We start from the raw sequence: 55,759 nt of genomic DNA, 5'->3' as shown, positions 1-55,759 counted from the left end.
CACGAGGTGGCCGGGCACCCGGGCCCGCAGGTAGGACAGCAGGTCGCCGGCCAGGTCCGGCGGGGAGGTGTGCCGCCGCGCCACGACGTACGCGAGCAGGGCGGTGCGGCCGGCCAGGGCGGCGCCGGTGACGGCGGCGGCGCTCACCTCGGGGTGGCCGGTGAGGTGCGCCTCGACCTCCGCCGGGTCCACCCGGACGCCGCGCACCTTCAATTCGCCGTCCAGGCGGCCCTGGTGGGTGAGCAGGCCGTCCGGGCCGCGGCTCACCCGGTCGCCGGTGCGGAAGTACCGCTCGCCGTCGACGGTGGTGAACCGGGCCGCCGTGGCCTCGGGCAGGCCGGGGTAGCCGAGTGCGAGGCCCGGCCCGCCGATCAGCAACTCGCCCTGTTCGCCGAGGCGTTCGATGACGTGCGGCAGGGCGTGGCCGATCGGTGCGCGGGCGGCCGGTGTGCGGTCGGCGCCGGGCCCGACCGGTTCGCGGGCGAGCGGTCCGGACAGGTCGACGGCGTGGGTGATCTGGGTGGTCTCGGTGCAGCCGTAGGTGTTCAACAGCCGGATCCGACCGGTGTCCAGCCGGGCCCAGTCGTCCAGCCGGGCCGGTTGGACGGCCTCCCCGCCGATCACCAGGAGCCTGACGCAGGGCGGCAGTTCGGCCCGGTCGTCGACCAGGTGGTGGACGAGTTCGTGCCAGAAGGCGGTCGGCAGGTCCAGAACGGTGATCCGCTCGCGCTCGACCATCCGCAGGAAGCGCGGGAACGACCCGCAGTGCGCGTCGGGGTCGAGGACGAGGGTGGCGCCCGCGGTGAGTGCCGGGAGGATCTCCTCGAAGCAGGTGTCCCAGTTGAGCGAGGCGAACTGGAGCACCCGGTCCTGGGGGGTGAGGTGGAAGAGGTCGCGCAGTGCGTGGGCCGTGGCCGCGACGGCCCGGCGGGGAGTGGCGACGGGTTTCGGCTGCCCGGTCGAACCCGACGTGAAGAGAATGTAGGCCGGATGTTCCGGGCCGCTTGCGGCACGGTCCGCCGGAAGGGTTCCGGGCGGTTCTCCGGGGAATTCCGAGAGGTCTGGTAACTCCACTAATCGAGCGCCGAGTTGGTGGTCCGCGACGGCTTCGCCGAGTATCGCCGTGCGGCAGTTCGCGGCCGTCGCCATGGCGTGTCGACGGGCCGCCGGGAATGCCGGATCGATCGGGCAGTACACGCCCCCGGCGGTCAGCACGCCGAGAAGTGCCACCACCGTTTCGGCCGTGTGGACGGCCGGGACGCAGACCGTGCCGGGGTCCGGTCCCAGGCGCCTGGCCAGGGTGTTCGCCAGCTCTGCGAGCCGGCCGTAGTCGAGGGTGCGCCCCCGCTGGACGATCGCGGGGTGCCGGGGATTGCGGCGTGCCATTTCCGTGAACGCGTGGATCAGGTCGGGAACGACCTGGAGGGTGTCCTGATTAATTGACATGGCCGCCCCAAATGATGCTGTCGAATGCTCATCCGTGCTCGGCGAACGGCGACTCTACCGTCGAACATGCGTGGCGACAATGGATGTTGAGAGCGTTCTTCGAGGGGGGCGTGCTCGACCTGTGAACCCGCCCGAGCGCGTTCGGTCGTTCGAGTAGGGACGGCGTGCGCGAGGGGGCGGAGCGGCGTGGGCGAAGGCCCGGTGACGGCACGTCAGGAGCTGAGCGGGGCCTCCCAGGAGAGCCGGGCGCCGCCGCCCTCGGCGGGCCCGACCGTGAAGGCGCCGCCCACCCGCTCGGCCCGCTCGGCGAGGTTGCGCAGCCCGCTGCGCCGGCCGCCCTCGGGCACGCCCACCCCGTCGTCGGCCACCACCAGGGCCACCCGCCCGGCGAGCGCCCGCAGCGTCACCTCCACCCGGCCCGCCCGCGCGTGCCGGGCGGCGTTGCTGAGCGCCTCGCCGAGGACGGCCACCACGTGGTCGGCCAGTTCCTGCGGCACGTCGGTGTCCAGCAGGCCCTCCATGCTCAGCCGGGGCGCGAAGCCGAGTGTCCCCTGCGCCTCGGCGACGACGCGGGTGGCGCGGGCGCGCAGGCCCCGGTCGGGCTCGCTGTGGGCGCGCAGCCCGAAGATCGTCGACCGGATGATCTTGATGGTCTCGTCCAGGTCCGCCACCGCGCGGGCGACCCGGTCGGCGGCGGCCGGGCTGTCGATCAGCCGGCCCGCGCTCTGCAACGTCATCCCGGTCGCGAACAGCCGCTGGATCGCCAGGTCGTGCAGGTCCCGGGCGATCCGGTCACGGTCCTCCAGCAGCGTCAGCTGCTCGGCGTCGCGCCGCCGCTCGGCCAGCTCCAGGGCCAGCGCCGCCTGGTCCGCGAAGCCCAGCAGCGGCCCGGTCTCGTCCGGCCCGAAGGCCGGCTGCCCGGCCGCGCGGGCCAGCAGCAGCACGCCCCGCCCGTACCCCGCCCCGGTGCCCAGCGGCACCGCGACCGCCGGGCCCAGCCCGTCGAAGCGCCCCGCCGGGCCCGCCGGATAGCGGGCGTCGCAGGCCAGGTCGTCGCTGGTCACCGGCGAACCGGAGGCGTACGCGGCGCCCGACAGCGTGCCGTCCACCGGCACCGTCACCCCCAGCCGCGCGGCCGGCGCGCCGCCCAGCGCGACCTCCACCGTCAGCTCCTCCGCCCGCTCCTGCGGACCGTCCAGCGCCACCGAGACGTCGGCCAGCTCCGCGCCGGCGATCTCCCCGGCCCGGCGGGCGATCAGCTCCACCACCTCCAGCCGGGGCGCGCCCGACAGCAGGCTGCGGCTGATCTCCGCGCTGGCCCGCAGCCAGCGCTGGCGCAGCTGCGCCTCCTCGTACAGCCGGGCGTTGTCGATCGCCACCCCGGCCGCGACCGCCAGGGTGGAGATCACCGCCTCGTCGTCGGTGTCGAAGTCCAGCCCGCCGCGCTTGTCGGTGAGGTACAGGTTCCCGAACACCTCGCCGTGCACCCGCACCGGCACCCCGAGGAAGGTGTGCATCGGCGGATGGTTCGGCGGGAAGCCCGCCGAGGCCGGGTGCTCGGACAGCACCGGGCAGCGCAGCGGCTGCGGGTCGCGGATCAACTCGCCGAGGATGCCCCGGCCGGACGGCGGCGGGCCGATCTCGGCGATCTCCTCCTCGGACAGGCCCACCGTCAGGAACTGCGACAGCGAGTGCCCGTCCGGGCCGATCACCCCGAGCGCGGCGTAGCGGGCGTCCACCAGGTCGGCGGCGGCCTCGACGATCCGGTGCAGCGCCTGGGCGAGGTCCAGCTCCCGGCCGACCGCGAGCACCGCCTCCAGCAGGTTGTGCACCCGGTTCTGGGTGCCGCGCGCCGCGTCGATCCGCCACTGGAGCTCCTCCAGCAGCTCGTCCAGGCGCAGCCGGGGCATCCGCGCGCCGCCGACCGCCGCGCTGCCGTCCGCTCCGCCCACCGCTGTCCTCCTCGTACTCGCCCTGGCCCGTCCTCCACCCGCCGCCGGAGGGCGTCAGGTGCCGCCCGATCAGGGCGATTGCCGGATTCACGGTAGTGCCCGGGTGTCGGCACCCCGCACGCCGGGGTGCGCCGTACGCTCCCACGGGCGGGCCTTTCGTCCCGTCGCCGAGGGGCCTGCGGCCTCTGTCGCGAGGCCCTGGCGGACCGCCAGGGTGGGGGGAGGAGCGGACGGGCCGTCAGTGCGCGCACCGTCCCCGCGCCGCCCCGCCAAGCGCCGACACAGTGGAGGAACCCTCATGACGCCATCCGTCCTGGCCGGGGTCGACGGCTCGCCGGAGAGCACCACCGCCGCCCTCTGGGCCGCCGACGAGGCGGTGCTCCGGGGCGCCCCGCTGCGCCTGGTGCACGCCTGGCCGTGGCTGACCGACGGCGTGGCCACCTTCGCCGAGCCCGACGACCTGCCGGCCGCCGCGCAGCGGGTGCTGGCCTCGGCCGCCGACGCGATCCGCGAGCGCCACCCCGACCTGGTGGTGCACACCGACGCCGTCCTGGACGCGCCGGTGGACGGCCTGGTCGCCGCGGCCGAGGACGCCGCCCTCCTGGTGCTCGGCTCGCGCGGCCTCGGCGGCTTCACCGGGCTGCTGCTCGGCTCGGTCGGCATGGCCGCGGCCGCCCGCAGCACGGTGCCGGTGGTCGTGGTGCGCGAGCCGGGCTCGCCCGACGGGGCCGGCGACGACGGGCCCGAGGTGCTGGTCGGCGTCGACGCGCACGCCCCGGAGGAGGAGGTGCTCGCCTTCGCCTTCCAGGAGGCCGCCCTGCGCGGCGCCCGGGTGCGGGCCGTGCACGGCTGGGACCTCCCGCCGGTCTTCGGCTACGCCGGCGGGGCCGTGCCGCCCACCGAGATCGCCCAACTGGAGGCGCTGGAGGCCAAGCTGCTCACCCTCGCCCTGGCCGGCCAGCGCGAGCGGCACCCGGACACCGTGGTGATCGAGGACGTCCGGCTCGGCGCCGCCCGCGGCCTGGTCGAGGCCTCCGCCGGCGCCGCCCTCCTGGTCGTCGGCCGCCGCCACCGCTCCCTCGACTTCGGCCCCCGCCTCGGCCGCGTCGCCCACGCCGCCCTGCACCACGCCCAGTCCCCGGTCGCCGTCATCCCCCACCCCTGACCAACGGAACGATCGCGAAGGCGCGTACACCGTCACCGTGACTGGTTCTCACACGCGCGCCGCCTCCCGGAGGGGGCGCGCGTGCGTCCAATCGTGGGGTAAAGCGCCAACGTGCCCCGACCCGTTCCTATCGGAGCACGTTGGCGCCTATGACGGCCCTGCCGCCCGCTGCACGCACCTGCTCTCGCTCAGGAGCGCGAGGGCAGGCACAAGCCAGGCCCTGGCGGGGACGTCACTGAGGTGTCGTGATGCCAGCTCCAACCACAGCCAGGACGACGACCGTGAGGTCTTCTTCGGGGATCAAGTCCGGTGGGGGATGATCGGTCGGGCGCGTTCGAGAAGATCGCGGACGTGGGGGTTGCGCCGGTGCGGTTGGGTTGCGGAGAGCATGGTGCGGATGCGGTCGTCGGCTCGGCCGGACTGGACGTGGGGGAAGTCGTCCAGGGCGAGGTTCCAGTTCTGGACGGCTTCCTCCAGTCGGCCGGCTTCGAGCTGCCATTCGGCGAGCATCGCGCGGTGGCGGACGCGGGCCCGGCGGTACACCGCGGGTCGGACCTTCTCGGAGTGCTGGAGTGCGCGGGTGGCGCCTTTGCGGTCACCGAGTTCGTAGTTGACCTGGGCGACGTGGTACGAGAGGGAAGCCGGGTCGTAGGAGCCGTGGGCTTTGGCCTTGGATTCGGCCTGTTCCATGGCGACTTCGGCCGAACGGAGCATGGCGACCGCACCAGCACGGTCACCGGTCTGGGCGAGGGCGTGGGCCTGCTGTCCGGCGAGGAAGGCGCGCATCCGTGGTCCGGCCTCGGGTGATGTGGCAGCGGCGGCGTTCGCGTACCGCAACGCGGTTGCTCCGTGGCCGAGTTCGACCGCTTGGACGCTCATTCCGCGCAGGGTGGTGCAGTAGGTGAGGTGGTCGCCGGCGGCGAGGGCGAGCTCCAGCGCTTTGGTGTAGTAGGCCTGGCCGAGCAGGTCGAGGCGTTCGTCCACGGCCATGTAGCCGGTCAGGTAGAGATGGTCGGCGGCGGCCGACAGCATCGCCTTGCGGACCTCGTCGTCGGCGGTGGCCTTGAGGTACGGGGCGATGTTGTTGACCATGAACGCGGCGGCCATCGGGCGGGCGGTCCGCCCGCCGAACTGGTCGTCCAACTCGCTGATGCGCTCGGTCATGGCGATCACGGCCTCGACCTCGCCCATGCCGATCCGGGTGTGCGGATCGGCCTTCAACCGCTCGAACCGCCCGACGTGGTCCGGCCAGCCTGGAATGGTGAGGGCGACCGAGTACAGGCCCGCCCCGAGTACGCCCCTGCGCGATGGGTCCATGTCCATGCTCCCGAGGTCGATCAGTCCCGCCACCGTATCCCCGGACTGGGCCTGAACGTCAGGTCGATCGGCGAAGCCCGCCTCGAACGCGGTGACCGGCCGCCCCAGCCGGCGGGCCAGGGCCTCCAGGACCACTTTCTGGTACTTGGCCATGGGACGGGTGCCCGAGAGCCAGTGCGAGACGGCCGACTCGTCGTACCTCAGCTTGTAACCGGCCTCGGTTCCGGCCCGGTTGACCGCTCGGGCGAACTCGCCGTTGCTCGCCCACCGGCATTCCTCTACCAGCGGGGCGAGCTTGCCGTTGGGTGTTCGTTCGCGTGCTGCCATCGCCGCCCCCGGGCCGGGTTTCAAGGGTTTCAAGCATCCGGGGTGTCTCTACCGTGTTCACGCCGAGCGCACACCTGTTGACTCATTGTCAGGCCGAGTGAGAGCCCCGTACGTCGGGGTCGCGTCGGCTCCACGATCGGCGGCACCGCCCACCTGCTCGTCCATTCCCCCAGGTGGCCGGTACCGCTCTCCAGGCCAGTGCCGAAGGGTGCCCCACCGTGGTCGTGCATTCCCATGTCTTCTTCCTGACCAGAGATCCGGTCTCCGTGCCCGTCGCCCGTCGCAAGGTGAGGAGCCGCGTCGCCAGCTGGGGCGTCCTGCTCGACGAGGACTCCCGGCTCGCGTTGAACACGGTCACTTCCGAGCTGGTGACCAACGCCGTCCGGCATTCCGACCGGCCGATGCTCACCGTCGCCGTCTACGTGAGCGTCCGGCTGCGGCGGGCCCTGGTCGAGGTCTACGACGGCTCGATCGCACTTCCCCGGCGACGCCAGGCCGGCACGGACGCGGAGAGCGGCCGGGGGCTGGAACTGGTCGAGTGCCTGGCCCTGGCGCACGGCGCGGAGCGGACCGAACAGGGCAAACGCGTCTGGGCGGAGTTGGCTCTGCCCGAACAGTCGGTGACCAGGCGCCAGATCATCGCCGGGCCGCGACGCGCAATCCGGGCCGTCCTTCGTGCGCTTCCGCGTCCCGGGCGGCCTCCGATACGTCCGCCGTTCGCGCCCGGCAGTACCCGCCCTCGCACCGCCGACTGAACCGGCCCCGTCCGCACTGCCCAGGGAAACCTGCTCCGAAGGGGTCAGATCTGATGACCAGTACAGGCGGGATCCTCGGCCGCCGGGGATTCCGCACCGGCATCGAGTGGTCCGCCCCCTCGGCCGCCCGCGCACGCGCCGCCCAACTCGTCGCCGAACACCGTGCCCGCCGCCAGGAGATCATCCGCAACCCCCATCTGGACACCGAGTGGGCCCGCGCGGCCGTCCGGGCCCCACAACTGCTGGCCGCCGTCCGGGAAACCATCGGCCCGGACGTCGCGGTCGAGAACACCTTCCTCGTGGTGAAGTGGCCCGGCTGCACCTTCGAAATTCCCTGGCACCAGGACGGCACCGACGCCCGGGTCGAACTCGACCCCGACCGGTCCGTCTCCGCCTGGCTGGCCATCAGCGACGCCACCGTGAGCAACGGCTGCCTGCACGCCGTGGTCGGCTCGCACCAGTTCGGCTACCTGCCGTTCTCCTCCGAAGCCGAGCACGGTGCCGAACGCGGCCGTGCCGACCAGGCGACCGGCTTCACCGCCGACGCCTCGACCGCACTGCCCCTGCCGGCCGGGTCCGCCCTGCTCATGGACAGCCGTCTGCTGCACCGCTCCGGCACCAACACCAGCAACGGCGCCCGCGTCGGCCTGAACGTCCGCTACGCCGCCCCCGGCGGCATCCGCCGCCGCGACCCCCAGAGCCCCAGCCCCGACCCGATCAGCGGGACGAGCTGGTAGCCACCACCCAAGGGAGCAACACCCCACCGAGAGGAGCACAACGCCGTGACCATCCTCGAAGAGATCGCCACCCGCGATGGCCTGGTGACCCGGGTCCGCGTCCTGACCGGGGAGGACGTCGACACGGCCCGCCGCGCCGACAAGACCCCGATCGCCAAGTCCGACTGCACCTACTACTGCCCCGACGCCGCCACCGCCGAGCGGTGCATCCAGTCCCTGCGCGAGTCCGACGAGCGCCTGCGCAACCGCCCCGAGGAGCTCATGCTCTGGGACTGGCAGTGCACCTACTGGGAGGCCGAACCGGGCAACCCCAACGGCGGCGGCACCGTCCTCCTCGGCGTCGCCTGGTACGACCGGGCGTTCTTCGACGACCGGCGCGACGCCTGGTTCGGCGCCATGCGCCAGCGGATCTACAAGGACCTCGGCATCCCGCTGGAGGACATCACCGTCACCCACTGGCAGCTGATCACCAGCTGACCCGAGCACCACCAGCACACCGGCCGGGCCCCGCACCGCAGGGCCCGGCCCACGCCTGGACTCAGTCGCGGGCCGCCAGCTCCGGCACCGGCTCGACCTCCGGCACCGGCCGACGCCCCCGTGCCAGGCCCAGCACCAGCACGGCACCCGCCACACCGACCACCACCACCGCCAGACCGCCCACCAGGAACGCGGCCCTCGGACCGCTGGCGGCAAGCCCGGGGACGAACAGCATCGAGACCGTCCCGCAGGTGCGGATCACGGTCAGGTCCACCGTCAGCAGCCGCCTGCGAGCGGCCGGAGGGAACAGCGCGAAGTGCGTCGACAACGCAATCTGCAAGAACGGCGACACCGCCCCGGAAAGCACGGACAGCGCCAGCAGCACCGGCAGCGACCCGGCCAGCCCGGTGGCCGCCAGCACCAGCCCCGACACCGCCCACACCCCGCAGTACACCGCCGTCAGCGGCGCCGGCAGCCGCACGTTCCCGGCCACCAGATTCCCGGCCAGAGCACCCGCGCCTGTGCAGGCCAGCACCGCCGCGTACGCGGAGGCCCCGGCGCCGAGGCGGATTGTCAGCAGCGCGGGCATCGCCAGCGCCACCGCCCCGGCGAAGACCCCGATCCCGTGCACCGCCAGCACCACCCCCGTGTCCGGATGGGTCCGCACCAGCGACCAGGCGCCCGGCCGCTGAAGTCCCGCCGTCTGGGGCCCAGCCTGCGGGATTGCAGCAGTCGGCCGGACGCGAGCGGCCAGCAGCACCAGGGCGAGTGCCGAGACGGCGAACGTCGCCGCGTCCACCCAGAACAGCCCGGCCAGCGGCATCACCGCCAGAAGCAGTCCAGCCGTCCCGGGCCCGGCGATCCGGGCGATCCGACCGGTCAGGTCCATCAGCCCGCTGACGGCCTGGACCTCGCCCAGCCTCACCAGGTCCGGCACCATCGCGCCGAGGTTCGGATCGAACAGGGCACCGCCGACGCCCAGCAGCGCGGCCGAGGCGATCAGTCCCACAGTGCCGAACTCGGACCACGCCCACGGCAGCGCGGCCACCAGGACCAGCCGCACCGCGTCCACCACCGCCAGCGCCCGCAACGACGCGAACCGGTCCATCGCCCGGCCCCCCACCGTCCCCAGCACGATGTAGGGCAGGGACTCGGCGACGGCCACCAGCCCCATCGCCCCGGCACCCGCGTGCTCCCGCGCCATCCACATCACGGCCATCGCGTACAGCCGGTCACCGAACACCGACGCCGTCTGCGCCCCCCACAGCAGAAGCACAGGCCCACGCCGCAGCAACCGCACGTACCGCATGATCCACTCCGCCCAAGAAGCGCGAAGTCCCGGCAGCGAACCGCCGCCGGGAACTCCCCACACCCTAGGGCAACTTGAGGTCCACCCGGAGCAGGCACCCCGAGCGCGGCACCCCGACACCGGCGGCCATATCCCTCGCTCGGCCCCGACTCCGGCAGGCTGTCCGGCGCACCGGCCCCGCTGATCGGGCTAGCCATGCCTAAAGAATATTTTTACCTGCCAGGGCCTCATTTAATTCACATCGAATCGAACATGTCAGCGACCCCCGCAGTTGATTTCGATATATTCTCTTGAAGTTTACCGCGCATGAATCCACTCTTGTTTGTCAATGATCCGTGCCCTATCCTTCAGTGGATCCAGTGAGGCAAGATAGGGGTCTATGGTGGCGAGTGTGGGCGCTCCCAGGGATGGGCAAGATTTGCTCGAATATCGGCCGAGTTTGACGCCAGAGCAGGAGTGTCGCGCTCAGGAGGACTACCGGAGGACGGTCAAGGAGTTCGACCAGCTAGAGGTCGATATTCGGGAGGCTCGCACCTTTCAGCGGATCTTCTGGCTGAGCATGCTCGGCGCGATGGCGTTGACCTTCCTGCTGGGCTACACCGTGATCATCGGCCTCTGGAATACGCAGCTACTGTTCGTTCGATATGTGGGACTGGCGATCGTAAGCGCCCTGTGGGTCGCTATGGGCCGGCTCCTGCGGACCAACCGTCAGAAGATCGCCACCAAGTCCGGCGATCTGCGCAATGCGCTGCAGGATCGCCAGACCGCCGCAGCCCAGCTTCCACTGGATTCCCCTTCTGGCCTGCGAATCTACCGCGAAGCGTCGCTGGAGATCATCGATCAGTATCGGAAGGGCGCTAACAAGAACCGCCGGGTCCACAACTTCTTCCAGGTGATCATCATCACCGGGTCAATCGTGACGTCATCCCTTGCTGCAATGAACGACGGAAGCAGTGTCACGTTGAGGTTTGGAACCGCCTTCCTCAGTGGATTCGTGGGAATTTCGGCAGGTGTGACCGGGTACTTCAAATTCCGGGAGCGCGGCTACAACCTGCAGTCGACTGCCGACGAGATCGAGAAACACTACAACGCATCACAGTTCATGCTCGATGAATATGCAGGAAGCGACCCGAGCAACCCTCTCCCCGAGGGTGATCGACTGCGAATGTTTGCTCGATTTGTCGAGCGCCTGAAAGAGGAGCAGCGGAAACGGGAGCTGCAGCTTGAGCAATCCAGCTCCGCGAGCGATGAGCACGCCAGCTGATGAGCTCAAGGCGCGCAGTGGGATGGCAGGAATTACGTCTCCTACTCTCGCCGATCCAACACTGGCGCACCCGCCGGTTAATGAGGGCCCATGGCTCAATTTCGTACACGACTGCCTGGTGCGTGGTGGAGCTGGCTCGATCCCCCTCTGAGCTTCCGTACGTCCACGATGTCGCCGCCCGGATGAAGGCACTGGGCATGCCGACGCCAGGAATCACTCTAGAACCTTGGGGCTGCTTAGACCCAGTCGAGCAGCGCCGCCGCCTCGCGTGGTTGGAGCGTCATGGGGCGACCCCACTTGCTGCTATGGGAGTGACGCGCGGGGCAGTGGAACAGGCAAAACTTCATGTTGTGGAATGGGGCCTGCCCGCCGGGCACGGAGCCACCGCGGTCACGGCCAGCCGGAGCGCAGAGCGTGGGGACGGCGAGCGGCCGCGGAAATAATGGAGGGACCGAGCAGTACTGCCGAAGCCGGTTCTGAGTGCGCACTTCTCCTGTCCCTCGCTGTCAAAATCGGTACCACCCTTGTCGGATCCTCCGTAGAAGTTGGAACATCAAGTGCCTGGACGTCAACCGAAGTCGAACAGTTTCGGCTCCGCCAGGTGCGGTATGCGCGCCACTACCAAGAAGGAGACGGTCAACACCGCTCTACGCGAGGTGCTGGAGAACAGACGGCGAGCGCTTGCCCTCACACGGCTGCGTGTCGCGGCCGATGCGGGGGCCTTCGACCTGGAGATCTTCGAGAACAAGAGGAACTACCGTCGGTGAACGCGGCGCAATTCCTGATCGACACCAGCGCGCTCGCGCGCTTCATGCGCGGCGACGCTGAGTAGTAGGGCTGGGAGCAGGCCGCAGCGGTGGGCTTGGGCGCAACCTGCCCCATCACCGAGCTTGAGTTCTTCTACAGCGCGCGGACAGTAGCCGACTACACGCAGGGGATCGAAGACATGCGGCTGGGTGCCGGTCGATGACCGCGCCTACGACCGCGCCTGGTACGTCCAGGGCATGCTGACCAAACGAGGTCGGCACCGCAGCGCCGGAGCCGTGGACCTGGTCGCCGCGGCCACAGCGGAACTGCAAGGCCTGACCCTTCTGCACCGGGACCGCGACTTCGAGTGCATCGCGAGCGTCACCGGACAGGCCCTCCAGTGGTACGGGCCGGAGGCCGGCAAATGAATCCGGTCCGTTCCGGTCCAGGACTGGGAGCCGGAAGAGCGGCCTGACCCTGTTCGAACCGCAATCTCGTGTTCTCTGCCTCCGCCAGACGGGCCATCGGCGGGGCCGGATCGCGCCTCGACGGGGGGCGGGGCGTGATCCGGCCGGGGAGTGTCAGGGTGTCGGCGGTTCGGTTGGCTGGGGGCGGGTGCCCGGGGGGAGGACTTGGGCCTTGAGGTGGAGGTCCGGGCTGTGGCGGAAGCCGAGGGTGAAGTCCACCCACTGGCCGGCCCGTAGGGGTGGGGGGTCGGCGATCATCAGGTCGGCGTTCTCCGGGGCCATCGCCAGCTCGCCGCGGCCCGGGATCGGGAGGGCGGCCACCGGTTCCCAGCGGCCTGCGGCGCCCTGGTGGAGGTGCCGCTTGATCGTGATCCTGCCGCCGAACTCCCAGCTGGCGGACGTCAGTTCGTCCGGTACGTCGCCCAGGTTGCGGATCGTGAAGAACGCCGCCGTGGCCGGGGCCGCGCCTGCCGTCGGCAGCAGCAGCCAGCCCGGGCCGGCCTCCACCGGCCGGGGCCGCCCGGCCCCGCCGAACGCCGTCCACCCGGTCAGCAGCATTAGTGTCAGTGCCGCCGCGCCCACCGGCGGGCCGACCACCCGCAGCCGCCCGATCGCGCTCGTCGCCCTGCTCATCGCCCCGCTCATCGCCGAGCCCCCTTCCGGGCCGCCGAGGTGCCCCGCCCGGGCTGCCAGGTGCGCAGCCGCAGGCTGTTGCCGACCACCAGCAGTGAGCTGAGCGACATCGCCACCGCCGCCAGCATCGGGTTGAGCAGGCCGACGGCCGCCAGCGGGATCAGCACCACGTTGTAGCCGAAGGCCCACAGCAGGTTGGCCCGGATCGTGCCGAGGGTGCGCCGGGCCAGCCGGACGGCGTCCACCACCGCCTCGATGTCGCCGCGCACCAGGGTCAGTCCGGCCGCGCCGATGGCGGCGTCGCTGCCCGAGGCCAGTGCCACCCCGAGGTCCGCCGAGGCCAGTGCCACCGCGTCGTTGACGCCGTCGCCGACCACCGCGACCGTCCGCCCGGCGCCCCGCAGCTCGGCCACCACGGCGGCCTTGCCCTCCGGCGAGGCCGCGGCGTGCACCCGTTCGATGCCCAGCTCGCGCGCCACCGCCCGGGCCGCGCCCGGGCCGTCGCCGGTCAGCAGGACGGTCTCCAAGCCCAGCCCGCGCAGTCGGTGGAGCGCCCGCCAGCTGCCCGAGCGCAGAGTGTCGCCGACGGCGAGCACGGCCGCGGCCCGCCCGTCCAGCTCGACCACCACGGCCGTGCGGCCGGTGTCCGAGGCGGCGGTGACGGCGTCCGCGAGGTCGTCTGGCAGCGGCTGCGCCGTGCCGTCCGGGCGGACCACCCGTATGCTCCGGCCCTCGACCACCCCGGACACCCCGACCCCGGTGGCGGCCGCGAAGCCGTCCACCGCGGGCAGCGGACCGCAGCGCTCCCGCGCGGCCGCCGCCACGGCCCGCCCGATCGGGTGCTCCGAGCGGTGTTCCACCGCGCCGGCCAGCCGCAGCACCGCACCCTCGTCGAGCCCCTCGCCGAGACCTTCGCCGAGACCCGAGTCGAAGCCCTGGGCGACCGTCACCGCCGCCAGTTCCATCCGCCCGGTGGTCAGCGTCCCGGTCTTGTCCAGCACCACGGTGTCGACCCGGCGCAGGCTCTCCAGCACCTCCGGGCCGCGCACCAGCACGCCCAGCTCCGCGCCCCGCCCGGTCGCCGCCAGCAGCGCCGTCGGGGTGGCCAGGCCCAGGGCGCACGGGCAGGCGACCACCAGCACGGCGACCGCCGCCGTCACCGCCGCCTGCGGGGCCGCGCCCGCGCCGAGCCAGAAGCCCAGCACGCACACCGCGCCCGCCAGCACGCACGGCACGAACACCCCGGCCACCGCGTCGGCGAGGCGCTGCGCCCGGGCCTTGCCGGCCTGGGCGTCCGCCACCAGCGCGGTGATCCGGGCGAGTTGGGTGTCGGCGCCGACGGCCGTCGCCCGCACCACCAGCGCGCCGCCGACGTTGACGGTCGCCCCGGCCACCGCGTCCCCGGGGCCGACCTCCACCGGCACGCTCTCGCCGGTCAGCAGGCTCAGGTCGAGCGCCGAACCGCCCTCGACCACCACCCCGTCGGTGGCCACCCGTTCGCCCGGCCGCACCACGAACTCCTGCCCGGGCAGCAGCAGTTCGATCGGTACCAGGCGTTCCTCGCCGGTCCCGCCGTCCCGGACGCACACCTGCTTCGCGCCCAGTTCGGCCAGCGCCCGCAGCGCGGAACCGCTGCGCCGCCGCACCCGGCCCTCCAGCAGCCGCCCGGCCAGCACGAACAGCGGCACCCCGACCGCCGCCTCCAGGTAGACGTGCGCCGCGCCGCCGCCGTCCGCGGTCAGCGAGAACGGCATCCGCATGCCGACCTCTCCGGCGCCGCCGAACACCAGCGCGTACGCGGACCAGCCGAAGGACGCCACCACCCCCAGGCTGACCAGGGTGTCCATGGTGGCCGCCGCGTGCCGCAGCCCCTGCCAGGCCCGGCGGTGGAACCCGGCCGACCCCCAGGTCACCACCGGGACGGCCAGCGCGAAGCAGACCCATTGCCAGGCGGGGAACTGCAGTGACGGCACCATCGACAGCACCACCACCGGGACGGCCAGCAGCGTCGTCACCAGCAGCCGCCAGCGCTCCGCCGGCTCCTCGTCCGGCAGCCCGACGCCCGTCCCGGTGGGCGCCAACTCGGCGGTGTAGCCCGCTCGTTCGACGGCTGCCACCAGCTCAGCGACCGGCACCGCGGCCGGGTGCAGCACCCGCGCCCGACCGGTCGCCAGGTTCACCCCGGCCGTCACTCCGTCGATCCGGGCCAGCCGCTTCTCCACCCGGCCCACGCAGGCCGCGCAGGTCATGCCGCCGACCGCCAGATCGGTGCTCACCAGGGCCCCGGCGTCGGCCCCCGCGACCGGGCTCATCGCATCCCGCCCATGTCGTGCCCGCCCATTCCGGGCGCCCCGGGCGACGTGCCGCCCCCGGGCGTCAGCCCCGGGGACACCGGGCCCGCCTGCCGTCCCACCGCATACGCCACCACGAACACCACCACCAGCAGCAGGGCGAACCCCGCCAGCACACTCAAGGGCCGGACACCCGGCGACTTCGCACTCACCCCCCAGCAGTCGGACGGCGGGCGCGGTTGGTTCCCGTACGGTCCGAACCGGTGGGGGCCTTGGTGCGGCGGGCCCGGCGAGACCCGTACGGCGGGCCCCGGGCCCGGATTAATTCGGATGACGCACCCGATGTGACCAGGTAGCGTCCGGGACGGCGCCTCCCGATGCGCTGGGCCCCGGCTACTACCCGTCAACTAGGTGCCGGTGCCCGTGGTCGGGTTCCGGGAGGCGCCCATACGCGTTCGGCCCCGGGGTCGCTTCAGCCCGCGACCCGGGTCACGGCAAGAGGTCCGGGTCCGGGGGTTCGGGTGAATCCGGCCTCCGTTGAATCTGATCGTCGTAAGATCCTTCGTGTGCCGAAGACCGGCACCCGGCCCGGCCGCGCGCGCTCGTGCGGCCGGACGGATGGTCAACGCAGCGGGGAGTAGCGATGACACGTACGGGGAAGCGGATGCTGGCCGCAAGCGCGGCCGCGCTGGCGGCGGTGCTGGCGGTCGCCGGAACGGCCGCGGCGCGGCCGGGCCCGGCCGCGGTCCAGAGCGGTATGGGGACGGGGGAGATCCTGCCGCACCCGGGGGAGACGGGCCTGATCTGGATCCCGGACTGGATCGGCGACGGCGGCGCGGTGACGGCCTCCGTCAACCCCTCGCAGCCCTTCACCGTCACGGTGGGCTGCCAGGGCGGCGGCTCGGTCCAGGTCCACGTCGCCGGCCTGGCGCCGGCCGACTTCACGGTCCAGTGCCCGGTCGGCGCGACCGGTATCGGCTCGGTGGAGATCCCCGCCAGGCCCGGCCGGGACCTCCTGTTCACGGTGACCGCCTCCGACCAGGCGATCCACTGGGGCATGTACGCCACCCAGGCGGACTGACCCCGCCGCGCGCCCCGGAACGGGTCCCGTCCGGCCCTGCCGCGTGCGCGACAGCGCTGAACAGGACTGAACGGGACCGACGGGACCGGCCCTAACGCCGCACGCTGCGCGGCCCGGTGACCGCCGCGCCCAGCGCGCCGACCCGGGCCCGCAGTTCGCGGTCGGCGGTGACGACCAGGCAGTCCCGGTCCGGCTGTTCGGCCCTGGCCGCCCGGACCAGCTCGACGATCCGGTCGTCACCGCTGCCGGCCGCCGCGACCACCCGCACCTCGGGCAGTCCGTCCACACCCCGGGCCGCGCCCTCCACGACCAGCACCACCTCCAGCGGCCCGGGCCGCTCCGGCAGGCCCTGCCCGGCGACGGCGACCAGCGCGTCCCGCAGCCGCTCGGCGGCGCCCCGTCGGTCCCGCCACCACCCGTCGGGCACCGACCCGACCACGTTGGCCGCGTCCACCACCAGCAGCGGCAGCCCGCCCCGGGCCCCGTCCGCGTCCCTGTCCTCCATGGCCTTTCCCACGCCCTTCCTCGTCACGCCTTTCCCCGGGCCGGCCCGGCGAATGACCGGGGCCCCGCCGGCCGGGTGGCGCGTCAGTGTCAGCGTCAGCGTCAGGTGAGGGTGATCCGGATGCCCACGGTGCCGCGCTCGCCGCGGCGCAGCCGGCTGCCGAGCAGGGTGAGCACGCCGAGCAAGCCGTACTTCTGGCGCAGCAGGGTGCGGTAGGCGGCGGTGCGTTCGGGGCCGAGGATCTCGGCGGTGGCGGGGTACCGCTCGCCGGTCGGCCGGCCCTTGACGTCGCAGGGGCCCACCAGGACGTCCGCGCGGTTGCGGATCCGCTTGACCTTCCAGGAGTCGGCGACGGTCCAGACGCCGAGCGCCTCGCCGTCGCGCACCACCCACACCGGGGTCGGCACGGTGGTGCCGTCCTTCTTGTAGGTGGTGACGAGCAGGTAGCTCCCGGAGGAGAGGCTGACGATCCGGGCGAGCCGGTCCGTAGCGGAGTGGTCGGGCGTGGTCATGGCCGGAAGTCTAGGGCGTGCCTGACCAGGGCCCGGGCCCGGCGGGCCAGCCCGCGGTGGCGCTGCCCGCCGAGGGCGGTGGCGCCCGGGTCGGGGAGCGCGGCCGGGTCGTCGGCGACTGCGGCGTGGCGGCGGGCGGCGGTGCGCCCGGCGGCCCACAGGGCGAGGACGGCGCCGAGGGCGATGGCCGTCCAGGCGGCCGGGGCGAGGCCGGGGTCGTTGCCCCGGACGGCCTGCGGGCGTGCCTGGCCGGCGGTGGCGGCGGGGGCGGCGGATGCGGTGCTGCCCCGGCCGGTGATGCCGGCCGGGCGGGCGGCGGCGGTGTCCTCCACCAGTTGCCCGACCGGCTGGACCTTGTCGGCCGCCGCGAAGCCCCAGTCGAGCAGCGCGGACGCCTCGTCGTAGACCCGGGTCTGGGTGTCGGGGTGCATCACCGTCACCAGCAGGGTGCGGCCGCTGCGCTGGGCGGCGCCGGTGAAGGTGGCGCCGGCGTTGGTGGTGTAGCCGTTCTTGACGCCGATCAGGCCCTGGTACTTGCCGAGCAGCCGGTCGGTGTTGGCGATGTCGAAGCTGGTGCGCTGCCCGGTGAGCTTGTCGAGTCCGCCGGGGAAGTGCGCGGTGCGGGTGGAGCAGTAGGAGCGGAAGTCGGCGTTGCGCAGCCCGGCGCGGGCGAACAGGGTGAGGTCGTAGGCGGAGGAGACCTGGCCGTCCATGTCGTAGCCGTCGGGGGAGACCACCTTGGTGTCGCGGGCCTGCAGGGCCTGGGCGCGGGCCTGCATCTCGGCGACGGTCTGCTGGAGGCCGCCGTTCATGTGCGCGAGGACGTGGACGGCGTCGTTGCCGGAGCTGAGGAAGACGCCCCGCCAGAGGTCCTCGACGCGGTACGGCAGATCCTCCTTGACGCCGACGAGGCTGCTGCCGGCGCCGACGTTGGCCAGTTCGGCCGTGGTGACCTTGTGCTCCGTCATGCGGTCGAACTTGGGCAGCACGGTGTCCGCGAAGAGCATCTTCAGGGTGCTGGCCGGGGGGAGCTGGAGGTGGGCGTTGTGGGCCGCGAGGACCTCGCCGGTGTCGGCGTCGGCGACCAGCCAGGACCGCCCGGTCAACGTGGTCGGCAGCGCGGGCGCCCCGGCCAGCGGAGCGACCTGGACGGCGGACTGGCCGAGCCGTTCGCCGCCGACCGCACCGGCGGCGTCCTGCCCGGGGGCGGTCGGGGCGCCGACGGCGAGCATCAGGGTGGACACCGCGGCGGCCGCCGCCACTCTGCTGACATGCTGTGGCATCTGCTGCACACGGCGAACGTACCCGGGGCGCCGCCGGGCCGCCGCGCCTGCTGCTCCGTCCGGATCCCGGGCGGTCCGGCGGTCCGGATCCCCGGCGGTACGGCGCCGGGAAGGCCGGGGGAAGCGGGGGAAGGCCGGGGGAAGGCGCCGGGACGACTTTGGTCAGCCCCGGGTCGCGCCGAAAGTCGGATTCCCGGGCGCCGGGAGCTGCCTAGGCTCGGGGTATGAAGACGCTGCTCGGCTATCTCGGTTTCGTGCTGATCCTCGGCGGCGGGTCCGGCCTGGCGGCGGACTGGCTGGGGGGCTTCCGGCTGTTCGGCTTCGTCCGTTTCCTGGTCCCGGACGGCCATGAGACCGCCGGGTACGCCACCCTGCTGGTGCTCGGCATCCTGCTGGCGATCCCGGCGGCCCGCCGGGGCTGATCAGCGGCTCAGCCCGAGCCCTGATCCGCGCCCTGACCGGCCCCCCGACCGGCGCCCCGCCCGGCACTCTGATCAGCCCCCGCTCCCGCTCCCGCCCCCGCCCCCGAGGCCGCCACGCCGTCGAGCAGGACGGCGAGCCCGGTGCGGAAGGCGGCCCGGTCGCGGTCCTGCGGCGTGCCGTCGCCGGCGCCCTGGAGGGCGGTCAGCAGGGGGAAGCGTTCGGTGAAGTCCGGTGCCAGTTCGGCGAGTCGGGCGGACCGGGCGGTCCACCAGTCCTCGTCGGCGATGCCGGTCGCGGCGGCGGCGCCGCGCGATTCGGCGGCCACGGCGGCCGTGCCCCGGACGAACTGCCAGAGCGCCGCGACGACGCCGTGCAGCCGCGCGGGTGCGAGGGCGGCCGGTTGCAGGGCGCGCAACAGGCTTTCCATGGCGGCGAGTTCGGCCGGTCCGAGCACCGGTCGGGCCTGCGAGACCTGGAGGATCCAGGGGTGGCGCAGGTAGCAGGCGTACAGTTCCTCGGCCCAGGCGGTGACGGCGGGGCGCCAGCCGTCCAAGTCCCCGACGTCCAGCCGTAGTTCGCCGAGTGCCCGGTCGTGCATCAGGTCGAGGAGTTCGGCCTTGCCCGGGACGTAGGTGTAGAGGGCCATGGCGGTGCGGCCGAGCCGTTCGCCGACGGCGCGCATCGAGAGCGCGGCCATGCCGTCCGCGTCGGCGACCGCGACGCCGGCGGAGACGATCGCGTCGACGCTGAGGCCCGGTTTGGGGCCGCTGCGCCCGGTGCGCGGTTGCGGTGGTGTGCCCCAGAGCAGGGACAGGGACCGGTGGGCGTCGCCCTGTCCGGCGTAGACGACCATGCAGCAACTCCTTATGGCGTAAAGTATCCTCGCCCGCGACAACTCTTTATGTCGTAAGGTTATCAACCGAAGGGGTTTTGCGATGACACTGCCCGTCACCTTCGTCGAGGTCGTCGAGGTCCGCCGGATCGCGCCGCGCACCGCCCGGGTCACCTTCGAGGCCGAGGCCCTGGCGGACTCCGTGGGCGCGGCACCCGACCAGCAGGTGAAGCTGTGCTTCCCCCGTCCCGGCCAGGCGGTGCCCGAGCTGCCCGCGCAGAGCGACGACCCGATGAGCTGGTACCAGGCCTACCTGGCGATCCCCGAGGCCGGGCGTCCGCTGCTGCGCAGCTTCACCCTCCGGCGCCGGCGGCCCGGCACCCGCCTGGTCGAGATCGACTTCGTGCTGCACGGCGACACCGGGCCGGCCGCCGCCTGGGCGGAGCGCGCGGAGCCGGGGCAGCGGCTCGGGATGGTCGGACCCTCGGCGCTGTACGCCCCGCCGGTCCCGTTCGCCGAGGCCGCCGCCGCTGCCGACTGGGTGCTGCTGGCGGGGGACGAGTCGGCGCTGCCGGCGATCGCGACGCTGGTCGAGGCGCTGCCCGCCGGGGTGCGGGCCCTCGCGTTCGTCGAGGTCGCGGACGAGGCCGAGCGGCAGCCGCTGGAGAGCCGCGCCGAGTTGGCCGTGCACTGGCTGGTCCGGGGCGGGGCGGCCCCCGGGGTCGTGCTGGCCGGGGCCGTGCGGTCCGCGGCGCTGCCGGCCGGCGCGCCGTTCGCCTGGCTCGCGGGGGAGGCGGGCGCGGTGCGGGCGCTGCGCCGTCACCTGGTGGCGGAGCGCGGCGTGCCGAAGCGGTCGATCGACTTCACCGGGTATTGGCGCCACCGGCTGACCCAGGACGACGCGCCCACCGCCGAGGATCTGGCGGACGCCCAGGAGCGAATGGCCGCGGGCTGATCGGGTGCTGATCGCCCGGTGGCCGGGGGATTCCGGCCACCGGGCGCCGGTGTGGCCGCGCGCCCGTTCTGTCATGTCCGGTTTCAGAGTGGGTCCGGGGGGAAGGGTGTGTGGCGGTGCTGACGGTGTGTCCCAGGTGGCGGTGGTCCGCCACTGTCCAGAGTTCGCCACCGATTTTTTCCGACCGGGATCGGACAGATCCGACCGGGTCTGGTCAGCGAAAAGGGGCGGACATGGCCCGATTTCTGCCGTGAATTTTACTTTCTGATGGTCTTTTTTACTTTCTAATGGGGATTTCCCCCCTTGTCGTGGTCGTGTCGGATGCGCTGGAATGCGACCGCTGTCGGGACGCGCGGTCCGGAGCAACCACGCGTCCGACCTGGATTCGCGTACGCTGGGCCGCGCAACCTGACGTCTCATCAGACGAAAGGATGTCCATTGATCGGCTGGCGGAAATCCCAGCTAGCAGCTGCCGTCACGGTCACCGCCGCGTCCATGGTCCTGACCTTCGGGTCCAGCGCCAACGCAGCTCCGCTCCCGGACCCGCAGAACGCCCCCGTGGCGTCCGCGGACGGGACCCCGGTGCCGGTGATCGTGATTCTCAAGGACCAGATAGCGGACGCCCCGGCCGACAACGGCCACCTCGGCGCCCGTAAGCAGAAGGCCGCGAACGCCCAGGCGCCGCTGCTGGACAGGGTCAAGGCCAACGGCGGCACCAACATCAAGAGCTTCGTGGTCGGGAACGCGTTCTCGGCCACGGTGAGCCCCGCGCTGCGTGCCGCGCTGCTGGCCGACCCGGCCGTCGCCTCGGTCGTCGCGGACGAGCAGGTCACCGTCACGCCGCCCGCCGCCGGCAAGGCCGCGGCCGCGAAGGACGCCGCGGACACCAAGGCCGGCGCCAAGTCGGCCAAGGCCGCCGCCCCGCAGGCCGTTTCGGGCAGCAACGGCCAGGGCGCCGAGCAGAACGCGACCAACACGATCTGCCCGTCCGACCCGTCCCAGCCGCTGCTGGAGCCGGAGGGCCTCTACTCGACGCACGCCGTCGGCGCCGACGGCAAGCCCGGCGCGGCCGACCTGGCCACCGGCAAGGGCGTCAAGGTCGCCTACATCGCGGACGGCCTCGACCCGAAGAACCCGGACTTCATCCGGGCCGACGGGTCGAGCGCGGTCGTCGACTACCAGGACTTCGCGGGCGACGGCGTGGACGCGCCGACCGGTGGCGCGGAGGCCTTCGGCGACGCCTCGGCGGTCATCGCCCAGGGCCGCCAGGTCTACGACGTCTCGAAGTTCGTGAACGCCTCGCGCGGTCTGCCGGCCGGCTGCAACATCCGCATCCGCGGCCTCGCCCCGGACGCCTCGCTGGTCGCCCTGCGGGCCGGCGGCGAGATCATGTCGAACTCGTCGATCCTGCAGTCCATCGACTACGCGGTCTCGGTCGCCAAGGTCGACGTGCTGAACGAGTCCTTCGGCGGCAACGTCACCCCGGACAGCGGCGCGCACGACACCATCTCGCTGTTCAACGACCAGGCCGTCAAGGCCGGTGTCACCGTCTCCGTCTCCACCGGCGACGCGGGCATCAGCGGCACCATCGGCACCCCGGCCACCGACCCGAACGTGATCGCGGTCGGCGCCTCGACGGACAACCAGAACTACCAGCAGACCGGCTACGCGGCCGCCCAGTTCTCCAACAAGACCTGGAGCAACAACCGCATCTCCGCGCTCTCCTCGGGCGGCTTCACCCAGGCCGGCCGCACGGTCGACCTGGTCGCGCCGGGCGAGTCGGACTGGGCGCTCTGCTCGCCCGACACCAGCAAGTACACCGACTGCACCGGCTACAGCGGGCAGGGTTCGCCGATCCAGTCGTTCGGCGGCACCAGCCAGGCCGCGCCGTTCGTCACCGGCGCCGCGGCCCTGGTCATCCAGGCCTACCGCGACACCCACGACGGCCAGTCGCCCGCCCCGGCACTGGTGAAGAAGTTCATCACCGGCACCGCCCAGGACCTCGGCGTCCCGGCCGAGGAGCAGGGCGCCGGCCTGCTGAACGTCCGCGCCGCCGTCGAGGCCGCCCGCGGCTACCACGCCGGCTCCGGCGCGTCGGACAGCAAGACCGTCGTCGTCACCACCGGTCAGGTCGACATCGCCGGCAACCCCGGCTCGACCCACACCGCCGACGTGACCGTCACCAACACCAGCTCCGCCCCGCAGACGGTCAGCGGCGCGACCCGCACCTTCGTGCCGCAGTCGAGCAACCAGCAGACCGTCCAGCTGGACACGGCCTCCACCGACACCTTCAAGTACGCCACCAACGGCGCCACCTGGGTGCAGAAGCAGGTCAAGTTCACCGTCCCGGCCGGCGCCGACCGCCTCGCGGCGTCGATCGCCTGGCAGGGTGCGGCCAGCCCGGTCACCAACGGCTCCGTGGTCCGCATGACGCTGCTCGACCCGTCGGGCCGCTTCGAGACCAACACCCGTCCGCAGGGCGGCGCCACCCCGGCCGACTTCGGCCTGGTGGACGTCCCGCACCCGGTGGCCGGCGAGTGGACCGCCGTCCTGTACACCCCGGCGGGCAAGGCCGGCTACAACGGCGCCGTCCAGCTGGGCACCGCCACCCAGCGCGCGGTGCCGGCCGGCGCCGTCAGCCCGAGCGTCGCGGACCTGAAGCCGGGTGAGACCAAGACCCTCAAGGTCCAGCTCACCACCCCGGGCACCAGTGGCGACTCCAGCCAGGCGATCACCGTCGCCAGCTCCAACGGCACCGCCACCAGCGTTCCGGTCGTGCTGCGCAGCCTCGTCCCGGTCAACCAGGGCAAGGGCACCTTCACCGGCACCATCACCGGTGGCAACGGCCGCAACGCCTCGCCGACGCAGAGCTTCGCGTACGCCTTCGACGTCCCGAAGGGCCAGAAGGACCTGCGGGTCGGCGTCACCGTCGCCAAGGACCCGAAGCTGCTCATGCAGGGCGCGCTGATCAGCCCGAACGGCACCCCGATCGACATCGAGGGCAACGGCCTGCTCGACGCGCAGGGCAACCTGACCGGCACCACCGCCGGCGTCTCGGCCACCACCGTCAACCCGGCCGCCGGCCGCTGGCGGTTCGTCCTGAACGTGCTCGGCCCGGTCAGCGGCCAGGAGCTCGCCCAGGACTTCACCGGCACCGTCGCGTTCAACCAGAACGTCGCCACCGTCGCCGGCCTGCCGAACGACCCGCACGCCAAGCTGGCCGCGGGCAAGCCGGTCACCGTCCAGGTGAACTACACCAACAACACCGTCGCCACCCAGAAGATCTCGGCCGACGGCCGCCTGGACCGCCGCACCGACCTCCCGCTGGTGCCGCAGGGCGCCTCCGCGACGGTCACCCTGCCGCTGAGCCTCACCTCCGCGGTGCCGTCCTTCCTCGTCCCGCCGGGCACCGACCAGCTGAAGGCGGTGGCGGCCTCCTCGACGCCGGCCCACCTGGAGCTGTCCGGCACCACCGGCTCGCCGGACCTCTTCGGCGACCTGAAGAAGGCCCAGGACGGTTCGACCATCTCGGTCGTGACCGACAACGGCAGCGCGTCGCAGCCGGTCGTCCCCGGAGTGTGGGGCACCTTCCTGCAGCAGGTCGGCCCGTTCGGCACCGCCGGCGCCCCGGCCGGCACCGCCACCATCACCGCGACCGCGCACACCCAGGCGTTCGACCCGGCGCTGACCTCCAGCACCGGTGACCCGTACGCCCTGGCGGTCAACGCCTCGGCCCCGGCCGCCAACCCGGTGACCGTCCCGTCGGGCGGCAAGGGCTCGCTCCAGGTGACCGTCACTCCGACCGGTCCGAAGGGCAGCACCGTCCACGGCGTGCTGTACCTGGTGTCCGCCCCCAGCTCGGTGGCGACCGCCAACAACAGCCTGGGCACCACCGGTTCGGTGCTCGCGGCGATCCCGTACAGCTACACGGTGAACTGACCTTCCATCACCACGCCGAGGCCGTCCCGGAGTTCCGGGGCGGCCTCGGTCGTCTTCCCGGATCCGGTGGGAATGCCCCGTGCTCCGGCGGTGTTGCGCCGGGTAGGACCGGGGGCGAAGCGGATACCCCGGCCCTTCCACCGGACCGGGAGCGGGACTTGAACGACGCGATCAAGCACAGCCACGTCGAGGTGAACGGTGTCCGTCTGCACGTCGCGGAACAGGGCGAGGGCCCGCTGGTCCTGCTGCTGCACGGCTTCCCGGAGAGCTGGTACTCCTGGCGCCACCAGTTCGCCCCGCTCGCCGCGGCCGGCTACCGGGTCGTCGCCCCCGACCAGCGCGGCTACGCCCGCAGCGAGCAGCCCGAGCGGGTGGACGCGTACTCCCTGCTGCACCTGGTCGGCGACGTCACGGCGCTGATCCGCGCGCTCGGCGAGGAGCGGGCCGTCGTGGTCGGGCACGACTGGGGCGCGCCGGTCGCCTGGGCCACCGCCGCGCTGCGGCCGGACCTGGTGCGCGGGGTCGCCGGGCTGAGCGTGCCGCCGCTGCCCGGCGGGCCGCGGCCGCTGCGGGAGGCCCGGGCGAACTTCGGCGAGGGCTTCTACCAGATCTACTTCCAGGAGCCGGGCCGCGCCGACGCCGAACTCGCGGCCGACGTGAAGTCCAGCTTCCGCCGCATCCTGGGCGGGGGCCTGCTCCGCGAGGGGAAGCCGCAGCCGTGGGTCGTCCCCGAGGGCAAGGTCCTGCTGGACACCATCCCGGAGCCGGCGCAGCTGCCGGCCTGGCTCACCGAGGCGGACATCGACGCCCTCGCGGCCGACTACGCCCTGCACGGGGAGCACGCCTTCACCGGCGGCCTCAACTGGTACCGGAACATCGACCGCAACGCCGAACTGATGGCCGCCTTCGACGGCGTGACGGTCGACGTACCGGCGCTGTACGTGGCCGGCGAACAGGACATGGTGAACGCCCTCGTCCCGCCGGAGGTGCTGGCCCACCTGCTGAGCCGGGTGCCCAAGCTGCACCGCCACGTCCGGCTGCCGGACACCGGGCACTGGACGCAGCAGGAGCGCCCGGCGGAGGTCAACGAGGCGCTGCTCGACTTCCTCAAGCACCTGGACGCCTGACGCCCGCCCGGCTCCGGCCCGGACGCCGGGTCGGAGCCGGGGTGCGGAGGTCCGGCGGCGCGATCAGTGGTGGTGGTGGCTGCCCATGGGGTGGTCGCAGGCGCGGCACCTCCGGATGAACAGGAGGCTCAGGCCGACGGTGACCACCGCGCCGAGCGCAACCCCGGTGCCCCGCACCGTCTTGCGGGCCGCGTTGCCGCCGATCGAGCCGGTGCACCGCGAGCAGTTCTGGCATCCGGTCCGGACCGGGATCTTCTTCCCCACGACGCTTCCTCCCAGGCGAGGTCCCGACCAGCGGCCGGGCTCGTGAACGTCCCGCAGAAGCTTATAACTTGAGCTGCCCGTTCATCACTTGAGCTGCCCGTCCTCGCCCGGCGAACGATCATCCGCCCGAAGGGCCGGCCCCGTACGGGTCGAGGAGTTCGGCCACGAGCCGGCGCGCGTATGCGGGGTCGAGGCCGGCCGGGCGGAAGAGGATGCGGTACATCAGGGGGGCGACGACGCCGTCCATGACCGCCTCGACGCCGGGGGTGTCCTCCCCGCGGCCGCCCGCCCGGCTCAGCACGGCGCCGACCTGTTCGGCCGCGTAGTCCGAGCACTGGCCGGCGTTGCCGCCGTCCGGGTCGCCGAGCAGGGCGTCGCGGATGTAGGCGCGGCCCGAGGGGGAGGCCATCTCGTCGAGGAACTGTTCGGCCCAGGCCGTCAGGTCGGACCGCAGGTCGCCCAGGTCCTCCGGCGCCGTGTCGGGCCGCAGGCGCTCCACCGCGACGTCGGACAGCAGCTCCTGGAGATCGCCCCAGCGGCGGTAGACCGTCGACGGGGTGACGCCCGCGCGCTGGGCGACCAGCGGCACCGTCAGCGCGTCGCGGCCCACCTCGGCGAGGAGTTCACGCACAGCGGTGTGCACCGATGCCTGGACCCGGGCGCTGCGCCCGCCGGGGCGCACCATCTGTTTGCGACTCATGATAAACACCTTAAAGCACAATTCTTGCGTTTATGGGGTGCCGGGGTGCCGGGGTTTCGAGGTGCCGGGGTGCCCGCCTCGGAGCCGGACGGCGGGCCGGGCCGGCGCCGTCCGGTTCGGCCCGCCCGCTGTTCTCAGGCCGCCGGCGCGAGCGTCCGGGCGGGCTGCGTCCGCTCGTAGGCGTGGCCGACCCGCAGCAGCGTGCGCTCCCCGAGCGGCCGGCCGAGCAACTGCATGCCGATCGGCAGGCCCGCCGCGTCCCGGCCGACCGGGACGGACAGGGCGGGCACCCCGGTGATGTTGGCGGGGGCGGACAGGCGCACATAGGCGTCGGGGACGCCCTCGACCGTGCCGTCGGGCCAGGTGACGGCCTCCTGGTCGGTCCGTACCGCGGTGACCGGGACGGTCGGGGCGGCGATCACGTCGACCTCCTCCAGCATCCGGGCCCACTCCTGCCGCATGAGCGTCCGGGAGCGCTGGGCGCGTAGGTAGTCCCCGGCGGTCATCAGCTCGCCGGCCTCCAGGAGGGCGCGGACGTCCGCCTGGTACAGCTCGGGCACCGCCCGCAGGGAGTGCTCGTGGTAGGCGGTGGCCTCCGGTGCCACCAGCCCCCACAGCGTCGCCTGGAGGTAGCGGGTCATCGGGATGTCGACGTCGACGAGCCGTGCGCCGAGCGCCTCCAGGTGTTCGACGGCGCGCCGGACGGCGGCCTCCACCTCCACGTCGACGCGGTCGAAGTAGTAGTTGCGCGGCACGCCGACGCGCAGCCCCGCCAGGTCCGTGTCCGCGCCGGGCCGGTGGTCGACGGCGGGGGTGGCCAGCGAGGCGGGGTCGCGCGGGTCGTGCCCGGCGAGGGCGTCCAGGACGAGGGCAGCGTCCTCGACGGTCCGGGCGATCGGGCCGACGTGGTCCAGCGACCAGGACAGGGACGCGACGCCGTGGCGGGGGACGAGGCCGTAGGTCGGCTTGAGGCCGACGACCCCGTTGAGCGCGGCGGGCACCCGGATCGAGCCGCCGGTGTCGGTGCCCAGCGCGAAGGTCGCGGCGCCCGCGGCGACGGCGACGGCGGATCCGCCGCTGGAGCCGCCGGCGACCCGGCCGCGGTCCCAGGCGTTGCCGGTCTGCGGGGTGGTCAGGCCGTAGGCGAACTCGTGGGTGTGCGTCTTGCCGACCAGGATCGCGCCGGCCGCGGCGAGGCGGGCGGCGACCGTGCTGTCGGCCTGCGCGCGGTGGTCGGCGCGGACCCGGGAACTGGCCGTGGTGGCCAGTCCGGCGACGTCGATCAGGTCCTTGAGCCCCATCGGGACGCCGTGCAGCGGCCCCCGGTGCAGGCCGCGCGCCGCTTCCTGCTCGGCCTCGCGGGCCGCCCGTCGCGCCCGCTCCGCGGTGACCGCGACGTAGGCGCCGAGGTGCGGTTCGACCAGCTCGATGCGGTCGAGGACCGAGTCCACCAGTTCGACGGGGGACAGTCGCCGGGCCCGGATCTCCTCCGCGGCGGTGGCGAGGGAGAGCTCATACGGCTGCATCGTGCTGCTCCTCTTCCATGGAGTGGGTGCTTTCCGCGCGGTAGGCGCTCGCGGGCGGGGTGTCCCCGAAGTCCAGCTCCCGCAGGACCGCGACGACGGAGAGCAGCTGGTTGGCGGTGGCCGCGACCGAGTCGTGGCGGTCGGCGGGCAGGGGGAGCCCGGCCCGGGCGGCCCAGCGGGCGGCCTCGGGCGGCGTGAGGTCGGTGGCGGGCGGTTCGGCGGAGGACATGGGTGTTCTCTCCTGATCGAGGCTGGGGTGCGATGCCACTCGCACCAAAAGCTAACCGTTTGCGTTAGCCAGACTGTAAGTCCTACGATGGCTTAACGCAAACAGATTGCGTTTACGGGAGGAGCCCCATGTCCAGCGCCACGTCCGAAGCCCCCGCCCCCATCCCCGCCTGGGCGGTGGGCGACGTCACCGTCCACCGCGTCGACGAGACCCTCCTGCCGCCCGCGACCGGGCCGTGGCTGCTGCCCGAGGCCACCCCCGAGGTGGTGACCGGCCACGACTGGCTTCACCCCCACTTCGCCGACCGTGAGGGCGTCCTGCACCTCGACAGCCACAGCTTCGCGTTCGCCGTGGGCGGGCTGCGCGTCCTCGTCGACACCGGCATAGGCAACGGCAAGGAGCGGGCCAACCCGGCCTGGCACCGCCTGCGGACCGACTACCTGGAACGCCTCACCGCCGCCGGCTTCCCCCCGGACTCCGTCGACCTGGTGATCCTCACCCACCTGCACGCCGACCACGTCGGCTGGAACACCCGGGAGGTGAACGGCGAGTGGGTCCCCACCTTCCCCAACGCCCGCTACCTCACCTCCCGCGCCGAGCGGGAGTTCTGGGCCGGGTACGACATGGAGGAGGCGCGCAGGCAGATGTTCCTCGACTCCGTGATCCCGGTGGAGCGGGCCGGGTTGCTGGACCTCGTCGACGTCCCGGCCGAGGGCGTCGAGATCGCCCCGGGCCTGCGCCTGATCCCCACCCCCGGCCACACCCCCGGCCACGTCGCCGTCGAACTGACCAGCCGGGGCGAGACGGCGCTGATCACCGGCGACTGCATCCACCACCCGGTCCAGCTCGCCCACCCCGCCATCGGCGCCTGCGTCGACATCGACCCGCGGCAGTCCGAGGCCTCGCGCCGCGAGCTCCTCGGCTCCCTCGCCGGCACGGACACCCTGCTGCTCGGCACCCACTTCGCGCCGCCCACCGCCGGCCGCGTACTCACGGACGGGGACGCCTACCGGCTGCTGCCCGTGCCCTCGGCCTGACGCCGCGTCCTGACCTCCCCGGGACGCTCGCACCCCTTCACCAGTCCTGCGCCCGAAGTCCGTCGACCGCACACCCGGATCGAGCGGGACGGGCGCGCCTGGTCGGGGTGGTGAGCCGGAGTCGACTCCCCGGGCTCGATTCCCGCGCGATCTGTCGTTTATCTGGCGATACCGCCGCTGAGCTGCGAAATCTCGTTGGCAGCGGACGTCGGTGATCCCCTAGAGTCGGCGCGCCCGCCCCGGTCGGGGCGCTGGCGGCACCGGCGTGCGAGTCCGAGCACGCGGCGATTCCAGGAGTTGACGATCTGATGGTGTGTCTGGCGTGTGGGGCGCGTCCCGCGGGGACCGGGAGCAGACGCTGCTTCGGCTGCGAGGAGGCGGCCCCGGGCTGGGCGGCGGCGCTCCGACCGGCGAACGGCCTTGCCGTCGCGGTCTACGTCCTGCTGGGGGTGAACGCGATGCTGGCGGCGGCGGCCGTCGTGGCCGGCCTCTGGTCCGATGCCCTGTTGGGCCAGTTGGCGGACGGGTCGGCTGACCTCGACGACTTCGATGCCGTGGACTCCCTGGTGGACGGGCTGAACGGGGTCTTCCTTCCGTTGGCGCTGGTCACCGCCGTGGTGTTCATCATCTGGTTCTACCGCATCCGCCAGAACGCCGACCTGCTGGTGCCGAACGGGCACCGCCGCGGCCGCGGCTGGACCATCGGGGCCTGGGTCACCCCGTTCGTCCTGCTCTGGTTCCCCTGGCAGCTGATGGTGGACTGCTGGCGGGCGAGCGCTCCGCTGGACGCGGAGGGACGGCGCCGCGCGGTGTCGGAGAAGGTCCTGGTCCTGTGGTGGTCCACCTGGATCGGCGCGCTGGTCGTCAACCGGATCGCCAGCTCGATGATGAAGCACGTGGACCTGACGGTGCTCGCCAGCCTGGAGGACCTGCGCGAGACCATCCGGGTGGAGACCGCCGGCTCGGCGCTGCGCCTGGTCGCGGCCGTTGCGGCGATCGTGGTGGTCCAGCGGCTGACGGCCATGCAGGCGGCGCGCCGGGCCGACATCAACCCGATCGCCGCCAGGGCCGCGCAGCTGGCGGCCGAGCAGGCCCGGGTGCAGGCCCAGGCCCAGGCCGCCACAGCGGCCGACTCGTAGTCCTACGGCCGCTCCCAGGGGCGGCGGAGGTCGGCGACCAGGGGCCGGGTGAGGCGGAGCTGGGTGTGGGCGGCGATCACCAGCCAGGTCCAGCGGTCGGCGGCCGCCGAGTCGCGGAGCCGTGGCCTGGTCCAGCCGAGCGTCTGCTTGAACAGGCGGAACGTGTGCTCCAGGTCGAACCTCCGCAGGAACGACTGCCAGCAGCGGTCCACGTCCTCGCCGGTGGTGCCGATGCGCGACCACCACAGCCAGACCGGCTTGTTCGCCCCGCCGCTGGGCAGCTTCTCGACGGCCAGGCGGATCACGGTGCCCTCGATGATGGGCAGCGGTCCGTCGTGGTCAATCCAGGCGGCTCGGCGGGTGAGTTTGGGATGCAGGCGGTCCCTGTTCAGCGTGCCGTACAGGGTGCCGTGCCCGCGGCGGTGCTCGGGCGCCAGGTCCACCAGGGTCCTCACCGGCCCGTCGGTGCACAGCAGCGCGTCGGCCAGCTCGAACAGCGCGTCACGCCGTCCGGTCAGGCAGTCGTAGAAGTCCCTCCGGAAGCGTGACAGTTCCTCGAACGGATCGCGCCGGACGCCCTGGTCCACCACACTCATAGCTGCAGACTTCGCGTCAAGTCCCGGATCTACTGGTTGAGTTCAGGATCGCGCGAAGGTCGCTCCATCGTCCCGGGAATTCCCGTAACCCCCGCTCTGCGAGGAGAGGGCCTACTCGGCCCCGGGCATGCGGCCTGGGAGTGTGGCCCGTCGTGCTCGTGCCCGGCGCTGGATGGCACCAGCGCCGGGCACGAGTTCTCAGCGGTCCGCCGGCTCAGAGCCGGAAGGGGTTGCCTCCCTTCGCGGCGACGACGTACCAGGCGGTCGCGCCGGTGTGCAGGGAGGCGTAGTAGAGGTCGCCCTGCCCGGTGTTGAGGCCGTCGCGGGACGCCGCGACGATTCCCGCCCCGTTGGCGTTCAGGGCGTGGTTCTGGGCCTTTTGCAGCGTGGCGATCAGTTCCGCGGCCTTGTCGGAGTCCCCGGCGGCCTTGCGGGCCTGGTAGGCGGCCAGCAGGTGCGCGGTGCCCTCGAACCAGACGCCGGAGGTGTCGACGGCGCTGAAGCTGACGCCCTTGAACATCTTCTGGCCGGTGGCGGGGTCCACCGGCCCGTCGGTGGCGGCCATGCGGCCCGCGGCCCAGTCGACGGTGCGCCCGTAGGCGGGGTCGAGCGTGGCGAGGTAGGCCCAGGTCTGGACATCCTCGGGGACGGCGTCCTCGTTGACGCTGACCCCGTCCAGCCCGGTGCCCGTCCACAGGTGATTGCCGTCGGCGCTGAGCATGGTCTTGACGAACGTGAACGCCTTGTCCGACCGGTCCTTCCACACCTGGTCGTGGGTGAGCTGGTTCAGCATGGTGAAGAAGGCACCGGTGTCGATGTTGTGCTCGGTGGCTTTCCAGGTCCGCTTGACCATGCCGCTGCCGTCCTCACCCGGGGAGGTGTCGGCGTAGCCGCCGGTGTAGCCCCCGGCTCCGCGGTCGTCGGCGGAGTTGGCCTGAATCCAGTTCGCCGCCCGGAGCGCGGCGTTGAGGTACCTGACGTCGCCGGTGGCCTTGTACAGGCGGCAGAACGCCATGCCGACCCAGGCCATGTTGCCGGTGTAGACCGACCAGCCACCGATGTAGGGCGTGCCGGCCGGGTAGTCCCGGCCGAGGGTGGTGACGAACGGGTTCGGCAGGTAGGACGCCCTGATCCGGCCGTCGTTCACCGGGTCGTGGTCCTGGGCGTACAGCAGGGTGTCGCCCAGGATTCTGGCGCGGGCGACGTCGTCGCCGGTGCCGTGCTGCAGGAACGCGTCGATGACCACGGCGTTGTCGTAGGTGAACGAGGACTGGTAGCCGTCGGGCCCGAACGCCGCGCCGGAGGCGAAGTGGCCGCCCATGTAGCTCTGGGGCACGCCCAGTTTCAGCGCCCGGTTGGCCGGCTGCAGCGGCGGCAGTCCCGGGAAGGGGTCTCCTATGACCTGGCCCACCTCCACGACGGAGGTCGTGCGGTCCTGGGCGGCGGCGAGGTAGCCGACTGCCCGGTTCACGGAGTCATTCAGGTAGTTCGGGTCGGTGGTGACCGTCTGCAGGGAGGGCGTGGACGACCCGGCAGCGGCCTTGCACCGGAACTCCCGTCCGCCGGTGCTGATCTGGATGCTCGCCTGGGTCAGGCAGCTGCTGACCGCCTTCTGTCCGTAGGCGTTCGGGTGGATGGCCTCCTGCTTGGCGCCCTGGGCGCCCCAGGGCAGGGCCAGGTACGGAATCCAGCGCACCCACTCGGCGTTCGCCGCCGGGAGCGGGTTGGCCAGGGTGTTGGCGGACGTGGCCTGCGCGGCGTCACTGCTGCACAGCTCGTGCCCGGTGAAGACGTCCTGCAGGTCGAGGGAGAAGGCGTCCCCGCGCCGCGCCGCGCTCTTGATCATCGTGTTGATGGCCGGGATGACCTGGTTCCTGGCCCAGGTGGCGTCCTCGTTGTAGAAGGGGCAGCCACCCGACTTGTAGCGGTCGTAGGTCTCCTCCGGGTAGCGGAAGTGAGCGGCGTCGGCGATCGGCCCCGGGTAGGACTGGGCCACCAGGCGGTAGCCCCTGCGGTCGTAGCCCAGGCCGCCCATGGTGGCGTGGATGGCGTTCATCGCGTTCACCACCTTGTCCTCGACGCCAGCGAGCTTGCCCTGGAACTCGCCGTTCAGCACGGCGCAGTGCGCTCCGTTGGCCATGTACGTGCTCACGCACTTGGTCACGTACCCGGTGAAGTCGAGGTCGTTCCCGCCTGCGGACAGCACGATCATCCGGACGTTGTAGTCCTTCGCCAGCGCCTGCAGTTGCACCACCTGCGGGTCCTCGCCCTTGAACGAAGTCTGGGCCACGTTGTCCGTGGTCGCCCCCGAACAGGCCAGGTTGAACCGCCGCTGCGGCGGGATGCCGTCGATCTCGGCGCCAGCGATCTCCGACACGTCGGAGCGGTCGCAGTTGTTGCCCCCGTCGTAGCCGCTCTCCCCGTAGACGCGTGAGGAGTCCTGCTTGCAGCTGCTCTCGTCGGCGTTGCACTGGTACGCCGCCCGGTCCGTGCCCCAGGCCGAGCCGCCGTTGCCGGTGCTGGCGTTGCCCGCCCAGCGGCCTGACTCGCCGGAAATGTAGCTGTCGCCCATCGCCACGATTGCCAGCGGCTTCTGCTGCACCGTCCAGGCCACGGCGGTGTTGTTGCCGACGCCTCCTTCCCGGCTGAGCTTGAACGCGGACAGGTCACTGCCCGCCTCGTCGTAGCTGTTGGATCCGACGAACGGGTTGTTCCAGTGCAACTGCACCTGCCGGTTGTCGTTGCTCGCGGTCAGGCAGTTCCCAGTGACGTACCGGACGGAGCCCTCCGTCCCGGTCAGGAGCCCCGAGCTCTCCGTCGCCCAGCCCGCGCCCTGCTCCCGCCCGATCCGGGCCGGAGGCTGGGAGGACCAGGTGCCGCCCGGCAGGTCCTGCCGCTCCAGCGCCAGGTCGCAGCCCGTACGGTTCTGAAGGCTCACGCTGGTGCTGCGCGCGGCGTTCGGGATGGGCGGCTGGCAGGGCGTGTTCGGCGCCGTCACACCGGGCGGGGGGCACGGCGGGAGGGGGACCTTGAACTGCACCGCGAAGTGGTCGGAGCACCTTCCGGGGACCACGGCTCCAGCCAGCGGCGGGTTGGGGTCGTTGGTGACCATGTAGTCGTACTTGGATGCCGGATTCGCGGCGGTGCAGTTGAAGGTGTTCGTCGGGCTGGTCACGAAGCGGGCGCCGGCCGCGTTGGGGACCCAGCTTCCCGGCTCCCGGTTGAAGTCCCCCATGACCGCCCACTGCAGCGGGCCGGCGTCCAGCGCCGCCATGTCGACGAGCTCCGGCGCGTCGGCGCCGCCGGGCGAGGTGGTGTGAATGGTGTAGAAGATGCCGTGCCGGCCGGCAGCGTTGGCGATCTCCACGCCGAGCACGGGCCGGAAGTTGCGCTGGTCCGCGGTCTGCGGCAGCACATGGACATGGAGCGCTTCCATCCGGGTCACCAGCGCGACCGCCCGGTTGTTGCCCCGTGTGGTCATCTTGTAGACGTGCAGCAGCTGTGTGCCGGTCGGGTTCCAGGTGTAGTGGAGTATGTCCACAACGGCCGGGTTCCCCTGCTCGTCCGTATAGGGGTAACTCGCCATCACCTGCTCGGTGCCGGCATACGCGGGGTAAGGGGCGTCCCGCACCTCCTGCAGTGCCACAACGTCGTTGTCAGCGGCCAGGGCGGCCACATCGCCGGCCCACCGTGCGTCGGTGTTGCTGTACCGGATGTTGAAGGTCGCCGCGCTGAAGTCGCTGACGGCCACGATGGCGGGGGTATCGGCCAGCGCGGGCTGTCCGCCCGACACCACGGCGACCAGTCCGCTGAGCAGGGAGAGGACAAGGACAAGGCCCAGGTGTCGAATTCTTCCCCATAGGCTTTTTCTCATCTGAATTTCTGTACCTTTTCATTGGTGACACACGGAAAGCCACCCCTGTGGGGTGGTGGCGGGGTGAGGAACGGCTTGAGCGGCGCCCATACAGGACACGGGCCGCATTGCCGAACCAGGGGAGGACGCACGGCTCGGCGAGCGGGGAGTCCTTGTTCAGGACATGGAGTTCCGCCCGGGGGTGGTCATCCGCGTCGGGTTCTCGGTGTCACCGCGACAGTCTCGTTGCGCGGCGGCTGCGGGCCGCGGACTGTCGGTCATGTCGGCGTGAGGCGCCCGAGGGCCAGTACCGCCGGGAGCCACGGGAGAGCCAGCGTCCGGGACATCCCGGAGACGCGGCCTGCCCGTACGAGTGCTCACGGGTGACACGACCCTCAGAATGCCGAAGGCGACAGGGGAAGGAGCGAGCGACCGTCCTCCGCCGCTCACCTGAACCCGCTGATATGTGTGGCTACCCCCATGTATCCCCGGCCGACGAGACGCTTGTGGCGGCCGTTCCGCTGTGACCTGCCATCAAGAGGAACGGTCGGGATACGGAGGAGGGTTCAACCAGATCGGGGATCCGGCTCGAATGACCTGACCACTTGCCTCGCGGTTCGCATGTTTCACGATTCGCGATGCCCTCGGAACGACAACAGCCACTAAGCAGCTACACCGGCAGCAGGCGGGCGATCAGTTCGCCGAGGCGGCGGGCGTTGCGGCAGGAGTGCATCTGCACGACGCCCGCGTAGGCGGCTGCGGCGGAGTCGCCGGTCTGCCAGAGGGCGGGCTGCTCGGGGTTGAGCCAGTGGACCCGCCGGGCCCGGCCGGCGATCCGGCGCAGCGCGTCCAGGTTGGGGTCGCGGTGGTTGTTGCGGGCGTCGCCGAGGATCAGGACGCTGGTGCGCGGGCCGACGGCGTCCAGGTGCCGTTCGGCGAACTCGCCCAGGGCGGAGCCGTAGTCACTGTTGCCGTGGTGGCCCATCACCTTGGCCTCGGTGAGGATCCGGGCGGCGAGCCGGGCCGGGTCGGCGTCGCCGTGGGCCAGCAGGGCGGTGACCTCGGCGGTGCGGTTCACGAAGGCGAACACCCGTACCTTGCTGAACTGTTCGCTCATCGCCTGCACCAGCAGCATGGTGAAGTCGGCGAATCCGGCCACCGAGCCGGAGACGTCGCACAGCAGCACCAGTTCCGGCCGGGCCGGGCGGCGCAGCCGGTAGGCCGGGCGCAGCGGCACCCCGCCGGTGGACAGCGAGCGGCGCAGGGTGCGGCGCAGGTCGATCCGTCCGTGTGCGGCGCGGCGGCGCCGGGCGGCCAGCCGGGTGGCCAGCTTGCGGGCCAAAGGGTGGACGGTGCGGCGTAGTTCGGCGAGTTGGTCGCGGCCGGCGGCGAGGAAGTCGATCCGGTCGGCGGTGGGTGCGACGGCGCGTTCGGCGATCCGCTCGGCGCCGCGCAGTTCGGCGACCCGGCGGCGGGCCTCGGTGGCGACCAGGGCGCGGAAGTCCTGGATGCGGCGGCGGATCTCGTCGGCGAGGACGCGGTCGGACAGGTCCGGGGCGGTGGCCTGCTCGCGCAGGGCGGCGAGGATCCGGGCGAGCAGGGTCTCGGGGGCGAGCCGGCCGAGCGCCTGGTGGGCCGACCAGCCGTCCGAGGCCGGCGTGGCTCCGGCGCCGTACCGGCCGAAGGCCTCCACCACCTCGCCGGCCAGCCGGGCCTGGGCGGCCCGGTCGTCGGCGGCCAGGGCGGCGGCGAGGCGCTCGCGCAGGTCGTCGCGCAGCGGGTCGGGCCGGCCGGGGCGCGGTGGCCGGGGGTCGTCCGGGAGTGCGGGCGGGTCGGCGCGGACGGCCTCGGGGGTGCCGACGCCGAGCGGGAAGAACAGGTCGAACGTGGCGTCGAAGACGGCCCGTTGGGTGTCCGAGCGCAGCAGCGCGGCGGCCAGGCCGGCCCGCATCTGCTCGCGGTCGGCGAGCCCGAGGACGTCGAGGACGGCGGCCCCGTCGACCGTCTCGGCGGGGCCGATCCGCAGGCCGTGCCCGCGCAGTGCGCGGACCAGGCCGGTGAGCCGGGCGGCGGTGTCGGCCGGGGGCGGGGCAGTGGTCATGCGAGGGTGAGCTTCTGCGCGGCCTTCCGGATGTCGTCCTGGTGCTTGAGAATCACCCCGAGGGTGTCCTGGACGACCGCCTCGTCGAGGGTGTCCGCGCCGAGCGCCAGCAGGGTGCGGGCCCAGTCGATGGTCTCGGCGACGGACGGCGCCTTGCGCAGGTCCATCGCGCGCAGCGCGCCGACCACCCGGACCAGTGAGGCGGCCAGCGTGTCGTCCAGGCCGGGCACCTTGAGCCGGACGATCTGCCGCTCCAACTCGGCGTCCGGGTAGTCGAGGTGGAGGAAGAGGCAGCGTCGGCGCAGTGCCTCGGACAGTTCACGGGTGGCGTTGGAGGTGAGCAGCACGAAGGGGCGGCGGCTCGCGGCGATGGTGCCGAGTTCGGGCACGGTGACCTGGAAGTCGCTGAGCACCTCCAGCAGCAGTGCCTCCACCTCGACGTCGGCCTTGTCCATCTCGTCGATCAGCAGCACGGTGGGCTCGTCGCCGCGGATGGCGGTGAGCAGCGGGCGGGTGAGCAGGAACTCCTCGCCGAAGATGTCGGTGCGGGCCTGGTCCCAGCCCTCGTCGCGGCCGGCGGTGATCCGCAGCAGCTGCTTGGCGTGGTTCCACTCGTAGAGCGCGCGGGCCTCGTCGATGCCCTCGTAGCACTGGAGCCGGACCAGCCGGGCCCGGCCGATCGCGGCCACCGCCTTGGCGAGTTCGGTCTTGCCGACCCCGGCCGGGCCCTCGACCAGCAGCGGCTTGCCGAGCCGGTCGGCGAGGAAGACGGTGGTGGCCACGGCGGTGGAGGCCAGGTAGCCGGTGGCGGCCAGCTGCTCGGCGGTGTCCGCCACCGATGCGAAGAACCCCGTGCCGTCGCCGCTGCCGCTCATCTGCCCGCCCCGTTCCTGTCGGCCGTGTCCGTGCGGCAGCACCCTACCGGCCGGTCACTTCGCTGTCTCGGGGGTTCTGCGGGGTGGCGGGGGTTGAGCCGGGCCGGGGCCGTGGCGTGCTTCTGGATCACCTGGCGGGCGTGCGGGGCGTGCGGGCGTGCGGGCGCGCCGGAGCGGCGTACGGCGACCACGGTCGCCGTACGCCGCCCGTCTGTTCCCGCCGGCCCCGTCCGTCAGTCGACGAGGTCCGACCCGACGTCAGTCGGTGAAGGCCCCTCGGGTCGTCAGTTGACGAAGATGAGCGGGCTGCCCGCCACCGAGGTGTCGGTGACCGGGCCGTAGGTGGCGCTGAACCAGCCGGTTGAGAAGCACAGGCCCGAGCCGGAGACCAGGTTGAACGGCTGGGAGGAGAAGCCGATGGTGTTGCCGGTGTTCGAGGTGGTGCCGTTGATCCCGGTGGTGGTCTGGTAGACGCAGTTGATGCTGCCGAGGATGGTGTTGAGCACCACCGTGGTCTTCATCGCGCCGGCCGCGCCGGGGGTGAGGGCGACCGGGTTGCCGGGGCCGTCGCCGACGGTGTTGGTGAACGGCAGGTTGTTGACGGTGATGCTCTTGACGCCGGTGACGCCGAGGACGTTGGAGGAGCAGGAGCCGAAGGTCTGGGTGTTGAGCTGCTCGACCGCGCTGCCGGGGGCGGCCGGGTTGGCCGTCACGGTGGCGGAGAAGGCCGAGTTGGCACAGCTGATGCCGCTCGTTCCGCTGGCGCTGCTGTAGAAGGTGGCGGTGGTGCCCGAGACCAGACTGGCGGTGAGGACGTCGCCGACGGCGACGTCCGGGCCGCTGCTGCTGCCGGTGGTCAGCACCGCGGAGCCGTCGGCCTGGGCGGGTGCGACGGCGGCGCAGGTGAAGGCGAGGGCGGCGAGGGCCGCGGTACCGAGCGTGCGGCGAAAGCGCATGAGGGTGACCTCTCTCCGTACGGAGACGGGTGGGGGTGGCCCGCCGGTGCGGGTGTGGTGGCGTGCACGGCGGGGGAGGTGCGTGGGCGTGGCGTGCCGGGGGCTTCGCGGGGCCGTGGTGCGGCGGGCCCGGCGCCACGGGCCCGCTCGTACGGCACAGCGGTGTGAAGGTGCGGACGTGCGCTGCGAGTGCAGGAGTGCACGTCGGCGGCTGCCACCGCCGCGGGCCTGCGTCCGCTCGTGGTCCCGTGGCCCGGGCTGCTCGCCCGGGGCCGCCGGAGCCCCTGGAGGTCGTCCGGTGGTGACAGGGTCGCCCACCGGTTGGAAACCTGTCAGTGTTGTAAACCCAATGTTGCGTCAATGTCAATACGGGTAACAGGAGTTGGTGATGGAACGGAAACACCTCCGAAGTGCCGACGTGATCCTGCTGCCGGGCGCGCGGGCCGGTCGTGATCCGGCCCGGTCCATCAAGCGCGGCCCGAGCCGGCTGCCCCCGGGCGTGGTGGCCGCGACCCAGCGCGAGCGGCTGCTCGACGGGCTGGTCCAGACGGTGGCCGCGCGCGGCTACCAGCACGCCACGGTCAGCGACATCTGCCGCGCGGCCGGGGTGACCAGGCCGGTCTTCTACGAGCTGTTCAGCGGCAAGGAGGACGCCTTCCTGGCCGCGCACCGGCACGGCACCGGGGTGGTGGTCCGGCGGATGGCGGCGGCCTTCGCGGCGGAGTCCGACTGGTGTGCCGGGATCCGGCAGGCGCTCGGCGCGATGCTCCATCTGCTGGCGGGGACACCGGCCTTCGCGACCATGGCGGTGATCGAGATCGAGGCGGTCGGGCCGGCCGGCCGCCGAGAGCGGGACCAACTCCTCACCCGGTTCCGGGCGTTCTTCGCCGAGGTGCCCCAACCACTGGGCGGTGTCCGGGTCGTGGAGCTGGTGGATGCCGTGGTGGGCGGGGTCTACAGCGCGCTCCACCGGTGGATCGACTCCGGCCGGACTGTCCAACTTCCGGAACTCCTGCCGGTGTTGAGTATGTTCTGTCTCGCACCCTTCCTCGGCCCGGCGCAGGCGGCCGTGCGGCTCGGGTTGCCGATCGGTGAAGATCCTTCGTGCACCTGTATTGACCCGGCCACTACCGGGCAGTAGCTTCCCAGTTACTCAAAGCGCGGCCTGACCGTGCCCGCCCCGCTGCCGAGGGGCGGGCGGCCCGGTCGGGCCGTGGAACGCTGTCCGCGCCAGGGCACCGTGCCAGTGCCTGCACATCCCACCCACCCAACAGGGAGCACACATGGCCATGTCCGAGGACGCCGCCGCCGCGGCCGAGACCCCGGAGACGCCGACCGGCACCAGGAGAGGGCGGGTACGGCTCAAGCGCAGCGCCTGGATGGCCGTTCCGGCCGTCGCGGCGGGCGCCGTCCTGATGGCCCTCACCGCCCAGGGCGTACTCGCCGCCCAGTTCTCCATCAGCGGCATGCCGTTCACGATCACCGCGGACAAGCTCGACGGCAAGGGCTTCGCCCAGTTCGGCAGCCTGGACTCGATGATCCCCGACAGCCCCAACCAGGGCTCCACCGGCGGTCAGGTGCTGGTCGCGGTCTCGGCGATCAAGAAGGCAGAGATCACCAACCTGTGCCAGAGCGTGGACCTCGGTGGCGTCAACCTGGTGATCCACGCCGGCGACGCGGGCACCCCCGTCTCCGCCACCGACCTCACCACCGACTCCGACATGCTGTCCGGTGACGCGGCGTTCACCAACATCGAGATCGGCGGCGACGCCAGCACGTACACCAAGGCCGGCAACGCGGGCAAGGGCAACCCGGGCGTCTTCGGGCAGCAGGCCGACACCGTCGTGCTGACGCACCTCAAGCAGCACAACTACGCGAGCACCGCCGTCGGGTTCAAACTGCCCAACCTGCGGCTGAGCTTCAGCTCCCAGGGCTGCTGACCATGACGGAGTCCGTACCGGAGCCGGCCGGTTCCGGCGAGGGCGTCGCGGAGGGGGCCGTGGGGACGGCTCCCGCCCCCGCTCCCGCCACCACCCGACCGGTCAAACGCGACTGGCGGGGCCAGCGGCCGTTCTGGGGCGGGCTGCTGGTGCTGTTCGGCGGCGCCGAGATCCTGTTCACCCTGCGTGCCCCGCTGCCCGTCGTCCTGCACATCGGGATGCAGGGGCTGGCGGGCTACCTGGTGCCGGCGGTGATGGTGCTGTGCGGCCTGCTGATCCTGTTCAACCCGGCCCAGCGGCTGTTCTACTCCATCCTCGCCGTGCTCGCCGCGCTGGCGAGCTGGCTCACCTCCAACCTGGGCGGCTTCGTGATCGGGATGCTGCTCGGACTGGTGGGCGCCTGCCTCACCTTCGGCTGGCTGCCCGATCAGCCGCTGCGCCGGGGGCGGCAGCGGCGGGAGGACCGGCGCCAGGAACGCCGGTCGTCCCGAGCGGGCACGGCCGGGGCCGGGGCCGACCCGGCCGGGGTCTGACCCGCGACGCCGCGCGCCCCGACGGCGCCCGCCCCCTGGTGATGGGAGAGCACCAGAGGGCGGGGCGTCGGGGTACGGGGGAGTGCGGGGTCAGGCCGTGACGCCCGGATCGTGCCGGTCGGGCCGTGACGGTCAGATCGTCGCGGCGTCGATCACGAAGCGGAACCGGACGTCGCCGGCCAGCACCCGCTGGTAGGCCTCGTTGACCTGCTCGGCACGGATCAGCTCGATCTCCGCGGTGATGCCGTGCTCGCCGCAGAAGTCCAGCATCTCCTGGGTGGCCGGCAGCCCGCCGATCATCGAACCGGCCAGCGAACGGCGGCCGGAGAGCAGCGCGTGCGCGTTCACCGTGACCGGCTTCTCCGGCGCGCCGACCTGCACCATGGTGCCGTCGGTGCGCAGCAGGCCGAGGTAGGCGCTCAGGTCGAGGTCGGCGGAGACCGTGTTGACGATCAGGTCGAAGGTGCCCGCGAGCTCGGTGAAGGTGGCCGGGTCGGAGGTGGCCCGGTAGTGGTCGGCGCCGAGCTTCAGCCCGTCCTCGCGCTTGCGCAGCGACTGGCTGAGCACGGTGACCTCCGCGCCCATGGCGTGGGCGAGCTTCACGCCCATGTGGCCGAGCCCGCCGAGGCCCACGATCGCGACCTTCTTGCCCGGCCCGGTACCCCAGTGCGCGAGCGGAGAGTACAGCGTGATGCCGGCGCACAGCAGCGGCGCGGCGGCGTCCAGCGGCAGGTTGTCGGGGATGCGCAGCGCGTACGCCTCGTCGACGACCAGCTTCGAGGAGTAGCCGCCGTAGGTCGGCCGGCCGTCGTGGCCGACGCTGTTGTAGGTGAAGACGGTGCCGCCCTCGCCGGTGCAGTACTGCTCGAGGCCGGCCCGGCAGTTGTCGCACTCCCGGCAGGAGTCGACGATGCAGCCGACGCCGACCCGGTCGCCGGCCCGCCAGCGGGTGACGCCCGGGCCGACCTCGGTGACCACGCCGGCGATCTCGTGGCCCGGGACCATCGGGAAGATGCCGGTGCCCCAGTCCTCGCCGACCTGGTGGATGTCGGAGTGGCAGATGCCGCAGAACTTGATGTCGATCACGATGTCGTGCTCGCCCACCGCCCTGCGGGTGACGGTGGTCTTCTCCAGCGGGGAGTCGGGCCGCGCCGCGGCGTAGGCGGCGACCGTGCGGGTGGTGCCCTCGGTGGTGCTCGTCGTCGTTGCGTTCGTCGAGTTCGTCATGCTTCCAGCCTGCTCCGGTGCGGCGCGACCAGCCAGACCAGAGCTCTTCGTACGTACGGCACGCGTAGGGACCCCGGACGTACGACCACGGAACGTACGCACGGCAGTATCACCCTGCCCCCCGCCCCCGCCGCCCGGATCCCCGCATACTGCAGGCATGGACCAGCGCACCGAACTCAGCGAGTTCCTCCGATCCCGCCGCGCCCGGCTGCGCCCCGAGGACGTGGGCCTGCCGGACAGCACCACCCGGCGGCGGGTGCCCGGCCTGCGCCGCGAGGAGCTGGCCCTGCTCGCCGGAGTCAGCACCGCCTACTACACCCGGCTCGAACAGGGCCACGGCGAGAGCGTCTCCGCCGCCGTCCTGGACGCCATCGCCCGCGTGCTGCGGCTCAGCCCCGCGGAGCGCGAGCACCTCGGCCGGCTCACCAGGCCCGCCCGCCGCCGCCCCGGCCGGGCCGCCGCCCGCCCGCAGCGGGTCCGGCCCGCGCTCCAGCAGCTCCTGGACGCGATGGAGTGCGTGCCCGCGTACGTCCTCGGCCGGCGTCTGGACATCATCGGCTGGAACCGGCTCGGCACCGCCCTGCTCGGCGACTTCGCCGCGATGCCGCCCGAGCAGCGCAACATGGCCTGGCAGCTCTTCCTCGACCCGGCTTCCCAGGAGCTCTACGAGGACTGGGACGGCAAGGCCACCGACGTCGTCGGCATGCTGCGGCTGGACGCCGGACGGGATCCGGACGACCCCAGGCTCGCCTCGCTGATCGGCGAACTCTCCCTCAAGAGCGCCGACTTCCGCCGCCTCTGGGCCGCCCACAGCATCCAGGACAAGGGCCACGGCACCAAGCGGCTGCACCACCCGGTGGTCGGCCGGCTCGACCTCCAGTACGAGACGCTGCGCCCGGCCGGGGACGTCGACCAGATGCTCGTCACCTACCACGCCGAGCCCGGCTCCAGCTCCGCCGAATCCCTGCGCCTGCTGGCCAGTTGGGCGGCCACCGAGTTCCACCCCGAGCCCGCCGAGGCGATCCCGGCCGATCCCGCCCGGTAGCGGCCCGGGGCCTCCCTGCCCGGCTTCCCGCCGGGCCTTCCCGCCGGGCCTTCCCGTCGGGCCTTCCCTCCAGGCCTTCCCGTCGGGCCCTTCCGCCGGGCCCTTCCGTCAAGGGGTCGATGGTCCCGGGTCCGATCGGGGCCATCGGCCCTTCTCGCCGGTAACCGGGCGGCGATTGACTGGGCGGGTCATGGACACCACCACCAGCGGAATCACCACCAGCGGCACCACCGCCGAGTACGACCGGCTGATCGCCCGCCACCACGCGATGCGGCTCCGCCGCCAACTCCTCACCCCCGCCTCGCCGTTCGCGCCCGATCCGGCCAGCTCCGGCGGGTACGCCGGCACCGGCGGGCCGGGCGACCACGACGGCTACGACGGCGCCGCCGACCAACGGCTGATCCGGCGCGACCTCGACCTGCTCGAACCGCTCTCCGAATTGATCGACCACCTCTACGCGGTGATGTTCCGCCGCCGCCCCTACCTGCGTCCGCTCTTCCCCGCCTCGATGGAGTTCCAGCAGGCCCACCTGGAGCGGATCCTCCGCCACCTGCTGGACCACCTCCACCACCCGGCCGAACTGGCCTCGACCCTGCGCCAACTCGGGCGCGACCACCGCAAACTGGGCGTCCGGCCGGTCCACTACGAGGCCTTCGAGGAGGCCCTGTGCACGGCGATCCGGCACCGGGCGGCCGCCCGGTGGACCGAGGAGACGGAAGCGGCCTGGGTCCGGATGCTGCGCTTCGCCGTCGCGGCGATGACGGCCGGCGCCGACTCCGCGCTCACCGAACCCCCGTACTGGCACGCCGTGGTGACCGGCCACGAGCGCCGCCGCCCCGACCTCGCCGTCCTGCGGGTGCGCACCGGCGAGCCCTACCCGTACCGGGCCGGACAGTACGGCACGGTCGAACACCCGGCGCTCCCGCACACCTGGCGGCAGTACTCGATGGGCTGCGCGCCGCGCACCGACAACGAGTTGGAGTTCCACGTCCGGCGCACCGGGCCGGACGGGGTCAGCGCGGCCCTCGTCGAACACACCGCCGTCGGCGAACGGCTGCGCCTCGGCCCGCCGCGCGGCGGCCTGCTGCCCGAGGACGACACCCGCGACCTGCTGCTGGTCGCCGGCGGCACCGGCCTGGCCCCGATGAAGGCCATCGTCGAGCAGCAGGCCGCCCAGCGCCCGCGCGGCCGCCGCGTCCACCTGTTCGTGGGCGCCCGGGACCGCAGCGACCTCTACGACTGGTCCGCGCTCTCCGAACTCGGCCTGCACAAGCCCTGGTTGGCGCTCACCCCGGTCACCGCAGGCCGGCTCGCCGACGCCGTCGCGGGCGCCGGGGACTGGCGCGAGCACCTCGCCTGCGTCAGCGGCCCGGCCGGCATGGTCGCCTCCGTCCGCTCCGAACTGCTCGCCGCCGGGCTGCCCCTGGCCCAGGTCCGCTACGACCAGGCGCTCGCCCGCTAGCCGTACGGCCTGCCGCTAGCCGTACGTCCTGCCGGTAGCCGTACGTCCTACCGGTAGTCGCAAGTCCTGCCGGTAGTCGGACGTCCTGCCGCTGGACGTCCCCGCCGCTGGACGCCCCCGCCGCTGGACGTCCTACCGGTAGCAGTAGGAGTCCGAGGAGGCGTCGCCGCCCGCGAGGTGGGTCTGGTGCACCCGCAGGCCCCGGAAGTCGGCGCCGTGCGGGAAGAAGCGCTCGTCGACGCTCAGCCCGCCCGCCTCGGTGTCGGCGTCCAGCTTGATGATCCACGGATCGATGCCGTCCGGGTAGAACTGGTCGTCCCAGGCGCCGTAGAGGGAGTTGGTGAGGTAGAGCCGGCGCCCGTCCCGGCTGATCTCGACCATCTGCGGGGCGCCGCTCAGCGGGCGCCCCGGCGCGGCCGGGTGCGGGGTGCGGGCGACGACCCCGCCCAGCCGCACCGAGTCGGCGAGCCGGGGGTGGAACGGGTCCGACACGTCGTACTGGAACAGCTCGCCGGTGCCCCACGCGGACACGTACAGCCAGCGGTCGTCCACCGACAGGTTGATGTCCGTGATCAGCGGCGGCACCGCGCCGAACGGTTGCAGCGCGGGCGGCAGGTCCTCCGTCTTGGCGGGCTCGGCGGGGATCTCGATCACCTTGCGCGCGGTGAACGCCGGGCCCTCCCGGTACCAGAGCCAGACCGAGGCGGACAGGTCCTCGACGTTGGTCACCACCCCGGCGAAGCCCCACTCGGCCTGCGGATCGTGCGCCGGGCGCAGCTCCAGTACCATCTGGTACTGGTCGCCGAGGTCGACGCGTTGCAGGTGCCGCCCCGAGTCCAGCTCCCAGAAGTGCAGCGCGTGCCCGTACTTGCGGCCCAGCAGCAGCTCCGGGACGACCCCGCCCTCCACCATCCAGGGCGTGCCCCACTCGCTGGTCACCCCGACGTTCGTCCCCAGGTGCCACCAGACGTCGTACGCGAAGTGCTGCGGCCCGCGCTCCGTCTCCCAGGCGCGCAGCACCTCGAAGGTGGTGTGGTCCAGCAGCGCCACCCCGCCGGGCCCGTCGTTCCCGTCCCCGCTGCCCAGGCAGGACAGGAACACCCCGTCCGGCCCGCAGTGCAGGGTGTGCGGGCGCGAGTAGCCGGCCTTGGCGGCGAGTTCCGCCGCCTCGACGGTCTTGACCAGGCGCGGCCGCACCGGGTCGGGCCGGGTGTCCATCACGTGCAGCCGCGAGGAGCGCAGGCCCGGGAGGAGGAGGTAGCGCCGCTCGGGGTTCTCGTGGCAGGCGTGCGCCAGCGCGCTGGAGCAGGCGTTCCAGCCGAAGTGGTGCAACTCATCGCCCAGCGTCGGCAGTTCGGCGAAGTTGAGGACCTTCCCGTAGCTCGCCGACGCCGGATCGGTGTCCACGGTGAGCAGCGCGTCCGGCCGCTCCCCGGCCCGGTCGAACCCGGCGACGTACGCCAGCGTCTCCGGTGGCGCGGCGATCGCCTCGGCGGCCGAACGGTACAGCGACGGATCGGTGTGGCCGGCCTGCGGCATGTGTTCTCCTCAACTCGCCTGCGTGACAACCGGAGTTGGATCTGTCCGGGTAGCGTTCCACATGACCACCGGCGCACAGCAGGCGCACGGGGAGCGATCAGGAGGCGCGGACGGCCGGGTCACACCGGTGCCCGGCAGAGCGGTGCCCGACGGGCGGCCCCGGGCTACCGGCCGGTATTGTCGGGGTCCTGGATCAAGAGCACCTGCGACGGACGGCAGGTCGAGCACGAGGACGGGTGCGGCGCAGATGGAGTTTCGGGAAGACATCCTGGGTGCCCCCTACGAGACGGCCGAGCTGACGCTGCGGCCGGACGCCGAGGGGGAGGTCTGCGCGACGCTGGTGCGCCGACTGGTGCCGGGGGCGGAGCGGGCCGTGCTGTACATCCACGGGTACAACGACTACTTCTTCCAGACCAACCTCGCCGACCACTTCGCCGCGCTCGGGTTCTCCTTCTACGCCCTGGACCTGCGCAAGTACGGCCGCTCCCTGCGCCCGCACCAGTCGCCGAACTTCGTGCGCGACCTCGCCGAGTACGACGAGGAGATCGACGAGGCGGTGCGGATCATCCGCGAGGTGGACGGGCACCGGCGGCTGCTGCTGAACGGGCACTCCACCGGCGGGCTGATCGGCGCGCTGTGGGCCGGGCGGCGCTCGGGGCGCGGCCTGGTGGAGGGGCTGTTCCTGAACAGCCCGTTCCTGTCGATGCCGGCCGCGCCCGCCGTGCGGACCGTCGGCGGCCCGGCCGTCACCGCGATCGGCCGGCTGGCGCCCACCCGCGTGCTGCCGTCGACGCTCAACCCGCACTACACGCACAGCCTGCACAAGGACCACGAGGGCGAGTGGGACTTCGACCTCACCCTCAAGCGCCCCGAGGGCTTCCCGCTGTACGCGGGCTGGCTGGCCGCCATCCACCAGGGCCACCGGCAGCTGCGGCACGGGCTCGGGATCGACGTGCCGGTACTGCTGATGGCGTCGACCAGGTCGATCACGACCACCAAGTGGCACAACGCGCTGCACCACGCGGACGCCGTGCTGCGCGCCGACGACATCGCCGACCAGGGCCCGCGGCTGGGCCGGCACGTCACCATCGTCCGGATCGAGGGCGGCATGCACGACCTGGTGCTCTCGGGCGAGGCCGCCCGCACCCGGGCCTTCGCCGAACTGGACCGCTGGCTCGCCGCCTACCTCGACGTCCGACCGGGGGACGTCCGTCCGGTGGACGCCCAGGCCGTGGACGCCCAGGCCGTGGGGGAGAGCGCGTGACCGACGAGCCGGTACCGGACGATTCGGTGACGGACGAGCCGGTGACCGACGAGCCGGTACCGGTCGGGCGCCACACCGACCTCGGCTTCGCCAAGCTCATGCCGGACCTCGACCGGGACGGCGGCTGGCTGCTCACCCTGGACGGCACCCCGCAGTCCTACGTCGACCTCGCCGACCCGACCCACCTGGAGTTCGAGTACACCCGGCGGCTCGGCCACCTCGCCGACGCCCTCGCCCCCGCCGGGCAGCCGCTGGACGTGCTGCACCTCGGCGGCGGCGCGCTCACCCTGCCCCGCTACCTCGCCGCCACCCGCCCCGGCTCGCGCCAGCGGGTGGTCGAGGTGGACGGGCCGCTGCTCGACCTGGTCGCCGAGCACCTGCCCTGGCAGGGGCCCGGCGCGGACATCACCGCGACCGTCGGCGACGCCCGCGCCGCCCTCGTCGAGACCCCGCCCGGCAGCCTGGACCTGGTGATCGCGGACGTCTTCCACGGCTCGCGCACCCCCGCCCACCTCACCTCGGTGGAGTTCCTGCGGCTGGTCGCCGCCGCCCTGCGCCCCGGCGGCTGCTACGCCGCGAACCTGGCCGACGGCCCGCCGCTGGCCTTCGCCCGGGCCCAGGCCGCGACGGTCGGCGCGGTGTTCCCGTACACCTTCCTGGTCGCCGAGGCCCCGGTGCTGCGCGGCCGCCGGTACGGCAACATCCTGCTCGCCGGTTCGACGGCCCCGCTCCCGGCCGCCGAGCTCACCCGGCTGCTGGCCGGCGACATCTTCCCGGCCCGCCTCACCGACGGCGCCGACCTGGCCGCCCTGGTCGGCCGCACCGCCCCGGTCACGGACGCCGACGCCACCGACTCCCCGCCCCCGCCGGACGGCGCGTTCAGCATCGGCTGAGCGGCGCGGCGGCCCGAGCGTCCCCGCGTCCGGGGTGTCAGAATCGGCGGGTTCGGGCCGGAGCGTGGAGCACCTCGATCGTGGAGCACGTCGAGCGTGGGGCACGCCGAGCGCGGAACACGTCCGGCGCGGAGCAGGTCCGGCGCGGAGCACATCCGAAGGAGTGAGCGATGAGCGGCGGGGAGCGGCCGGAGTTGGCGCAGGTGCCGGAGACGGCTTTGTGGACGTTGTGGCACCGCGCGGTGGAGGCGCGTCGGCCGGACACGGTGCTGGAGGACCCGAAGGCGGTCGAACTGGTCGACCGGATCGACTTCCCGTTCGCGGAACGCTTCGGGGAGGGCGCACTGGTCAGCCAGTTGCAGGCGCTGCGGGCGGCCTGCTTCGACCGTGAGGTGGCGGACTTCCTGACCCGCTGCCCGCGCGGCACCGTGGTCGGCCTCGGGGACGGCCTGGAGACCCAGGCGTGGCGGGTCGACAACGGCCGGGCGGACTGGCTGGCGGTGGACCTGCCGGAGACGGCCGCGCTGCGGGAGCGGCTGCTGCCGCCGGACGAGCGGCGCCGGATCCTCGCCTGCCCGGTCACCGACCCGCGCTGGATGGACGAGGTGGATCCGGCCCGCGGGGTGATGATCTGCGCCGAGGGCCTGCTGATGTACCTGCGGCCGGAGGAGGTGCGGGCACTGATCGCGGCCTGCGCCGAGCGGTTCCCCGGCGGGTCGATGGTGCTGGACGCGGTGCCGCGCTGGGTCAGCGCCCGGAGCGTCCAGGGCAAGCTGCGGACCCGGCACTACCAGGCCCCGCCGATGCCGTTCGGCATGGACGCGGACGAGCGCGGCAAGCTGGCCACCGCGCACCCGGCGGTGACCGACGTGCGCGAGGTGTACCCCGAGGGCGGGCGGGGCCTGCTCCGCGCCCTGCTGCCGCTCGTGCGGCGGGTGAACGCGCGGCCGTCCGTGGTCGCACTTCGCTTTGCCGGATCTTGAAGAACGGCTGGTCAAGCGGGAACCATGGGGCACCACCGCACGTCGTAACCACGGGTGATCGGCCGGGGGGACAGGCCGCCCGGCACGTTAGGCTGCCCTTATGGGGAAGCGGCCGCGTTGCCGCCATCGGACAACTGCCGGAACCGGCGTGCGGCACCGCTGAGGGCCGCGCCGGTTCCGACCTGCCACGGAGGTACTGGCCTTGCACATCGACGCCTGGATCGAGAGCGTCCCACCGACAGCGGTGTACGCCCTGGTCGGCCTGATCATCGGACTGGAGTCGCTGGGCATCCCGCTGCCCGGTGAGATCGCGCTGGTCACGGCCACCCTGATGGCGGTCAAGGGTGTGGTGAGCCCGGAGTGGATCGCGGTGGTCGCCATCCTCGGGGCGATCATCGGCGACTCGATCGGCTACTCGATCGGCCGCAAGGGCGGCAAGCCGCTGTTCGAGAAGCTCGGACGGAAGTTCCCCAAGCACTTCGGGCCGTCCCACCTGGCCACCGCCGAACGCTCCTTCCAGAAGTGGGGCATGTGGGCGGTCTTCTTCGGCCGCTTCATCGCCCTGCTGCGCATCTTCGCCGGGCCGCTCGCCGGCGCGCTGAAGATGCCGTACTGGAAGTTCCTGATCGCCAACGTGCTCGGCGGCATCGTCTGGGCCGGCGGCACGACGCTGCTGGTCTACAAGGTCGGCAAGAGCATCGAGCCCTGGCTGTCCCGCTTCTCCTGGGCGGGCCTGGCCGCGGCGGTGCTGGTCGGCGGCGCCTCGGCCTGGTTCATGAAGCGCCGGGCCGCCAAGACCCACGCCAAGATCGAGGCGGAGGAGGCGGCCGCCGCGGCGACCGCCGCCAAGGCGCCCGTCGCGGAGTAAGCGCAGTAAGCGGAGTGACGAGGCGCTGCTACTGAGCACGGAGGGGCAGTCGGGCCCCCGGAGTAGCATCGGCGGGTACCTGCCGATCATGCACAACTGGAGGGCCCGATGACCCAGTCGACGTGGGATGCCGTGGACGCGTACTTCTCCGAGCAGCTGGTGGGGCACGACCCGGCGCTGGAGGCCGCGGCCGCCGCCGCCGACGCGGCCGGGCTGCCGAAGATCGCCGTCGCCCCCAACCAGGGCAAGCTACTGCACCTGCTGGCGCTGACCCAGGGCGCGCGGCGGATCCTGGAGGTCGGCACGCTCGGCGGGTACAGCGCGATCTGGCTCGCCCGGGCGCTGCCCGCGGACGGCACCCTGATCACCCTGGAGATCGACCCGAAGCACGCCGAGGTCGCCCAGGGGAACATCGCGCGCGCAGGGCTGGAGAAGCTCGCCGAGGTGCGGCTCGGCCGGGCCGCCGACTCGCTGGCCGCGCTGGTGGAGCAGGGCGTGGAGCCCTTCGACCTGGTCTTCATCGACGCGGACAAGCCCAGCAACCCCGAGTACTTCCGGCGGGCGCTCCAGCTGACCAGGCCCGGCTCGCTGATCATCGTCGACAACGTGGTGCGCGGCGGCGCCGTCGCCGACGCGGACAGCACCGACCCGGCGGTGGTCGGCACCCGGGCCCTGCACGACCTGATCGCCGCCGAGCCGAGGGTCACCGCGACCTCGGTGCAGACGGTCGGCAGCAAGGGCTACGACGGCTTCACGCTGGCCCGCGTGCAGAGCTGAACCTTTTTTCACGTATCACTTTCACGTACCACTGAGGAACGGAGACATCGTGCGGATCGGACTGCTGGGCGCCGGCCCCTGGGCGGAGCGGGTGCACGCACCCGTCCTCGCCGAGCACCCCGGGCTGGAGTTCACCGGCGTCTGGGCCCGTCGGCCGGAGGCGGCCACGGCCCTCGGCGGGACGTACGGCGTCCCCGGCTACGCGGACCTCGACCAACTGCTCGCCGAGGTGGACGCGGTCTCGATCGCGCTGCCGCCGACCGTCCAGGCGGGCCTCGCGGTACGGGCCGCCCAGGCCGGCTGCCACCTGCTGCTGGACAAGCCCGTCGCGCTGACCGTGCCGGACGCGCAGGCCGTGGCCGAGGCCGTCCGGGCCCACGAGGTCGCCTCCGTGGTCTTCTTCACCGTCCGCTTCGGCGGGGAGCAGATCCCGTGGATCGAGCAGCAGGCGGGCCTGGGCGGCTGGTTCACCGGCCGCTCGGACTGGCTCGGCTCGGTGTTCGCCCCCGGCAGCACCAGCCCGTACGCGGCCTCGCCGTGGCGCGAGGAGAAGGGCGCGCTGTGGGACGTCGGGCCGCACGCGCTGTCGGTGCTGCTGCCGGTGCTCGGCGACGCGACGCAGGTCACGGCGGTGGCCGGCCCGCTGGACACCGTCCACCTGGTGCTGCGGCACGCCGACGGCGCCTCCAGCACCCTGGCACTGAGCCTCACCGCGCCGGTCGGCGCCGGCGGTGTCGGCCTGGAACTGCGCGGCGAGCACGGCATCGCCCACCTGCCCGAGCGCGGCGAGGGCCCGACCGCCGCCCTGCACCGCGCCCTGGACGCCCTCCAGGCCTCGGCCGCCACCGGCCAACCACACCCCTGCGACGCGGAGTTCGGCCTGCGCGTGGTCGAAATCCTGGCCGGCGCCGAACACTCCCTGACCACGGGCACACCGGTCGCGGTGTAGCTGTGACACCCGGGCGGGCTCGCTGCGGACCACCGCAGCGAGCCCGCCCGGGTCATGACGTGACGAGTCAGGGCCCGCTCACGGCGGGGGCACCATCTGAGCGGTGGCGTCCAGGTTGCGGACCGGTTTGCCCTCCTCGTACGACACCGGGACGGCACCCGCGAGCTCGGCCACGGCCTTCTTGAGCGCTGACGACGCTGCGCCTTCGTGCGAGGTGGTGACCGTGATCCCCGACGCGTCCGGCAGCAGTGCCGCCGTATAGACCGGGAACGGCAGCGAATCGGCCTGTGCCGCATCGCCGATCCGCTTGAGGGCAGGGTCGACGGTCGCCCGCGCGTAGGACGCGTGCCGGATCTCGGCGCGTCCCGTCTCGACGCCGGGATGCGCCGTGGCGGCGGCCGCGACGAGCGCCCTGGCCCGCGGCTCGTCCGTCGCGAACAGCACGACCCGGCCTGCCGCCGGGTCCAGCTTCAGCGCGCCGAAGGTGTCCTTGAACTCGCCGCGCCCCTGCTCCCCGAGCGCCGACGCCAAGTCCTGCAGCACTGCGAGCGAGAGCGCGTCCACCTGCTGCGACGGCGAGGAGACCACGGCCCCGGGACCAGCGGGGCCGCCACCGGCCGACGCACTGCTGCCGCAGCCACACAGCAACCCCGCTGCCGTCAGCACGGCGGCCGACCACGCGGGTACTCGCGATGGTGTCACCTGATTTCTCCCAGGAGGCTCCGGCCTTCAGGCCGGGGAGGAATGGGTCCTCGGCCCGGAGCCGTGAAGCGGCGGAGTTCTCTGCGCATCTGTTCTGACCTGCGTTTTCTTCTGTTGTCGGTGGGGGCTGTTAGGTTGCGGCTCATGATGACGACGGCGACGGTCGGTGAGGCCGGGTACGCCCGGTACACCTACCGGCTCCGCGTGTCGGCCACCGCCCTGGCACTGCTCGAAGCGGAGTGGGGGAAGTGCCGCTGGGTGTGGAACGAATCCGTGGCGATGTCCCGCAAGGTCCACAAGTACAACAAGGCGACCGCCGCGGAGAAGACCACGTGCGGCCCCGCACAGCTCGACAAGATGCTGACCGGGGCCCGGCAGTCGATGAGCTGGCTGCGCGAGGGCGCGTCCGTTCCGCAGCAGCAGACCGTCCGCGACTTCGCCAGGTCCCGCGCCAGGGCGCTCAAGGACATCAAGGCGAAGCTGCCGGTCAGGCAGCGCGCCGGGATGCCCCGGCACAAGAAACTCAAGGACTCCCGGCCGTCGCTGAACTACACGCAGCGCGGGTTCCGGCTCAAGGAGGGCCGGCTGCACCTCGCGGGCGGCATCGTACTGACGGTGGTGTGGTCGCGTGACCTGCCGTGCGTCCCGTCGAGTGTGCGCGTGTACCAGGACGCGGCCGGGCACTGGTACGCCTCGTTCGTCGTGGCCGCCGAGGTCCGGCCGCTGCCGCAGACCGGTGCGGTCATCGGGATCGACTGGGGCGTGAGGGAGACCGCCACCACCACGTCCGACGCGCATGACCTCCCGCATGCGGAGCACGGCAAAACGGCCGCCCGGCGTCTGGCGAAGTACCAGCGGCAGATGGCGCGCCGCCGGGCCCCGAAGGGGAAGGCGCAGACGAAGGGCTACCGCGAGGCCCGGCGGCAGGCCGCGAAGGTCTCCAGGAAGGTGGCCCGGCAGCGGCAGGACACCGGCCGCAAGTGGGCCAAGCAGGTCGTCCGCGACCACGACGCGATAGCCGTCGAGGACTTCCGGCCGAAGTTCCTCGCCAGGACCACCATGGCCGGGAAGGCCGCCGACGCCGCGATCGGGGCGACCAAGCGCGCCCTGATCGAGATGGGCCGCAAGCACGGCAGGTCCGTGCACCTGGTCGACCCCGCGCACACCACCATGGACTGCGCGCACTGCGGTGCGAGAGCCAAGCACCGCCTTCCTCTTTCCGAGAGAACGTATACGTGCACCGCGTGCGGAGTCTCCTCTCCCAGGGACAAGAACTCCGCTCGGGTGATGCTCGTCCGGGCTGGTCTCGCCCCGGCTAGTGCTGATCTTGTAAGCCCTGCCCGTCGCTGACGGCCAGGCGAAGTGAGCTAGGAATCCCCGTCCTTTAGGGCAGGGAGGATGTCAATCGGTGAACTCCGTCCTGGTGGCGCTTCTGATGGTTCGATCCGGCTCGGGCGCAGTGCCATACGGCCGTGCGGTGCCACGCGGTCGTCGGGTCAGGCTGCGGGGAGGGAGGGGCCGGTCGGGCCCGGGCGGCGGTCGGTGGGGCGGGCCGGGGGGATGACGGGGGCGTGGAAGTCGCGCGGGCCGGTCCACAGGGCGGGGACGGCGTCGCCGCGGCGGGCGAGTTCGTAGGCCAGCGCCTCGTAGTTGACGCGCCAGCCGTGGAAGTGCTGCCAGGCCTCGTCGACCGGGCGCTCGTGGGGGAAACCGGCGGACGTGATCATGGCGACGGCGCCGATGTACTCGGTGTAGGTCAGGCGGATCGGGACGTCCGGGTCCGGGTCCGGGTCGAAGTCGATCCGCACGGAGCGGCCGATGTCGCGCAGCGCGGTGAAGCCCGCGCGCAGCACCAGGCGGGCCTCGGGCGGGGCCGAGCGCGGGCAGAGCGCCAGGTGGAGGGCGGCCGCGTCGAGCACCGCGATCAGGCCGACCACCCAGCTGCGGTTCGGCTGCGGGGAGCGGAAGGACAGCAGCACCGGGTAGTTGGAGTGGCTCTCGCCGATGTCGGCGGCGAGCCGCTCCCAGTCCCGGTAGAGCTGGGGGAGGGCGGTCTCGGTGTCGACGAGGGACTGCCGGGCCAGCAGTTCCGGGCCCCAGGCGGGCTCGCCGGCCCGGGACTGGAGCAGGGTCACCTCGGTCTCCCGCCGCTGGTAGGCGGCGTAGAGGGTGGGCAGGTAGGCGATCTGGAGGGCGATCACCAGCGGCCCGCTGGCGGCGGCCATGAAGTCGATCGCCGAGAGTTGCAGGCGCTCGCCGCTGGCGTAGCCGAGGGTGAAGAGGCTGGACCCGGCCTCCCGGATGGCCACCGACCAGCTGAGCTCGGACGTGCCGTGCAGCAGCAGGGTGTAGGCGAGCAGCATGCCGCTGAGCCACACCCCGAGCATGCCGAGCAGGATCAGCGGTGCCAGCCAGGTCAGTGCCCGGTCCTGCGCGTGGTAGCCGCGGAACGGCGTCGCGTAGAGCCGGAGCACGGTCCGCAGCACCCGCCAGAGCCGGCTGACCAGCGCCGAGTACAGCCCGCGCGGGACGACCAGCGTGCGCAGGATGCTGCCGACGATGAGCAGGAGCAGCAGGGCGCCGGCCAGGGTGTGGATCATCCTCATGGCGCCATTGTGGCGGTCCGCCGGAGCGGCTGCGGCGCGGGGCACGGCCCTACGGGACGACGGCGGGCAGGGGGAAGCCGCAGGGCGGGGTCGGGCGGCCAAACGCGTTCCTTGCGCAGCAGCGCGTCCGCGGGCTGCTGCGCCCAGGGCA

Annotated in this window: 47 protein-coding genes and 3 pseudogenes (1 of these 50 cut by a window edge); 26 read left to right on the top strand and 24 right to left on the bottom strand. The window is 72.7% G+C overall.

The window, feature by feature from the left end:
* Positions 1 to 1,446, bottom strand: partial view of an amino acid adenylation domain-containing protein gene (locus OG556_RS03250; protein WP_371515751.1) — the 5' portion only. 123 nt of this gene lie to the left of the window's left edge; 1,446 of the gene's 1,569 nt are visible here — the first part of the coding sequence; it begins with the start codon at positions 1,444 to 1,446; its stop codon lies beyond the left edge, outside the window.
* Between the two features lie 212 nt (positions 1,447 to 1,658).
* On the bottom strand, positions 1,659 to 3,356 hold the full coding sequence (locus OG556_RS03245; RefSeq protein ID WP_371522544.1) for a GAF domain-containing protein: 1,698 nt from the start codon (positions 3,354 to 3,356) through the stop codon (positions 1,659 to 1,661).
* Between the two features lie 340 nt (positions 3,357 to 3,696).
* Here OG556_RS03245 and OG556_RS03240 point away from each other — a divergent pair, with 340 nt between their 5' ends.
* A complete protein-coding gene (locus OG556_RS03240; protein WP_371515750.1) occupies positions 3,697 to 4,563 on the top strand; it encodes a universal stress protein in 867 nt (288 codons plus the stop codon).
* A gap of 300 nt (positions 4,564 to 4,863) precedes the next feature.
* Here the strand turns inward: OG556_RS03240 and OG556_RS03235 are convergent, their stop codons facing one another.
* Positions 4,864 to 6,207, bottom strand: a complete 1,344-nt coding sequence (locus tag OG556_RS03235; RefSeq protein ID WP_371515749.1) for a tetratricopeptide repeat protein — start codon at positions 6,205 to 6,207, stop codon at positions 4,864 to 4,866.
* 218 nt (positions 6,208 to 6,425) lie between these two features.
* Here OG556_RS03235 and OG556_RS03230 point away from each other — a divergent pair, with 218 nt between their 5' ends.
* Genes OG556_RS03230 through OG556_RS03220 form a run of 3 tightly spaced genes read left to right on the top strand, consistent with a single transcriptional unit; the run spans position 6,426 to position 8,176 of the window.
* Positions 6,426 to 6,962 carry an ATP-binding protein gene (locus tag OG556_RS03230; RefSeq protein WP_371515748.1) on the top strand — a complete coding sequence of 179 codons (537 nt, stop codon included), beginning with the start codon at positions 6,426 to 6,428 and terminating at the stop codon, positions 6,960 to 6,962.
* A 53-nt stretch (positions 6,963 to 7,015) separates the two neighbouring features.
* Positions 7,016 to 7,699 carry a phytanoyl-CoA dioxygenase family protein gene (locus tag OG556_RS03225; protein ID WP_371515747.1) on the top strand — a complete coding sequence of 228 codons (684 nt, stop codon included), beginning with the start codon at positions 7,016 to 7,018 and terminating at the stop codon, positions 7,697 to 7,699.
* A gap of 45 nt (positions 7,700 to 7,744) precedes the next feature.
* On the top strand, positions 7,745 to 8,176 hold the full coding sequence (locus tag OG556_RS03220) for a hypothetical protein (RefSeq protein WP_371515746.1): 432 nt from the start codon (positions 7,745 to 7,747) through the stop codon (positions 8,174 to 8,176).
* A gap of 61 nt (positions 8,177 to 8,237) precedes the next feature.
* On the opposite strand, the gene OG556_RS03215 is transcribed toward OG556_RS03220, so the two are convergent.
* On the bottom strand, positions 8,238 to 9,452 hold the full coding sequence (locus OG556_RS03215) for an MFS transporter (RefSeq protein ID WP_371515745.1): 1,215 nt from the start codon (positions 9,450 to 9,452) through the stop codon (positions 8,238 to 8,240).
* Between the two features lie 424 nt (positions 9,453 to 9,876).
* Here OG556_RS03215 and OG556_RS03210 point away from each other — a divergent pair, with 424 nt between their 5' ends.
* The 3 genes and pseudogenes from OG556_RS03210 (at position 9,877) to OG556_RS03200 (ending at position 11,924) form a co-directional block, all read left to right on the top strand.
* Positions 9,877 to 10,749 carry a DUF4231 domain-containing protein gene (locus OG556_RS03210; RefSeq protein WP_371515744.1) on the top strand — a complete coding sequence of 291 codons (873 nt, stop codon included), beginning with the start codon at positions 9,877 to 9,879 and terminating at the stop codon, positions 10,747 to 10,749.
* A gap of 617 nt (positions 10,750 to 11,366) precedes the next feature.
* Positions 11,367 to 11,516, top strand: a pseudogene (locus tag OG556_RS03205) (type II toxin-antitoxin system VapB family antitoxin); the annotation flags it as partial.
* Positions 11,513 to 11,924 (top strand): annotated as a pseudogene (locus tag OG556_RS03200) (PIN domain nuclease). The pseudogenes OG556_RS03205 and OG556_RS03200, both read left to right, overlap by 4 nt.
* A gap of 153 nt (positions 11,925 to 12,077) precedes the next feature.
* On the opposite strand, the gene OG556_RS03195 reads toward OG556_RS03200, so the two are convergent.
* The 3 genes from OG556_RS03195 to OG556_RS03185 are packed head-to-tail and all read right to left on the bottom strand — an operon-like array spanning position 12,078 to position 15,069.
* Positions 12,078 to 12,596, bottom strand: coding sequence for a copper chaperone PCu(A)C (locus OG556_RS03195; protein ID WP_371515743.1), 519 nt, complete (start codon positions 12,594 to 12,596; stop codon positions 12,078 to 12,080).
* A gap of 8 nt (positions 12,597 to 12,604) precedes the next feature.
* Positions 12,605 to 14,908 (bottom strand): heavy metal translocating P-type ATPase, encoded by a 2,304-nt coding sequence (locus OG556_RS03190; RefSeq protein WP_371515742.1) that lies wholly within the window; start codon positions 14,906 to 14,908, stop codon positions 12,605 to 12,607.
* Positions 14,905 to 15,069, bottom strand: a complete 165-nt coding sequence (locus OG556_RS03185; protein WP_371515741.1) for a hypothetical protein — start codon at positions 15,067 to 15,069, stop codon at positions 14,905 to 14,907. Before OG556_RS03185 ends, OG556_RS03190 begins: the two co-directional genes overlap by 4 nt.
* Positions 15,070 to 15,530: 461 nt before the next feature.
* Here OG556_RS03185 and OG556_RS03180 point away from each other — a divergent pair, with 461 nt between their 5' ends.
* Entirely contained in the window at positions 15,531 to 15,968 is a 438-nt protein-coding gene (locus OG556_RS03180; RefSeq protein WP_371515740.1) for a hypothetical protein, read from the top strand.
* 91 nt (positions 15,969 to 16,059) lie between these two features.
* Here OG556_RS03180 and OG556_RS03175 read toward each other — a convergent pair whose 3' ends face one another.
* The 3 genes from OG556_RS03175 to OG556_RS03165 all read right to left on the bottom strand — a co-directional run bounded on the left by OG556_RS03175 (position 16,060) and on the right by OG556_RS03165 (position 18,268).
* A complete protein-coding gene (locus tag OG556_RS03175) occupies positions 16,060 to 16,473 on the bottom strand; it encodes an NTP pyrophosphohydrolase (RefSeq protein WP_363584751.1) in 414 nt (137 codons plus the stop codon).
* A gap of 101 nt (positions 16,474 to 16,574) precedes the next feature.
* Positions 16,575 to 16,985, bottom strand: a complete 411-nt coding sequence (locus OG556_RS03170; protein ID WP_371515739.1) for a PPOX class F420-dependent oxidoreductase — start codon at positions 16,983 to 16,985, stop codon at positions 16,575 to 16,577.
* Positions 16,982 to 18,268, bottom strand: a complete 1,287-nt coding sequence (locus tag OG556_RS03165) for a D-alanyl-D-alanine carboxypeptidase family protein (protein ID WP_371522542.1) — start codon at positions 18,266 to 18,268, stop codon at positions 16,982 to 16,984. The genes OG556_RS03170 and OG556_RS03165 overlap by 4 nt, the downstream gene beginning before the upstream one ends.
* Before the next feature lie 224 nt (positions 18,269 to 18,492).
* Here OG556_RS03165 and OG556_RS03160 point away from each other — a divergent pair, with 224 nt between their 5' ends.
* Positions 18,493 to 18,690: a hypothetical protein gene (locus OG556_RS03160; RefSeq protein ID WP_363373336.1), complete on the top strand. Its 198-nt coding sequence runs from the start codon at positions 18,493 to 18,495 to the stop codon at positions 18,688 to 18,690.
* An 8-nt stretch (positions 18,691 to 18,698) separates the two neighbouring features.
* On the opposite strand, the gene OG556_RS03155 is transcribed toward OG556_RS03160, so the two are convergent.
* Entirely contained in the window at positions 18,699 to 19,544 is an 846-nt protein-coding gene (locus OG556_RS03155) for a TetR/AcrR family transcriptional regulator (protein WP_371515738.1), read from the bottom strand.
* An 82-nt stretch (positions 19,545 to 19,626) separates the two neighbouring features.
* Between OG556_RS03155 and OG556_RS03150 the strand changes: the two genes are divergently transcribed.
* The 3 genes from OG556_RS03150 to OG556_RS03140 all read left to right on the top strand — a co-directional run bounded on the left by OG556_RS03150 (position 19,627) and on the right by OG556_RS03140 (position 25,544).
* Complete coding sequence (locus OG556_RS03150; RefSeq protein ID WP_371515737.1) at positions 19,627 to 20,478, top strand: siderophore-interacting protein; 852 nt, start codon at positions 19,627 to 19,629, stop codon at positions 20,476 to 20,478.
* 495 nt (positions 20,479 to 20,973) lie between these two features.
* Positions 20,974 to 24,417 (top strand): S8 family serine peptidase, encoded by a 3,444-nt coding sequence (locus tag OG556_RS03145; RefSeq protein WP_371515736.1) that lies wholly within the window; start codon positions 20,974 to 20,976, stop codon positions 24,415 to 24,417.
* Positions 24,418 to 24,575: 158 nt separating this feature from the next.
* Entirely contained in the window at positions 24,576 to 25,544 is a 969-nt protein-coding gene (locus OG556_RS03140; RefSeq protein WP_371515735.1) for an alpha/beta fold hydrolase, read from the top strand.
* A gap of 63 nt (positions 25,545 to 25,607) precedes the next feature.
* Here OG556_RS03140 and OG556_RS03135 read toward each other — a convergent pair whose 3' ends face one another.
* The 4 genes from OG556_RS03135 to OG556_RS03120 all read right to left on the bottom strand — a co-directional run bounded on the left by OG556_RS03135 (position 25,608) and on the right by OG556_RS03120 (position 28,263).
* Positions 25,608 to 25,808: a hypothetical protein gene (locus OG556_RS03135; RefSeq protein ID WP_063346158.1), complete on the bottom strand. Its 201-nt coding sequence runs from the start codon at positions 25,806 to 25,808 to the stop codon at positions 25,608 to 25,610.
* A gap of 118 nt (positions 25,809 to 25,926) precedes the next feature.
* Positions 25,927 to 26,508 carry a TetR/AcrR family transcriptional regulator gene (locus OG556_RS03130; RefSeq protein WP_363625455.1) on the bottom strand — a complete coding sequence of 194 codons (582 nt, stop codon included), beginning with the start codon at positions 26,506 to 26,508 and terminating at the stop codon, positions 25,927 to 25,929.
* 134 nt (positions 26,509 to 26,642) lie between these two features.
* Positions 26,643 to 28,034, bottom strand: coding sequence for an amidase (locus OG556_RS03125; RefSeq protein WP_371515734.1), 1,392 nt, complete (start codon positions 28,032 to 28,034; stop codon positions 26,643 to 26,645).
* Positions 28,021 to 28,263 (bottom strand): hypothetical protein, encoded by a 243-nt coding sequence (locus OG556_RS03120; protein ID WP_371515733.1) that lies wholly within the window; start codon positions 28,261 to 28,263, stop codon positions 28,021 to 28,023. Before OG556_RS03120 ends, OG556_RS03125 begins: the two co-directional genes overlap by 14 nt.
* 128 nt (positions 28,264 to 28,391) lie before the next feature.
* Between OG556_RS03120 and OG556_RS03115 the strand changes: the two genes are divergently transcribed.
* The gene (locus OG556_RS03115) at positions 28,392 to 29,300 is read left to right on the top strand and encodes an MBL fold metallo-hydrolase (RefSeq protein WP_371515732.1); all 909 of its coding nucleotides are present in this window, start codon (positions 28,392 to 28,394) and stop codon (positions 29,298 to 29,300) included.
* A gap of 308 nt (positions 29,301 to 29,608) precedes the next feature.
* Complete coding sequence (locus tag OG556_RS03110) at positions 29,609 to 30,439, top strand: DUF4328 domain-containing protein (protein WP_371515731.1); 831 nt, start codon at positions 29,609 to 29,611, stop codon at positions 30,437 to 30,439.
* A gap of 5 nt (positions 30,440 to 30,444) precedes the next feature.
* On the opposite strand, the pseudogene OG556_RS03105 reads toward OG556_RS03110, so the two are convergent.
* The 5 genes and pseudogenes from OG556_RS03105 to OG556_RS03085 all read right to left on the bottom strand — a co-directional run.
* Positions 30,445 to 30,843: pseudogene (locus tag OG556_RS03105) on the bottom strand (transposase); the annotation flags it as partial.
* 406 nt (positions 30,844 to 31,249) lie between these two features.
* Entirely contained in the window at positions 31,250 to 34,909 is a 3,660-nt protein-coding gene (locus tag OG556_RS03100; protein WP_371515730.1) for an endonuclease/exonuclease/phosphatase family protein, read from the bottom strand.
* Between the two features lie 649 nt (positions 34,910 to 35,558).
* Complete coding sequence (locus OG556_RS03095; protein ID WP_371515729.1) at positions 35,559 to 36,989, bottom strand: VWA domain-containing protein; 1,431 nt, start codon at positions 36,987 to 36,989, stop codon at positions 35,559 to 35,561.
* Entirely contained in the window at positions 36,986 to 37,864 is an 879-nt protein-coding gene (locus OG556_RS03090; protein ID WP_371515728.1) for an AAA family ATPase, read from the bottom strand. The genes OG556_RS03095 and OG556_RS03090 overlap by 4 nt, the downstream gene beginning before the upstream one ends.
* Before the next feature lie 284 nt (positions 37,865 to 38,148).
* Entirely contained in the window at positions 38,149 to 38,820 is a 672-nt protein-coding gene (locus OG556_RS03085; protein ID WP_371515727.1) for a Tat pathway signal sequence domain protein, read from the bottom strand.
* Between the two features lie 388 nt (positions 38,821 to 39,208).
* On the opposite strand from OG556_RS03085, the gene OG556_RS03080 reads away from it, so the two are divergent.
* The 3 genes from OG556_RS03080 to OG556_RS03070 all read left to right on the top strand — a co-directional run bounded on the left by OG556_RS03080 (position 39,209) and on the right by OG556_RS03070 (position 41,293).
* Complete coding sequence (locus OG556_RS03080; RefSeq protein ID WP_371515726.1) at positions 39,209 to 39,961, top strand: TetR/AcrR family transcriptional regulator; 753 nt, start codon at positions 39,209 to 39,211, stop codon at positions 39,959 to 39,961.
* 142 nt (positions 39,962 to 40,103) lie between these two features.
* Positions 40,104 to 40,760: a DUF6230 family protein gene (locus OG556_RS03075; RefSeq protein ID WP_371515725.1), complete on the top strand. Its 657-nt coding sequence runs from the start codon at positions 40,104 to 40,106 to the stop codon at positions 40,758 to 40,760.
* A gap of 2 nt (positions 40,761 to 40,762) precedes the next feature.
* Positions 40,763 to 41,293 carry a DUF6114 domain-containing protein gene (locus tag OG556_RS03070; protein ID WP_371515724.1) on the top strand — a complete coding sequence of 177 codons (531 nt, stop codon included), beginning with the start codon at positions 40,763 to 40,765 and terminating at the stop codon, positions 41,291 to 41,293.
* A 132-nt stretch (positions 41,294 to 41,425) separates the two neighbouring features.
* On the opposite strand, the gene OG556_RS03065 is transcribed toward OG556_RS03070, so the two are convergent.
* Positions 41,426 to 42,520 carry an NAD(P)-dependent alcohol dehydrogenase gene (locus OG556_RS03065; RefSeq protein WP_371515723.1) on the bottom strand — a complete coding sequence of 365 codons (1,095 nt, stop codon included), beginning with the start codon at positions 42,518 to 42,520 and terminating at the stop codon, positions 41,426 to 41,428.
* Positions 42,521 to 42,677: 157 nt separating this feature from the next.
* On the opposite strand from OG556_RS03065, the gene OG556_RS03060 reads away from it, so the two are divergent.
* Complete coding sequence (locus OG556_RS03060) at positions 42,678 to 43,565, top strand: helix-turn-helix domain-containing protein (protein WP_371515722.1); 888 nt, start codon at positions 42,678 to 42,680, stop codon at positions 43,563 to 43,565.
* 190 nt (positions 43,566 to 43,755) lie between these two features.
* The gene (locus OG556_RS03055; RefSeq protein WP_371515721.1) at positions 43,756 to 45,027 is read left to right on the top strand and encodes a globin domain-containing protein; all 1,272 of its coding nucleotides are present in this window, start codon (positions 43,756 to 43,758) and stop codon (positions 45,025 to 45,027) included.
* Between the two features lie 132 nt (positions 45,028 to 45,159).
* Here the strand turns inward: OG556_RS03055 and OG556_RS03050 are convergent, their stop codons facing one another.
* Positions 45,160 to 46,566 (bottom strand): selenium-binding protein SBP56-related protein, encoded by a 1,407-nt coding sequence (locus tag OG556_RS03050; protein WP_371515720.1) that lies wholly within the window; start codon positions 46,564 to 46,566, stop codon positions 45,160 to 45,162.
* Positions 46,567 to 46,813: 247 nt separating this feature from the next.
* Here OG556_RS03050 and OG556_RS03045 point away from each other — a divergent pair, with 247 nt between their 5' ends.
* From OG556_RS03045 to OG556_RS03020, 6 genes are all read left to right on the top strand, one after another.
* Entirely contained in the window at positions 46,814 to 47,830 is a 1,017-nt protein-coding gene (locus tag OG556_RS03045) for an alpha/beta hydrolase (protein WP_371515719.1), read from the top strand.
* A gap of 98 nt (positions 47,831 to 47,928) precedes the next feature.
* Positions 47,929 to 48,723 carry a spermidine synthase gene (locus OG556_RS03040; RefSeq protein ID WP_371522539.1) on the top strand — a complete coding sequence of 265 codons (795 nt, stop codon included), beginning with the start codon at positions 47,929 to 47,931 and terminating at the stop codon, positions 48,721 to 48,723.
* A 170-nt stretch (positions 48,724 to 48,893) separates the two neighbouring features.
* Positions 48,894 to 49,706 (top strand): class I SAM-dependent methyltransferase, encoded by an 813-nt coding sequence (locus tag OG556_RS03035; RefSeq protein ID WP_371515718.1) that lies wholly within the window; start codon positions 48,894 to 48,896, stop codon positions 49,704 to 49,706.
* A gap of 202 nt (positions 49,707 to 49,908) precedes the next feature.
* Positions 49,909 to 50,574: a DedA family protein gene (locus OG556_RS03030; protein ID WP_363373283.1), complete on the top strand. Its 666-nt coding sequence runs from the start codon at positions 49,909 to 49,911 to the stop codon at positions 50,572 to 50,574.
* Between the two features lie 108 nt (positions 50,575 to 50,682).
* On the top strand, positions 50,683 to 51,351 hold the full coding sequence (locus tag OG556_RS03025) for an O-methyltransferase (RefSeq protein WP_371515717.1): 669 nt from the start codon (positions 50,683 to 50,685) through the stop codon (positions 51,349 to 51,351).
* A gap of 49 nt (positions 51,352 to 51,400) precedes the next feature.
* A complete protein-coding gene (locus OG556_RS03020; RefSeq protein ID WP_371515716.1) occupies positions 51,401 to 52,300 on the top strand; it encodes a Gfo/Idh/MocA family protein in 900 nt (299 codons plus the stop codon).
* 78 nt (positions 52,301 to 52,378) lie between these two features.
* Here the strand turns inward: OG556_RS03020 and OG556_RS03015 are convergent, their stop codons facing one another.
* On the bottom strand, positions 52,379 to 52,888 hold the full coding sequence (locus tag OG556_RS03015; protein WP_371515715.1) for a hypothetical protein: 510 nt from the start codon (positions 52,886 to 52,888) through the stop codon (positions 52,379 to 52,381).
* A gap of 258 nt (positions 52,889 to 53,146) precedes the next feature.
* Here OG556_RS03015 and OG556_RS03010 point away from each other — a divergent pair, with 258 nt between their 5' ends.
* Positions 53,147 to 54,352 (top strand): RNA-guided endonuclease InsQ/TnpB family protein, encoded by a 1,206-nt coding sequence (locus tag OG556_RS03010; RefSeq protein WP_371515714.1) that lies wholly within the window; start codon positions 53,147 to 53,149, stop codon positions 54,350 to 54,352.
* Between the two features lie 146 nt (positions 54,353 to 54,498).
* Here OG556_RS03010 and OG556_RS03005 read toward each other — a convergent pair whose 3' ends face one another.
* Entirely contained in the window at positions 54,499 to 55,608 is a 1,110-nt protein-coding gene (locus OG556_RS03005) for a hypothetical protein (protein ID WP_371515713.1), read from the bottom strand.
* Between the last annotated feature and the right edge of the window lie 151 nt (positions 55,609 to 55,759).

The sequence above is a fragment of the Kitasatospora sp. NBC_01300 genome (assembly GCF_041435235.1).
Classification (GTDB): domain Bacteria; phylum Actinomycetota; class Actinomycetes; order Streptomycetales; family Streptomycetaceae; genus Kitasatospora.
The sequence above is the reverse complement of the archived record's forward strand: the minus strand, read 5'-3'. Positions and strand labels throughout refer to the sequence as shown.

What these genes read in the sequence shown, in the direction of transcription:
- OG556_RS03120 (WP_371515733.1), bottom strand. Translation starts at nt 28,263, where the DNA reads ATGTCCTCCGCCGAACCGCCCGCCACCGACCTCACGCCGCCCGAGGCC.
- OG556_RS03050 (WP_371515720.1), bottom strand. Translation starts at nt 46,566, where the DNA reads ATGCCGCAGGCCGGCCACACCGATCCGTCGCTGTACCGTTCGGCCGCC.
- OG556_RS03070 (WP_371515724.1), top strand. Translation starts at nt 40,763, where the DNA reads ATGACGGAGTCCGTACCGGAGCCGGCCGGTTCCGGCGAGGGCGTCGCG.
- OG556_RS03090 (WP_371515728.1), bottom strand. Translation starts at nt 37,864, where the DNA reads ATGAGCGGCAGCGGCGACGGCACGGGGTTCTTCGCATCGGTGGCGGAC.
- OG556_RS03005 (WP_371515713.1), bottom strand. Translation starts at nt 55,608, where the DNA reads ATGAGGATGATCCACACCCTGGCCGGCGCCCTGCTGCTCCTGCTCATC.
- OG556_RS03095 (WP_371515729.1), bottom strand. Translation starts at nt 36,989, where the DNA reads ATGACCACTGCCCCGCCCCCGGCCGACACCGCCGCCCGGCTCACCGGC.
- OG556_RS03190 (WP_371515742.1), bottom strand. Translation starts at nt 14,908, where the DNA reads ATGAGCCCGGTCGCGGGGGCCGACGCCGGGGCCCTGGTGAGCACCGAT.
- OG556_RS03100 (WP_371515730.1), bottom strand. Translation starts at nt 34,909, where the DNA reads ATGAGAAAAAGCCTATGGGGAAGAATTCGACACCTGGGCCTTGTCCTT.
- OG556_RS03195 (WP_371515743.1), bottom strand. Translation starts at nt 12,596, where the DNA reads ATGAGCAGGGCGACGAGCGCGATCGGGCGGCTGCGGGTGGTCGGCCCG.
- OG556_RS03240 (WP_371515750.1), top strand. Translation starts at nt 3,697, where the DNA reads ATGACGCCATCCGTCCTGGCCGGGGTCGACGGCTCGCCGGAGAGCACC.
- OG556_RS03085 (WP_371515727.1), bottom strand. Translation starts at nt 38,820, where the DNA reads ATGCGCTTTCGCCGCACGCTCGGTACCGCGGCCCTCGCCGCCCTCGCC.
- OG556_RS03165 (WP_371522542.1), bottom strand. Translation starts at nt 18,268, where the DNA reads ATGCCACAGCATGTCAGCAGAGTGGCGGCGGCCGCCGCGGTGTCCACC.
- OG556_RS03150 (WP_371515737.1), top strand. Translation starts at nt 19,627, where the DNA reads ATGACACTGCCCGTCACCTTCGTCGAGGTCGTCGAGGTCCGCCGGATC.
- OG556_RS03115 (WP_371515732.1), top strand. Translation starts at nt 28,392, where the DNA reads ATGTCCAGCGCCACGTCCGAAGCCCCCGCCCCCATCCCCGCCTGGGCG.
- OG556_RS03125 (WP_371515734.1), bottom strand. Translation starts at nt 28,034, where the DNA reads ATGCAGCCGTATGAGCTCTCCCTCGCCACCGCCGCGGAGGAGATCCGG.
- OG556_RS03080 (WP_371515726.1), top strand. Translation starts at nt 39,209, where the DNA reads ATGGAACGGAAACACCTCCGAAGTGCCGACGTGATCCTGCTGCCGGGC.
- OG556_RS03245 (WP_371522544.1), bottom strand. Translation starts at nt 3,356, where the DNA reads ATGCCCCGGCTGCGCCTGGACGAGCTGCTGGAGGAGCTCCAGTGGCGG.
- OG556_RS03035 (WP_371515718.1), top strand. Translation starts at nt 48,894, where the DNA reads ATGAGCGGCGGGGAGCGGCCGGAGTTGGCGCAGGTGCCGGAGACGGCT.
- OG556_RS03110 (WP_371515731.1), top strand. Translation starts at nt 29,609, where the DNA reads ATGGTGTGTCTGGCGTGTGGGGCGCGTCCCGCGGGGACCGGGAGCAGA.
- OG556_RS03060 (WP_371515722.1), top strand. Translation starts at nt 42,678, where the DNA reads ATGGACCAGCGCACCGAACTCAGCGAGTTCCTCCGATCCCGCCGCGCC.
- OG556_RS03010 (WP_371515714.1), top strand. Translation starts at nt 53,147, where the DNA reads ATGATGACGACGGCGACGGTCGGTGAGGCCGGGTACGCCCGGTACACC.
- OG556_RS03045 (WP_371515719.1), top strand. Translation starts at nt 46,814, where the DNA reads ATGGAGTTTCGGGAAGACATCCTGGGTGCCCCCTACGAGACGGCCGAG.
- OG556_RS03235 (WP_371515749.1), bottom strand. Translation starts at nt 6,207, where the DNA reads ATGGCAGCACGCGAACGAACACCCAACGGCAAGCTCGCCCCGCTGGTA.
- OG556_RS03065 (WP_371515723.1), bottom strand. Translation starts at nt 42,520, where the DNA reads ATGACGAACTCGACGAACGCAACGACGACGAGCACCACCGAGGGCACC.
- OG556_RS03075 (WP_371515725.1), top strand. Translation starts at nt 40,104, where the DNA reads ATGGCCATGTCCGAGGACGCCGCCGCCGCGGCCGAGACCCCGGAGACG.
- OG556_RS03180 (WP_371515740.1), top strand. Translation starts at nt 15,531, where the DNA reads ATGACACGTACGGGGAAGCGGATGCTGGCCGCAAGCGCGGCCGCGCTG.
- OG556_RS03170 (WP_371515739.1), bottom strand. Translation starts at nt 16,985, where the DNA reads ATGACCACGCCCGACCACTCCGCTACGGACCGGCTCGCCCGGATCGTC.
- OG556_RS03155 (WP_371515738.1), bottom strand. Translation starts at nt 19,544, where the DNA reads ATGGTCGTCTACGCCGGACAGGGCGACGCCCACCGGTCCCTGTCCCTG.
- OG556_RS03130 (WP_363625455.1), bottom strand. Translation starts at nt 26,508, where the DNA reads ATGAGTCGCAAACAGATGGTGCGCCCCGGCGGGCGCAGCGCCCGGGTC.
- OG556_RS03160 (WP_363373336.1), top strand. Translation starts at nt 18,493, where the DNA reads ATGAAGACGCTGCTCGGCTATCTCGGTTTCGTGCTGATCCTCGGCGGC.
- OG556_RS03175 (WP_363584751.1), bottom strand. Translation starts at nt 16,473, where the DNA reads ATGGAGGACAGGGACGCGGACGGGGCCCGGGGCGGGCTGCCGCTGCTG.
- OG556_RS03055 (WP_371515721.1), top strand. Translation starts at nt 43,756, where the DNA reads ATGGACACCACCACCAGCGGAATCACCACCAGCGGCACCACCGCCGAG.
- OG556_RS03025 (WP_371515717.1), top strand. Translation starts at nt 50,683, where the DNA reads ATGACCCAGTCGACGTGGGATGCCGTGGACGCGTACTTCTCCGAGCAG.
- OG556_RS03225 (WP_371515747.1), top strand. Translation starts at nt 7,016, where the DNA reads ATGACCAGTACAGGCGGGATCCTCGGCCGCCGGGGATTCCGCACCGGC.
- OG556_RS03040 (WP_371522539.1), top strand. Translation starts at nt 47,929, where the DNA reads ATGCCGGACCTCGACCGGGACGGCGGCTGGCTGCTCACCCTGGACGGC.
- OG556_RS03145 (WP_371515736.1), top strand. Translation starts at nt 20,974, where the DNA reads ATGGTCCTGACCTTCGGGTCCAGCGCCAACGCAGCTCCGCTCCCGGAC.